This is a genomic window from Cryobacterium suzukii, from assembly GCF_004403185.1.
GTDB classification, from domain to species: domain Bacteria; phylum Actinomycetota; class Actinomycetes; order Actinomycetales; family Microbacteriaceae; genus Cryobacterium; species Cryobacterium suzukii.
In genome coordinates this window covers 285,774-343,444 of sequence record NZ_SOHJ01000002.1, presented here as the reverse complement: position 1 = coordinate 343,444, position 57,671 = coordinate 285,774, and the positions used below count along the sequence as shown (strand labels likewise).

Sequence of the window (57,671 nt, the reverse complement as noted above, 5' to 3'; positions counted from 1 at the left end):
ACGAGCCCAATGACAGCCATGGCGATCGTGAAGACGAAGTAGCGGGGGTGAATGTAGAGGCCAAGCTGGCCGCTCAGGGCCAGCCACAGCGTCGCGACGACCACCACGAGGCTGAGCAGCACGCCCTGCCACCGCTCAGCCCAATACCTTAGGGCCCCTGACAACTTTCCGTTAGGCAACATAGTTCACCAGTAATCCGAGGGCCGCACTCATCAGCCCCACCACGAGCGTGATCTGCACCAGGGTACGGCTCGTGAAGGTCGTGCGCATGAGAGCGAGCATTTTGACGTCGATCAGGGCCCCGAACACCAGGAAGGCCACGATTCCGCCGGGCAGAAAGGTACTGCCGAACGACAGCACGAAGAAGGCATCAACGTTGGAGCAGACCGCCACGATGAAGGCCAGGGCCATCATGGCGAGCACCGACCAGACCGGGTTACTGCCGAGGGCGAGCAGCACCGACCGCGGCACGAAGACCTGGGTGAGCGCGGCCACGGCGGAACCGATGAACAAGGCCGGCATGATGACCGAGGTTTCGCGAATGAAAATCTCGGTGGTCTGACTGAACCGGCTCTCGCGAGCGTGCGCATGATCGTGCCCGCTCGTGGAGCCGACGGCGCAGGCCGCCGCGAACCTGGTCGTCAGCAGGCTCTGCGGGTCGGGGTGCTTGCTGAACAGCCAGCCCACCACGTTGGCGATGAGGAATCCGCCGACCAACCGCGCCACCAGAATGTGGCCGTCCCAGCCGAAGGCCTGGTGCGTGGTGATTATGGTGATCGGATTCAAAATGGGAGCGGCGAGCAGAAAAGTGATCGATTCGGACACGGTGAACCCGCCCACCATGAATCCGCGCGCGAGCGGCACGTTACCGCACTCGCAGACCGGGAAGAACATGCCGAGCAGCGAAATCGACGCACGCCGCAGGATCGGGTTGCGCGGCAGGCGTCGGGCCAAAACGCCGTGTGGCAGCCAGACTTGCACGACCGCCGAGAGCAGAATACCCAGGAAAACGAAGGGTACCGACTCGATGATGACGCTGATCGCCAGCGTCAGGGTGTCTTGCACCCGGTCGGGCAGTTGAAAATCGCTCAGCTGATCGTTGACGAAGGCGGGCGACAGCGCCCGCACGACGAAAACGGCGAGCACCACCAACACCCCCACGGTGAGGCCAAAAGGCCATCGCCGCAGGGGAGGGAACTGCCCGCCCATTGCGTTACCGTCTGACTTCTATCGGGCGCCTACTCGCCGTGTGGCGGCCGGCTGGGTGTCGACGCGGAGGTCGCCGTACCCGTCGCGGTCAAAATAGTCTGCCCACCGGAACCTCCGGCGGTCGTGACGCGGCGGCTGCGGGCGCGTCCCTGGCCGGGAAGCTTCGGTTCCGGCAGCGAGTCCAGCACCGAGTCCAGCAGCTGGTCAGTGACCTGTTTGCTGGGGCGCCGCGCGGTGCGCGTCGACTTCTTCACCGGAATATCGAGGATATCGACGGACTCCGAGGTACCGGTCACGGGCGACTGCACGGCCGGCGCGCCAGCCGGCAGGGCACTGCGACCACCGCGGGTGCGAGGCGCTGCTGCTGTGGCGACGGTGTCGACGACCGGTTCGGTGACCGGCGTAGCGAATACCGCTGCCTCGGCCTGCTCCGTGTTGGCCTGTTCCGTGTTGGCCTGCTCCGTGCTGGCAAGCTCGGTGCTGGCCTGGCGGGCACGCGCTTGCTCCGACCGCGACTGCTGGCCGCGCCCGCCTTGACCGCGCGAGCGCGACTGACGGCCGCGTGAACGCTCGGGGTTCGCCGGTTCGACCGGCTCGGTGCTGCCCTGTTCGGTGCTGGCCTGTTCGGTGCTGGCCTGTTCGGTGGCCTGCGGGGTGCTGGTCGCCTCGGTGGCGACCGGCGCGACCGTCGCTGCGTCAGCATCCGCTGCCCGCGCATCCGGCGCCGGGATGATCGCGATGGAGCCGGTGCGGGTGATGGTACGAGCGGCGATCAGCGCGAGAGCCTGCTTGGCGTCCTCTGTGATGCCGTGGGTGCCCTGACCACTCTTCGGCGCGTCGAACCCGGTGCTGCTGTCGCGCTGGCCCGAGCTGTCGCGGCCGTTTCCGGAAGCGCTGTTTGCTCCACCATTGGCGCCGGTCGCATTGCTGCTGCCCTTGGCGCGTGGGCGGCGTTCCTGCGGCGGCTGTGCGGTCTGGCGGTGCTTGATGACGGGGTCGTGGTGCACGATGATGCCGCGGCCGGCGCAGGCCTCACAGTTTTCGCTGAACGATTCCAGCAGCCCGAGGCCGAGCTTCTTGCGGGTCATCTGTACGAGTCCGAGCGAGGTGACCTCGGCCACCTGGTGCTTGGTGCGGTCACGGCTGAGGCATTCGATCAGGCGACGCGACACGAGGTCGCGGTTGCTCTCGAGCACCATGTCGATGAAGTCGACGACGATGATGCCGCCGATGTCGCGCAGGCGCAGCTGGCGCACGATCTCTTCGGCCGCTTCCAGGTTGTTCTTGGTGACGGTCTCTTCGAGGTTTCCGCCGCTGCCGACGAACTTGCCGGTGTTGACGTCGACGACGGTCATGGCTTCGGTGCGGTCGATCACGAGGGATCCGCCGGACGGCAGCCAGACCTTGCGGTCGAGAGCCTTTTCGATCTGCTCCGAGATGCGGAACTCGTCGAAGGCATCGACTTCGCCCTCGTAGGTTTCCACGCGCTCAAGCAGGTCGGGAGCGACCTGGCTGAGGTAAGTCTCGATCGTGGAGCGCACGTCGGGGCCGGCCACGACCATGCGCTGGAAGTCCTCGTTGAAGACGTCCCGCACGATTTTGACCAGCAGGTCCGGCTCGCTGTGCAGTTCTGCGGGGGCTTGCGCGGACTCGACCTGCTCAGCGATGCTCGCCCACTGCTCACGAAGCCGGTTGACATCGACGGTGAGCTGCTCGTCGGTCGCGCCCTCGGCTGCGGTGCGCACGATAACGCCAACGTTGTCGGGAAGAACCTCTTTGAGGATCTTCTTCAGGCGAGCGCGTTCGGTGTCGGGAAGCTTGCGGCTGATGCCGTTCATCGAACCGTTGGGTACGTAGACCAGGTAGCGGCCGGGCAGGGAAACCTGACTGGTGAGGCGGGCGCCCTTGTGCCCGATCGGATCTTTCGTGACCTGCACGAGCACCTTGTCGCCCGGCTTGAGCGCGAGTTCGATGCGGCGGGCCTGATTGGAGCTGCCGGAGTTCTCGGCGGCGGCGTCCCAGTCAACTTCACCGGAGTAGAGCACGGCGTTGCGACCACGCCCGATGTCGACGAAGGCGGCTTCCATGCTCGGGAGCACGTTCTGCACTCGCCCGAGGTAGACGTTGCCGATGAGCGAGGCATCCTGATTCTTGGCGACGTAGTGCTCGACCAGCACGCCGTCTTCGAGCACACCGATCTGGATTTTATTGTGCTTGGCGCGCACGACCATGAGGCGGTCGACGGACTCACGGCGGGCGAGGAACTCTGCCTCCGTGATGACCGGGCGGCGGCGACCGGCGTCACGGCCGTCGCGGCGACGCTGCTTCTTTGCCTCGAGCCTTGTGGACCCCTTGATGCGCTGGGGTTCGGTGATGAGTTCGGGTTCGCGCGGGGCGCGCACCTTGACCACCGTGTTGGCGGGGTCGTCGGTGCCTGATCTACTCTCGTCACCGGTGCGACGGCGGGCTCGACGACGAACCGTCGTCGCCTCTTCTTCCTCGTCGTCATCCAGATCGCGCTCGTGTTGGTGCGACTCCTGCGGCGAGCGGATACCCGTGCGTGCCGTCATCGGCAGGATTTCCGGTGCCTGGAACAACAGAGACAACGACGGGCGTACGGGTGCCGCTGCCGGCGCAGCTGGCTCGTCGTTCGCGGGGTCGTTTCCGGGCGTGGCATCGGTCATCTGCTGCGCTCCAGTGACGTTGTTGTACTCCGCGATGGTTGTCTTGGCGGGTACAGGCTCAGCGGTCTCGCGCTCAGCGGCTATTGGTGTTGCCGGAGTTTCGATCGCCGGTTCTATCGACCGGGTGACCGGCGCCTTTCTGGTTGATTTGCGAGGGCCGAACAGGCTCTTGCGTTTCTTGTTTTCGTTGTCTTCCACCATCACTGGTGCGCTCCTTGACCGCTGTGGATGACCGCGCCACCCACCGGTTACTCTCTCGTGCGAAATTGTCACCTTCGTGACAATTCCGCGAACTTTTTACTGCGGCAACCGGCTTTGCCCCCTGTTGCTGTTCGGGGACTGTGCTCTGGCTGCAAATACTTCGGATCGTGGGATCCTAATTCTGGGCGACTACTGCCCAGGCAAGCTTTGTACTCATTAAGCGCTGTGGCGTCTGCTTGAGCGCGGCTCAACGACTACCAACGATTATCGCATGTAATCGAACAAACCCCCGCCGCACGCGTGGCATAATCGCAAGCGTGCCTCAGACAGAGCGTTTTCAGCGTCCAACCGGCCTGGCTATCTTCCTGATCATCGCCGGATTAATCGCATTCGCAGCGGCATTCGCCCTCACACTCGACAAGATTCACCTGCTGGAGGATCCGAACGCTCAACTGAGCTGCAGCTTCAGTGTTCTCATCGGATGCGCGACCAACCTCGCCTCGCCCCAGGGCGCAGTGCTCGGCTTTCCGAACCCGCTGATCGGGCTCGTCGCCTGGAGCGTAGTTATCACGATCGGCGTCGCCATTTTGGCCGGGGCCAAATTCGCCCGCTGGTTCTGGGTCGGCCTGAACGTCGGCATGCTCGCCGCAATTGTTTTCGTGATCTGGTTGATCGGCCAGAGTATTTTCGTGCTGGATGTGCTGTGCCCGTGGTGCATGGTGACCTGGGCGGTGACCATACCGGCCTTTTTAGCCGTGACACTGTACAACTTCACGGTGGGCAATCTGCCCGGTGGGGCATCCGTTCGCCGCGTGGCCGACGCCGCATATTCCTGGATATTCGTCATAACGATCGTCTGCTACATCGTTTTCTTTATCGTCGCGCAGGTCAACATGGACGTGTTGAGCCGGCTGTAACGCGCTATTGCAGACAGGAGCGGCCCGTCTCACTGGTGAGACGGGCCGCTCCTTCGCTTAGTGGATGCTGTGGTCAGTCGAACCAGAGCGCGAGCTCACGCGCGGCCGATTCGGGCGAGTCCGAGCCGTGCACCAGGTTCTGCTGAACTTTTGAGCCCCAGTCGCGGCCGAGGTCGCCGCGGATGGTACCGGGCGCGGCGGTCGTGGGGTCGGTCGTGCCAGCCAGGGCACGGAAGCCCTCGATGACGCGGTTGCCGGCGACGCGGAACGCGACGATGGGGCCGCTTTCCATGAATTCCACGAGGGGTTCATAGAATGGCTTGCCCGCGTGCTCGGCGTAGTGCGCGGCGAGCAGCGAGCGGTCGGGTTCGACCAGCTTCACGTCGACGAGGGAGTATCCCTTGGCCTCGATGCGGCGCAGGATTTCGCCGGTCAGATTGCGTGCGACGCCGTCGGGCTTGACCAAAACGAGGGTTTCTTCGATCGGGGTGTTCATTCAATCTCCTTGTGTTGATCTGGATGCGTGTGGTCTATTCGTGAGCCGGTGATCATGCAGTAGGTCCACATGGCGGCAAAGAGTGCGCCAACAAAAAACATGGCCGGGGTAACAAACCCGGTAGCGATGATGACGGCCTGCAGCAGCCAGCCGATCGGGTAGGACCAGCGAAAACGCAGTAGTGCGATCAGGGCGACCATGGCCAGGCACAGCAGCACACCGCCAATAATGACCGCCAGCGGTGAGACCGGACCCGGCTCGGTCGCCACCGACACCAGCCCAAGGGTCACCACCGCGCCGAGAAACACGACGATGGTTTCGAAGCCGAGCACGATGGTAGCGAGCGAGCGTTTCACTGAGCGCGGGCCCGACGACCGGCGAAACCGACCTGCACCAGAGTCAGCGTCTGCGCCGTCGGCGGCCACGGAGCTCATTTCTCCATCCATTCGCCGGCAGCGGCCAGGGTGATCGCTTCGCCGACGAGCACGATCGACCCGGTAACGAGCACGGCACGCTTGGGTGCCTCGGCTGCCCATTCCCGGGCGCTGTCGAGGGCGGAAGCCAGGTCGTCGAAGCGGAAAGTGGTCTGCTCGCTGGTCCACTCGGCGACATTGTCGGCGAGGTCGTCCATGCGCACGGCCCGCTCCGAGTGCGGCTCGGTCACGTAGAACCGATCGACCTGGGGCGCGAGCGCAGCGACGATACCCTGTGCATCCTTGTCGGCCAAAATACCAACGACCACGGCGATTTCATCGAAGTCGAAGTAGGCCTCCAGGGCGGCGGCAAGGGCCACGGCACCGTGTGGGTTGTGCGCGGCATCCACCAGCACGGTCGGCTCGATGCCGACGAGCTGCAAACGGCCGGGTGAGGTCGCGGTGCCGAGCCCCTCGGCGAGCAGGTCGCCGACCAGGGCCTGGCTGCCAGCACCGAGAAACGACTCGACAGCGGCAATGGCTACAGCCGCATTCTGGGCCTGATGGGTGCCGTAGAGCGGGAGGAACAGATCCTTGTAGGTGCCAGCGAGACCCCGCACCGAGATAACCTGCCCGCCGACGGCGACGGTGCTCGAGAGCAGTTCGAAGCCCTCGTTCTCGCGCGCCAGAGTCGATTCGCTGAGCTCGGCGGCACGGTCGAGTTCGGCCTGTACTTCAGGGGTCTGGGCGGCCGACACAACGGATGCCGCCGGCTTGATGATGCCACTCTTGGTGCGCGCGATCTCGGCGACGGTATTGCCGAGGCGCAGTGTGTGGTCGAGAGCGATCGGCGTGAACACCGCGACCTGCCCGTCGGCGACATTCGTGGAATCCCACTCGCCACCCATGCCCACCTCGACCACGGCCACGTCCACCGGGGCATCGGCAAAGCAGGCGAAGGCCAGCACCGTGAGCGCTTCGAAGAACGTCAACGGCACTTCGCCGGCGGCTTCGAGTTCTTTGTCGACGAGCTGCAGGTAGGGCTGGATATCAGCCCAGTTCGCGGCGAGGATCTGGTCGCTGATCGGTTCGCCATCGATGACGATGCGCTCGTTAAGTCGCACCAGGTGCGGGCTGGTCAGCAGACCGGTGCGTAACCCGTACGCGCGCACAATGCTCTCGACGATGCGGCTCGTGCTGGTCTTGCCGTTCGTGCCGGCCACGTGGATGATCGGGTACGACCCCTGCGGGTCGCCGAGAAAATCGAGGGCGCGCCGGGTCGGGGCGAGGCGCGGCTGCGGCTGTGCCTCCCCCACCCGCTGCAATAGTTCAGCGAAAACGGCATCGCCAGCTTCGCGAAAAGCATCGAGCGGAGCCGGCTGGTTCATCGGCTCCTCGTCGTCGCCGCGCCCGGTGATGTTCTTCCAGTCAGTGCTGTCGTCGGCGGGTGTGTCGTCGGCGGGGTTGTCGTTCTCAGACAAGGATGGCTCCGTTCACTCGTGCGACGGCCACAATGACGGCGCCCTGGTTGACATAGTGGTCTGCTTCAAACCGAACGTAGTGTTCGACGGGGGCGCCGACGCGAGCCTCGAGCCACTCCGACGGCAACTCCGCGGGAATTTTCCCGCTTGACGGACGATGAGTGGTGAAGCTCGTGGCGAGTGTCTCGGCCGCCACATCGACCCCGAGGGCGAGGTCGAAGGAGTCGGCATCCGTTTCGCTCTGAAACACCAGATCGAGGCGGATGCGGTCGCTCACCGAAAAGCCGGCCGACTTGCGGGTGTCCTGCACGGCACGGATAAGGTCGCGGGCGAATCCCTCGGCCTCAAGTTCGGGCGTGGTGTTCGTCGCGAGCAGCGCAAACCCGCCGCCGGGCAGCAGCGCCAGGGCCGCTCCGCCGTCAGCGTCGTCGTTGTTCGCCTCGAGGGTCAGCTCGAATTCGCTCGCTTCGAGAGCGATGCCGCCGGCCGTGACAACGCCGTCGGTCTCGCTCCAGTCGCCGGCACGAGCGGCCTTGATGACGTGCTGTACCTGCTTCCCGAGGCGGGGACCTGCGGCCCGGGCGTTGACGACGAGTTTGCTCGTGACACCGTAGGCAGCGGCGCTGTCATCTTCGAGCTCGATCAGGGTGACCGCCTTCACGTTGAGCTCGTCGCGGAGGATGCCGAGGAATGACGTGAGTGCTGCGGCGTTGCCGGTGACGACGGTGAGGTTGGTCAGCGGCAGGCGCACGCGCAGGCCGGCCTGTTTGCGAAGCGACAGCACGGTGGAACTGATCAGGCGAACCTGGTCCATCGCGGCGACGAGGTTCTCGTCGGCGGAGAACAGGGTGGCGTCTGGCCAGTCTTCGAGGTGCACACTGCGACCGCCGGTCAGGCCCTGCCAGATGCGCTCGGTGACGAGCGGCAGCAGCGGTGCGGTGACCCGGCAGACGGTTTCTAGAACGGTGTAGAGGGTGTCGAAAGCTTCGTGGGCCGTGGCGCCTTCGGCTGCTCCGCCCCAGAACCGGTCGCGTGAGCGGCGCACGTACCAGTTGGTGAGTACGTCGGCGAAGTCGCGCAGGCGCGCGGCGGCAACCGTGCTGTCGAGTGCTTCGAGATCGTTCGTTACTCCAACGATCAGGTCGCGGGTCTTCGCGAGCAGGTAGCGGTCCAGCACGTCGGTGGAATCGGTGCGCCAGGTGGCCTCGTAGCCGCTGGCACCGTCGGTTCCTGAGGCGTTGGCGTAGAGGGAGAAGAAATACCAGGTGCTCCACAGTGGCAGCATGACCTGGCGGGCGCCCTCGCGGATGCCTTCCTCTGTGACGACGAGATTTCCGCCGCGCAGCACCGGCGAGCTCATCAGGAACCAGCGCATGGCGTCGGCGCCGTCGCGGTCGAAGACCTCGTTGACGTCGGGGTAATTGCGCAGCGACTTGCTCATCTTCTGGCCGTCGTTGCCGAGCACGATGCCGTGGCTGACCACGTTCTTGAATGCCGGCCGGTCGAACAGGGCGGTGGAGAGCACGTGCAGCAGGTAGAACCAGCCGCGGGTCTGCCCGATGTACTCCACGATGAAGTCGGCCGGGTTGTGCGCTTCGAACCATTCCCGGTTCTCGAACGGATAGTGCACCTGGGCGAAGGGCATCGAGCCGGAGTCGAACCAGACGTCGAGCACGTCGGTGATGCGGCGCATCGTGGACTGGCCGGTGGGGTCGTCGGGGTTCGGCCGGGTGAGTTCGTCGATGTAAGGGCGATGCAGGTCGGTGGGGCGCACGCCGAAGTCGGCCTCGAGCTCGTCGAGCGAGCCGTAGACATCCGTTCGGGGGTAATCGGGGTTGTCACTCTTCCAGACCGGAATCGGCGACCCCCAGTACCTATTGCGGCTGATCGACCAGTCGCGGGCATTGCCGATCCACTTGCCGAACTGGCCGTCTTTGACATTTTCGGGAACCCAGTTCACCTCCTGGTTGAGTTCGACCATGCGCGGGCGAAAGTCGGTGACGCGCACGAACCAGCTCGACACAGCCTTATAGATGAGTGGATTGCGGCAACGCCAGCAGTGCGGGTAGGAGTGCTCGTAGCTGGCCTGGCGCAGCAGCCGGCCGTTGGCCTTGAGCAGCGCGGTGAGTGGCTTGTTGGCGTCGCTCCAGAGCTGACCGGCCACTTCGGGAATGTCACTGAGAAACTTTCCGCCGTCGTCGAGCGAGAGGATGACGGGGATTCCTGCGGCCTCACCGATCTTCTGGTCCTCCTCGCCGTAGGCGGGCGCCTGATGCACGATGCCGGTACCGTCGCTCGTGGTGACGTAGTCTGCGACGAGGATGCGCCACGCGTTCTGGGTGCCCCAAACGGCTTCATCGGCGTAGTAATCGAATAGGCGGTCGTAGCTGACGCCCTCGAGGTCGCGTCCCAGCACGGTGCGCGATACGGCAGCGGATGCCTCCGCGGCGTTCTCATAGCCGAGGTCTTTCGCGTAGTTGCCGACCAGGTCGATCGCGATGAGGTATTCGGCGCCGAGCACCTCAGCTGACGCTACTGCTCCCTCGCGCAGCACCTCGGCGTCTGGCGTGCCGTTCGGGCCGGCCGGCACCACGGCGTAGACAATTTCGGGGCCAACGGCGAGCGCGAAGTTCGTCGGCAGGGTCCACGGCGTGGTGGTCCAGGCCAGGGCGCGTACGGCAGTGAGGCCGAGTGCTTCGGCCTTGGCGCCGATCAGCGGAAAGGTGACCGTGACGGTCTGGTCCTGGCGCATCTTGTAGACGTCGTCGTCCATACGCAGTTCGTGGTTGGAAAGGGGGGTCTGGTCGCGCCAGCAGTACGGCAGCACACGATAGCCCTCGTAGGCGAGGCCCTTGGTGTGCAGCTGCTTGAAGGCCCAGATCACCGACTCCATGAAGGTGATGTCGAGGGTCTTGTAGTCGTTGTCGAAGTCGACCCAGCGGGCCTGGCGGGTAACGTACTCTTCCCAGTCCTTGGTGTATTCGAGCACCGACTCCCGGGCGACCGCGTTGAACGCGGCGAGGCCCATCTCTTCGATCTGGCTTTTGTCGGTGATGCCGAGCTTGCGTTCGGCTTCGAGCTCGGCCGGCAGGCCGTGGGTGTCCCAGCCGAAGCGGCGGTGCACCTGCTTGCCGCGCATGGTCTGAAACCGCGGGAACAGGTCTTTGGCGTACCCGGTGAGCAGGTGGCCGTAGTGCGGCAGGCCGTTGGCGAAGGGCGGGCCGTCGTAGAAGGTCCATTCCTCGGCGCCGTCACGCTGGTCGATCGACGCCTGGAAGGTGTCGTCGTTCTTCCAGAATTCGAGCACCTCGTTTTCGAGTGCGGGAAAGTTCGGGGAGGGAACGATGTTCGCGCCGGGCGTGGGCTCGCCGTTCAGGGGGTTGCTGCCACTGGCGGCGTTGCGGTTCTTGGGGTACAAATTACTTCTCCTACCGGGACGGGTCACTGGGGCCCTGCTCCACGAGGACGAACGATTCTGTAGAAATCGCCGCGGTACCACCTCGCTTGCCGCCCGCAACTGCCGGGCGACCGCTTGTTCACAGGCTGTGACGGGCCCGACTCGTTCGGTTCTACTGAGATGTTCTCCCGAGGGTGAGCGTCTGTTCTTCCGAAGACTTCCCGGTGATGGCCGGGTCACTGTCATTCGCGTTCGATTCTACCGGAACCCACGCGGCGTTAGTGTTAAAGGCCGGTTCATTCGCACGAGGGGCCGGTTCAACGTGCTATCAACTCGGCAGCGGATGCCGGGGAAAGAGTTTGTGAATGCCTGCTCGGCCCGCCCCCCACAGCCCCACCCCCACCGACTCTCCGGCGCGAACCGTTCCACGGCGCACCACTCGTGCACTCGGTTCGCTCGCCGGCCTGATCACCCTCGGGCTGCTCGTCGCCGGCTGTACCTCGGCCGGCTCGAACGAAGAGGTCGGTGAACCGAAAAGTGGCGGCACGCTCACCTATGCCTCGGGCGACGCCGAACCGAGCTGCCTCGACCCGCACGTCGGCGGAAACTTTCCGCAGGCGCTAGTCAGCGCCCAATACCTTGAGTCGCTCGTCTCCCGCGACGACACTGGCCAGATCATCCCCTGGCTGGCCGAGTCCTGGGTGCCGAGCGCCGACGGTCTGACCTGGGATTTCACCCTGCGCGACGACGTGACCTTCACCGACGGCACGGTTTTCGACGCGAGCGCGGTGCAGGCCAACATCGCTCACGTACAAGATCCGACGACACTGTCATCGACCGGATATCTCGCCCTGGGAAAGGTGACGGGCACCGAGGTGGTCTCCCCCACCGTCGTGCGCTTCACCCTCAGCGAACCCGACAGTGCCCTGCTGGAATCGCTGTCCCAGCCGTGGCTCGCCATCGAATCGCCCACGGCGCTCGAACGCAGCCAGGACGAGAACTGTGCTGCCCCGGTCGGCACGGGCCCGTTCATCGTGGAGAGCTGGGTGAAGCAGAACGCGGTCACCCTCGTCCGCAACGATGACTACGTTTCCCCGCCAGCGGATGCCGGCCATTCCGGCCCCGCCTACCTCGACACGGTCATCTGGCGGTTCATTCCCGATTCGGCCTCGCGGTACGCTGCCTTGCAGTCCGGCGAGGTCGACGTGATCGACAACGCCCAGCCCGACACGATCGTGCAGGCCGAGCAGAGCGATTCCATCGAGCATCTCGATTCTCCGCGGCCCGGCTCGTCCAACCGCATCGAACTGAACTCGGGTCAGGCTCCCTTCAACGATGTGCGCGTTCGGGAGGCGTTCATCCGCTCGGCGAACGTCGACGATGCCGTGTCGAGCCTGTTCCAGGGCACGGCACCCCGCTCGTATTCGGCGCTGTCGAGCGTTGAGCCCACCGCCGTCTCGAACGCCGCCCTGTTCGCCTATGACCCGGCCGCGGCCGGCACCCTCCTCGATGCAGCCGGCTGGGACGAAATGGATGCCGACGGTTACCGCGTCAAAGACGGCGTTCGCCTGACGGTGGAGTTTCCGGTGAGCACGAACCAGTCCATTCCGGCCGAGCAGAGCGTGTTCGAGCAGATTCAAGCCACGGCGAAAGCCACCGGTTTCGAGGTAAAACTCAGCCCGATGGATCTCTCCAGCTGGTACGCCGCCCTCGGCAGCAACGACTACGACGCAGTCAGCGCGCCGTACACCAAGGTCGGTCCCGACGTGCTGCGCATTCTGTACCACTCCGACAGCATCGTGCCGGCTCCGAGCGGCTACTTCGCCAATCTCGCCCAGGTCAACGACCCGGCGATCGATGAGCTGCTGACGACTGCTGCGAGCACAGCGGATGCCGCAGAGCGCGCGTCCTTCTATTCCGACGCCCAGGACCGCATTCTGGAGGGTTTCTACATTTTGCCGCTCTATGACCAGCAGAACCACTTTCTGCTGCGCAGCGGCGTGATTGGCCTGCGTACCCTGCCGACCGTGGCTGTGCCCACGCTGTACGACGCGTGGCTGAACCGGTAGCGCCGGCCCGCGTGCTTCCCCGACTCGCAGCCCGACTGGCCGGCGCGGTCTTCGTGCTGTGGATGGTGGCCACCATTACGTTCTTTGCGGTGCGCCTCATTCCGGGTGACCCTGCCCAGGCCGTTCTGGGGGGCCCGGGATCGCAAGCCTCGCCGGAGGCCCTCGCTGCGGTGAGCGCCGAGTACGGCTTCGACCAACCGGTGATCGTGCAGTATTTCGCCCAGTTGGGCCGGCTCGCAACCGGCGACCTCGGTCGGTCGTATGCGCTCAACATGGACGTCGGACCGCTCGTTCTCAGCCAGCTCGGCGGCACTCTACTGCTGGCCGTTCTCGCCCTCACCCTCGCCTGGCTGCTCGCACTCGCCCTCGCGACCTGGTCAACCCGCGGTGGCAAAGTCGCCGCCCGGGTAGGGTCGAGCCTCGAAATCGTCGCGGCCGCGCTGCCACATTTCTGGCTCGCGACCTCGTTGATCGTCGTGTTCAGCATCGGGCTCGGCGTGCTGCCACCAATCAGCACCGGGGACGTCGCCGGGCTCGTGTTGCCGGTTCTCACCCTGGCCGTTCCGCTGGCCGGATTTCTTGGGCAGATCATGCGCGAATCGCTACTGGTCGCGCTGGAGAGCCCATTCGTGCTCTCGGCTCGCGCCCGCGGTGAGAGCGAGCGTGGTGTGCGCTGGGTGCACGCACTGCGCCACGCCTCGCTGCCAGCGATCAGTCTCTCCGGATGGGCGTTCGGTTCCCTGATCAGCGGCGCGGTCGTCGTCGAGACCATTTTCGCGCGCCCCGGCCTCGGCCGCACCCTGCTCAATGCCGTGACCCTTCGGGACGTTCCGGTGGTGATCGGCGTGGTCATGATCGTCGCGGTCGCCTATATTCTGATGACGCTGCTCACGGATGCCGCCAGCCGCTTGGTTGATCCGCGATTGCGACTCTCGTGAGCGACCTCGAAGTGCAGGCGGAACTCGCCGCCCGCAGCCGCAAGTCCGGCCAGTCCGGGCGGCGGCGGCTCGGCGTGGCCGAGACAGCGGCCGGAGTGCTCGCCCTGCTGTTGCTGGTATCAGCGGTGATGCCACAGGTGTTGGCACCGGGCGACCCCCTCGCGATCGACCCGCTCTCGGCGTTTCAGCCGCCGAACTTCGCGCACGGATTCGGCACCGACGAATCCGGCCGCGACATCTACACCAGAGTGGTGCACGGCACCCAGTATTCACTCGTCATCGGGGCTGCCGCTACCGCGATCGGACTGGGGCTCGGCATCGTGCTTGGCACCCTGGCGGGCATGCTCGGCCGTGTCGTCGACTTCACCGTCAATCGGCTTCTTGAGGTGCTTCTTGCTTTCCCGGGGTTGCTTCTGGCACTTCTGTTCATTGTGATCTTCGGCCCCGGTGTCGTCACCGCTACGATCGCCGTTGGACTGTCGACCGCGCCCGGCTATGCGCGCATCATTAGGGCCCAGCTGATTACCGTGCGATCCCAAGCGTTCGTCGAGGCGGCGACCGTGCTCGGCCGCACACGGTGGCAGATTCTGCTGCGCCACATTCTGCCAAACACCCTCGCCCCCCTGTTCGTTCTTGCAACCCTCGGTATCGGACAAGCCATTGTCTGGGCGGCAACCCTGAGCTACCTCGGGCTCGGTGCCGAACCCCCGACCGCGGAGTGGGGCGCCATGCTCTCGGCCGGGCGCACCTACATCACCTCGGCCTGGTGGATGAGCTTCTTTCCCGGCCTGTCCATCGTGCTGACCGCCGTGACCGCCACGGTGCTCGGCCGCAGCATCGACCGGCGAATGAGGCACGTATGAATGGGCCAGTCCTCCTCAGTGACAGTGCCGCCGCGTTGACCGTGCGCAATCTGCGGGTTGGCTTCGGCTCGGCCGAGCCGGTCGTTCGCGGTGTGTCGTTCGCCGTCGCCCCGGGTGAGTGCCTCGCCATCGTCGGCGAATCCGGCTCGGGCAAGAGCGTGACCGCCCGCAGCCTGCTCGGTCTGGCCGGTACGAATTCCAAGGTTACCGCCGACCGGCTCGAACTCGGCGGGCAGAGCGTTTTGGGACTGACCGATCGGGCGTGGCGGGCCCGACGAGGCAAGGACGTCGGCCTGGTGTTGCAGGATGCCCTGGTTTCGCTCGATCCGCTGAGGCCGATCGGACGAGAGATCGCCGATTCGCTGCGGCTTCACACCACTCTCGGCGCTGCCGGCCGGGCACGGCGGGTGCTCGAGCTGCTCGACGCAGTCGGACTGCCGGAACCCGAATCGCAGGTGCGCAAGCTCTCAGGGCAGCTCTCCGGCGGCGAACGTCAACGCGCGCTGATTGCCGCGGCGATTGCGCTGAACCCGCCACTGCTGATCGCCGACGAACCAACCACGGCGCTCGACGTTACCGTGCAGGCGCAGATTCTGGCACTGCTTGAACAGATCACCGGTGCCGGCACCGCCGTGCTTCTCATCAGCCATGACCTGGCCGTGGTGAGTCGCGTCGCGCACCGGGTGGCCGTCATGTACGAGGGACAACTTGTGGAAACCGGCCGTACAACGGAGGTTCTCGGCTCGCCCCAGCAGGAACAGACCCGGCGAATGGTTGCCGCGATACCGGGAGACAAACCACGCGGCACCCGACTGAGCCCGTCCGGCAAGCCCGACACACCGAGCACACTGAGCACCTCGAGCGTTCAGAGCACCTCGAGCGTTCAGAGCACTGTCGTGCTCGAAGCCGTCGGCCTGTCGAAGAGTTTTCGACGCCCCGATGGCACCCGGCAGCTCGCTGTCGACGGCGTCTCGTTCGCGCTGCACCGCGGCAGCACCCTCGGCATCGTCGGCGAGTCCGGCTCGGGCAAAACCACGACCGCGCGTCTTCTGCTCGCGTTGCTGGCGCCAGAACACGGCGAGGTTCGGATGTTCGGCGAGCCGTGGAGCGCGGCCAGCGAGAAGACTCGGCGCGCGCTGCGGGCATCCGTTGGCGCGATCTATCAGGATGCCCTCGGCTCGTTCGATCCGCGCTGGAGCGTCGCCGAGATCCTCACCGACGCCCTGAACCTGAGGCACGAACGCGGTACACCGCCCACGGCGAAGCTACTCACCAGTCTGCTCGACGAGGTCGGCCTCACGCCCACCGTTCTGCCCCGACGCCCGCTCGAACTCTCCGGCGGGCAACGACAGCGGGTAGGAATCGCCCGGGCACTGGCCGGCCGACCCGAGATTCTCATCTGTGATGAACCCGTCTCCTCACTCGACGTAACCGTTCAGGCCCAGGTGCTCGATCTGCTGGACGACGTGCAGCGAGAGCGCGGGCTCAGCCTCATTTTCATCTCGCACGATCTCGGTGTCGTGCAGCACGTCAGCGATCAGATCGCGGTCATGCGTGACGGGCGCATCGTGGAAATCGGCCCAGCGGAGCGCGTCTTTGCCGCGCCACAGCATCCATACTCTGCGCAGTTACTCGCCGCAGTGCCCCATTCGCGCTGGAGGGAAAAGCCCCCGTTCGGGGAAAAAGAGCCGATCGGGTAGATTGGATGCGAACACTAGGGCACCTCACCATCGACACGGTGCCGAATACACCGAACCGGAGAGTTATGACCCACGCCGACCGCGTCCCCGAAAAGCCTGCGCTCGAAGGGCTCGAAGCCAAGTGGGAATCCCGCTGGGAAACCGACGGCACCTACCGCTTTGCACGTGAGAGCGCCACCCGCGAGACGATCTACTCGATCGACACTCCCCCGCCGACCGCGTCGGGCTCGCTGCACATCGGCCACGTTTTCTCGTACACCCACACCGATGTCGTCGCCCGTTTTCAGCGGATGCGCGGCAAGAACGTGTTTTACCCAATGGGCTGGGACGACAACGGTCTGCCCACTGAACGTCGAGTGCAGAACTATTACGGCGTGCGCTGCGACCCCTCGCTGGGCTACACCGAGAACTTTGTTCCACCGTTCGAAGGTGGAGACGGCAAGAGCTCAAAAGCTGCCGACCAGCTTCCGATCAGCCGCCGCAACTTCATCGAACTCTGCGAAACCCTCACCAAAGAAGATGAGAAGCAGTTCGAAGCCCTGTGGCGCACCCTCGGCCTGAGTGTCGACTGGACCCAGACCTATCGCACCATCGGCCAGGAGGCACTGTTCACCTCGCAGCTCGCCTTTCTCGGCAACATCGAACGCGGCGAGGCGTACCAGGCCATGGCGCCGACCCTCTGGGACGTCACTTTTCGCACCGCTGTGGCCCAGGCCGAACTCGAAGACAAGGACATGCCCGCCGCGTACCACCGGGTGTCCTTTCACCAGAACGCCGGCAGCACGATCGAGATCGAGACGACCCGGCCCGAACTTCTCCCGGCCTGCGTTGCCCTCGTCGCGCATCCCGATGACGAACGTTACAAGCACCTATTCGGCACCACGGTCACCACCCCTGTTTTCGGTGTGGAGGTTCCCGTGCTCGCGCACCACCTCGCCCAGAAGGACAAGGGTTCAGGAATCGCCATGATCTGTACCTTCGGCGATCTGACCGACGTGGTCTGGTGGCGCGAACTCGACCTGCCCAACCGCGCCATCATGGGTTTCGATGGTCGCATCATCGCCGAAGCACCGGAGGCGATCACCTCCCTCGTCGGCCGCGACGCGTATGCGCAGCTCGCCGGCAAGACCGTGTTCGGCGCGAAGGCCGCCGTGGTTGAGCTTTTGAAAGCCAGCGGCGACCTCATCGGTGACCCGAAGCCGATCGTGCACGCCGTCAAGTTCTTCGAAAAGGGCGACAAGCCACTCGAAATCGTCTCCACTCGCCAGTGGTACATCCGCAACGGCGCCCGCGACGAAAAGCTGCGCGCGCGACTGCTCGAGCACGGTACCGAGCTGGCCTGGCACCCTGAATTCATGAAGGTGCGCTACGAGAATTGGGTGAATGGACTCACCGGCGACTGGCTGATCTCCCGCCAGCGTTTCTTCGGCGTGCCCCTGCCAGTCTGGTACCCGCTCGACACCGACGCCAACCCTGTGTTCGACCAGCCCATTGTCGCCACCCGCGACCTGCTGCCGGTTGACCCGTCCTCGGATCCCGCGCCCGGCTATACCGAGAGCCAGCGTGGCGAGGCCGGCGGATTTGTCGGCGAAGTCGACGTCATGGACACCTGGGCCACCTCCTCGCTGACTCCGCAACTTGCCGGTGGCTGGGAGCGAGACCCGGAACTGTTCCAGCTGGTCTTCCCCTATTCACTGCGCCCGCAGGGCCAGGACATCATTCGCACCTGGTTGTTCTCCACGGTGCTGCGCGCCGAGCAGCAACACGGTGTGGCACCGTGGCAGCATGCCGCGCTCAGCGGATTCATCGTCGACCCCGACCGCAAGAAGATGTCGAAGTCGAAGGGCAACGTGGTCACCCCGGCCGATATGCTCGAAAAGCATGGATCCGACGCGGTTCGCTACTGGGCGGCATCCTCGCGCCTGGGCACCGACGCGGCCTTCGACCCCCAGAACCCGACGCAGATCAAGATCGGCCGTCGCCTCGCCATCAAGATTCTCAACGCGAGCAAGTTCGTCTCCATGTCGCAGGGCAGCAGTACGGCCCCGATCACCGAACCAGTCGACCAGAGCATGCTCGCCGGGCTCACCGCGGTCGTCGCCCAGGCCACGACCGCGTTCGAAAACTACGACCACGCACGCGCGCTGGAGACCACGGAGAGCTTCTTCTGGACCTTCTGCGACGACTACCTCGAGCTGGTGAAAGAGCGCGCGTACGGCGAGCCCGGACCAGGCCAGGCTTCCGCCGTAGCTGCGCTGCGCACCGCACTGGCCACCCTGCTGCGGCTGTTCGCGCCGTTCGTTCCGTTCGCGACCGAAGAAGCCTGGTCCTGGTCGAACGACGGCTCGGTGCACACCGCACCGTGGCCGGTCGCGGCCGACCTGCTCGGCAGCGACGAGGTCGCCACCGGCAACATCGCCCTGCTCGATCTGGCCAGCCGCGCTTTGACTGGCATCCGTCGTGCCAAAACGGATGCGAAAGCGTCGCAAAAGTCCGAGGTGGATTCCGCAACAATATGCGGTGCACCCGCCGAAATTGCCCTGCTGACCCTGGCCGCCGCTGATCTTAAGGCGGTCGGTCGCATTCACAATCTGAACTTTGTCGATGGCAGCGAACTCGCTGTGACCGACATCGTGTTCGCCACCGTGTTGGAAAGTTAGGAGACCAGATGTCTGTGACCGTGCGCCCACTGGGCGATAAGGACTTTTTCGCCTGGCTGGGCCTCTTCGAGGGCTACAGCGCGTTCTACGAGAGCGAACTGACCGATGAGAAAGCCCTGCAGGTGTGGAGCTGGATTATCGACACGAACAACGCCCTCTCCGGTGCCGTGGCGGTCAACGACAATGGTGACTTTGTCGGTTTGGCACACTACCGCAGTGTTCCGCGCACCCTCAGCGGCGACCTGGCTCTGTTCCTGGACGACCTTTATGTGGCTGAGGACGCGCGCGGTGAGGGCGTCGGAACCCTATTGATGGAATTCACGAAAGACTATGCCCGGGCGCACCAGCTGGCCCAGATTCAGCTTCTGACCGCCGCCGACAACGCAACCGCGCAGGTGCTCTACGACCAGCTCGGAACGCGTACCGACTGGGTCACCTACGAGATCGACGTCTAGATTATGCAGTTAGGCACCCGATGGACCCTCGGCGGCACCCTGCCGACGGGGCTGCCGCACGTTGTTGAAATCGCCGTGCGAGCGGTTGAAGAAGACCTCACGGAGCTGGCCGTCGACACCAGTACCTGGCGCTGGACCCTGACCTGGCTGGAATCGAAACCGGTGATCGAGCTCGATGATGGCACCATCATTCGGTTCAATCCGGTCGACGACAGCGCCACCATCACGCAGCCATCGACCAACGTCGATGACGATGACGAGGAATGGATTTAGGGCTCACGTGTAGCTGCGCGATGATACGTTGACCGTCCGCAGGTTCGCCCGCTCAATCATGCTGCGCAACATCGGCGCCTTCGCGGCCGGCGAAGTGGCGCTCTGGGCGCTTGATCGGGCCGTGCGAATTCTCGCCACGCACGTCCGGGTCAGCCACTTGGCTAGTGTGGACGCATGGCTTCCACCGCGAACAACCCCTTTTTCACCCGCAGCACGCTTCCCTACCAGCTGCCGCCCTTCGCTTCCATTACCGACGAACACTATCGGCCGGCTTTTCTGCAGGGCATGACCGAGCAGCTCGCCGAAGTCAGCGCCATCACCGGCAGAGCGGATGCCCCCACTTTCGACAATACGCTGGTCGCCCTCGAGCGCAGCGGCCAGACGCTCGCCCGGGTCTCCGAGGTCTTCTTCAACAGGAGTTCGTCCGACTCCAGCGATTTCACCAACGACCTCGAAGAAGAACTCGCGCCGCTGCTGGCCGCTCACGCCGACGCGATCCGGCTCGATCCCGACCTCTACGCGCGCCTCGCCGCCGTGCACGAGCAGCGTGCCAGCCTCGGACTCGATGCCGAGTCGCTCTACCTCATCGACCGCTATTTCACCGAGTTCACGCTGGCCGGGGCCGGCCTGAGTGACGACGACAAGCAGGCCCTGCGTGATTTCAACTCACGGCTGTCGACGCTCACCACCCGCTTCGAAAAGAACCTGCTGGCCGACACCAACGAACTCGCCCTCATCATTGACGACGTGGCCGAGCTCGACGGGCTCACGGAGGGTGAGATCTCGGCGGCCGCCGAGGCCGCCCGGGAACGCCAGCTCGACGGCAAGTACCTGATCAGCCTCGTACTCCCCACCTCGCACCCCTATCTCGCGAGCCTCACCGACCGGGGGGTGCGCGAACGGTTGCTCGCGGCGAGCCGAGCCCGCGGCATCCGCTCGGATGCGGCGGGAGCGGCCAACGACAACCGGCCGCTCGTGATTGAGATCACCCACCTGCGCGCCCAACGTGCCCGCCTGCTCGGGTTTGACAGCCATGCCGCCTATGTGACCGCCGACGAAACCGCCAAGACCCCCGGTGCAGTCTGGGATTTGCTCGGGCGTCTCGCGCCTGCCGCTGCTCGCAATGCCCGCGTGGAACAGGCCGATCTGCAGGCCGTGGTCGACGCCGAGGGCAGTGGTTTCGAGCTGGCTGCCTGGGACTGGGCGTTCTACACCGAGAAAGTGCGGCGCGCCAAGTACGACGTCGACACCGCGGCCATGCGCCCATACTTCGAGCTCGAAAGCGTACTGACCAACGGGGTCTTCTACGCTGCCCACCAGCTCTACGGGCTGACCTTCACGGCGAGGCCCGACCTGGTCGGCTGGCACCCCGAATCGCGTGTCTTCGAGGTCACGACTGAAGACGGCGCTGCACTCGGTCTATACATCGGCGACTTCTATACCCGCGATTCCAAGCGCGGCGGCGCGTGGATGAACGCCCTGGTCTCGCAGTCAGCGCTGCTCGGCACCGATACGACCGTGGTCTGCAATAACCTCAACGTGTCGAAGCCTGCTGCCGGCCAGCCGACTCTGCTCACGTACGACCAGGTCACCACTCTGTTCCACGAATTCGGTCATGCCCTGCACGGGCTCCTGGCCCGCGCTACCTATCCCAAGTTCTCCGGCACCAATGTCTATCGGGACTTCGTGGAATTTCCCAGCCAGGTCAACGAGATGTGGATGCTCTGGCCGGAAGTTCTCGCCAACTACGCCCGCCATTACCAGACCGGTGAGGCGATGCCGCAGCAGCTGGTGGACCGCATCCAGGCATCATCGGCTTTCAACGAGGGCTTCCTGACTAGCGAGTACCTCGCCGCAGCACTCCTCGACCAGGCCTGGCACCGCATTGACGCCGAAACGACCGTCACCGACGTTGCCCGTTTCGAAGCGGATGCCCTCGCCTCCGTTGGACTCGACAATCCGGCTGTTCCCACCCGCTACGCGAGCACCTACTTCGCCCACACGTTTTCGGGAGGGTACGACGCCGGGTACTACTCCTACATCTGGAGCGAGGTGCTCGACGCCGATACCGTCGAATGGTTTAGGGAGCATGGCGGCCTGACCCGCGCCAACGGCGATCGTTTTCGTGATCGCCTACTCGGAGTCGGCGGCACCAAGGATCCACTCGAGGCCTACCGGTCCTGGCGAGGCCGCGACGCCGACCTGCAGCCGCTGCTCGATCGACGCGGCCTCAACTAGGGCGCGCACCTTCCGCGCAGCGCCACCAACTCTGCTCGACTCGTCCGCCGACCCTCAACACGCCACGATTGCGGAGGATGGGGGTCAACGTTCGGTCACCCCCCGTGTTGGGGATGCACAACGCGTTCGCGGGTTATAGGGTCCTTGCCTATGGACATCACGAGAGATACCTTTCCGGGCACGAGTCGGCGGCGGCTTCTCTGGGTCACCGCCATCGGTTTTACAGTCATGCTCGTGGTCGGATTCGTCGCGCACTACCTCCGCGCGAACCTCGAGCGCACGACCCCGGGCTGGGACGTGCTCAGCGCGCTGGCGAGCCTGATCTATGCTGATGGTGAAGCGAACCTGTGGGCGTGGGCGTCCGGGCTGCTCTTGGCCGCCATTGGGCTCTCCCTGGCCGCTGTCGGGTTCGCTGTTCGCAATGAGAGTGCAAGTGGTGTGCCCTATTTTCTACTCGCTGCCGTGGCCGTCGCGCTCTCGGCCGACGAGATCGCCCAGCTTCATGAAAAGCTCGCGCGCTTCGATCTCGGTGGCCGTTTCACATTCGCGTGGCTCACCGTCGGTGTGCCGTTGGCCGTTATTGTCGGCCTGATCGTTCTCTGGATCGCCAAGAGAATCAATCGACAGCTCCGGCGCCGTCTCGTCGTCGCTGGCATCATTTTCTTGCTCGGTGCTGTCGGTTTCGAGGCCATCGGCGGCATCGTGGTCGGCGGACAAGCCAACGATCTCGCACGAGCCAGCTTGCCCTACCACGTCATGGTCGCTTTCGAAGAGGGACTCGAGGTGACGGGCGCTTTCCTCGCGCTGGCCGCCGCGTTGTCAGCGTTGAGCATTGAACGCACGGCGGACGGAATCTTGATTCGCACTCGATTTGCCCGGACCGGAGACAAGGCTACTAAGCGTGCGCTCGCCTCTCCGTGAGCGCTGAACCGCCGCGGTCCACATCCCCTTAGGCCGACTTCACCTGCCGGGTCTTGTGCAGCACCATCTCAGCGGGCGCGTTGTTCAGTACCGTGTCGCGAGTGATAATAACGCGTTCCACGTCGGTGCTCGAGGGCACCTCGAACATGACCGGGCCGAGTACCTCTTCGAGAATGGCTCGCAGGCCCCTGGCCCCAGTCTTGCGAAGTACCGCGAGGTCGGCGATGGCTTCGAGTGCCGGCTGCTCGAACTCGAGCTCTACGCCGTCGAGCTCGAACATGCGCTGGTACTGCCGCACGAGCGCATTCTTGGGCACGGTCAGAATCTGCATGAGTGCCACCTGATCGAGCTGCGTGACCGTCGTGACAACGGGAAGGCGACCGATGAACTCGGGAATCAGCCCGAACTTGTGCAGGTCTTCGGGCAGAACCTCACTAAACAGGTTGATGTCGTCGCCCTTGATGTGTAGGGGCGCCCCGAAACCGATGCCCTTCTTGCCGGCGCGGGACGAGATGATGTCCTCGAGCCCGGCGAAAGCGCCGGCCACGATGAACAGCACGTTTGTCGTATCGATCTGAATGAATTCCTGGTGCGGATGCTTACGCCCACCCTGCGGAGGAACGGACGCGATCGTGCCCTCGAGAATCTTCAACAGCGCCTGCTGCACGCCTTCACCCGAAACATCGCGGGTGATCGACGGGTTTTCAGCCTTGCGGGCGATCTTGTCGATCTCGTCGATGTAGATAATGCCGGTCTCGGCGCGTTTGACGTCGTAGTCAGCAGCCTGGATGAGCTTCAGCAGAATGTTTTCGACGTCTTCGCCAACGTAACCGGCCTCGGTCAGGGCCGTCGCATCCGCTACGGCAAAGGGAACGTTGAGGCGCTTGGCGAGGGTCTGGGCGAGATAGGTCTTGCCGCACCCGGTCGGGCCGATGAGCAGAATGTTGGACTTGGCGATCTCGACGTCGTCGTGGATAGCCTCGGCAGCGGTGAGCGTGGCACGTGACCGCACACGCTTGTAGTGATTGTAGACGGCAACGGCGAGAGCACGCTTAGCGGGTTCCTGGCCAATGACGTATTCCTCGAGGAAGCCGAAGATTTCTTTGGGCTTGGGGAGGTCGAACTCACCGGCCGTGGCTTCAGAGCCGGCCTCAGCCAGTCGCTCCTCAATGATCTCGTTGCACAGCTCGACGCATTCGTCGCAGATGTACACCCCGGGGCCAGCGATGAGCTGTTGTACCTGCTTCTGGCTCTTTCCGCAGAAGGAACACTTGAGCAGGTCGGCACTTTCACCGATTCGGGCCATGTCAGCCTCCTCCATTGGTCTCGCTGCAATTGAGCCTAGCCTGTGCGTACGACACTTGCGTGCAGCGCGCCACAAACCGAAACGGCGCGGCGCCCGAAGGCGACGCGCCGTACCGGTGTTTAGGGCTCAGACTACTTAACCAGCATCGGAAGGTTCTTGCGGCTGGTCAGAACCTGGTCGATGAGGCCGTATTCGAGGGCCTCGGCCGCGCTCATGATCTTGTCGCGGTCGATGTCCTTGTTGACCTGCTCAACGCTCCGGTTGGAGTGGTGCGCGAGGGTCTCTTCGAGCCAGACCCGCATGCGCAGAATCTCAGCCGCCTGAATCTCGATGTCCGAGGCCTGGCCACCGCCCTGGCCGCCAACCGAGGGCTGGTGAATGAGGATGCGCGCGTTCGGCAGGGCGAGACGTTTGCCCGCGGTGCCGCCGGCCAGCAGCACGGCAGCGGCGGATGCCGCCTGACCGAGGCAGACCGTCATCACGTGCGGACGAATGTACTGCATGGTGTCGTAAATCGCCGTCATGGCGGTGAACGATCCACCGGGCGAGTTGATGTACATGGTGATGTCGCGGTCCGGGTCCTGGCTCTCCAGCACAAGGAGCTGGGCCATCACGTCATCGGCCGAGGCGTCGTCAACCTGCACACCGAGAAAGATGATGCGGTCTTCGAACAACTTGGCGTACGGGTCCTGGCGCTTGTATCCGTAGGCGGTGCGCTCTTCAAAGGTGGGGAGGATGTAGCGCGATTCGGGCGCGCTCTTGGTCGAGCCGCCCATCGAGCTGTAGGCCGTTCCACCGAATGTGGGGATAGTCATGATTTCTTCCTGTTCAGTTTCGGCGGACTACTTGTTGGCGTCGGCGTCGGGATCGGTGCCGCCGCCGCCGATGACATCCGAAGCGGATGCGCGGAGGTGGTCGACGAAACCGTACTCGAGGGCTTCCTGGGCGCTGAACCAGTTGTCGCGGTCACCGTCAGCGTTGATCTGTTCGGGGGTCTTGCCGGTCTGCGCGGCTGTGATCTCCGACAGGCGCTGCTTCATATCGAGGATGAGGCGCGCCTGAGTCTGGATGTCGGCCGCCGTGCCACCAAATCCGCCCGACGGCTGGTGCAGAAGCACGCGAGCGTTCGGGGTTATGTACCGCTTGCCCTTGGTACCGGAGGTGAGCAGGAACTGGCCCATCGAGGCCGCCATTCCGATGCCGACCGTAACGATGTCGTTGGGTACGAACTGCATCGTGTCGTAGATCGCCATTCCGGCGGTGATCGAACCACCGGGAGAGTTGATGTACAAGTAGATGTCGCGCTTTGAGTCCTCGGCTGCCAGCAGCAGGATCTTGGCGCAGATCTCATTGGCGTTTTCATCACGGACCTCTGAGCCGAGCCAGATAATGCGGTCCTTCAGCAGTCGGTCAAATACACCGTTAGTGGGTGTCGGGTCGGCCATGTCGTGCTCCGTTTCAGTTGTCGCTTCTCAATGAATCTATCGGAGCGCGAGCGTCAAAATGGCTCTGTTCGCCCTCGGCAGATTACCGACTGTCGCGCAAGCGCCCTGCAGCATGCAAAAGGCCGGCTGGAAAAATCCAGCCGGCCGATCACTCACACAGGTACTACTTCTTGGCAGCAGCCTTCTTCTTCTTGGGCTTGTCTTCGACCTCAGCGTCAGTGTCGGCGGCTGGAGATGCCTCGACGGCGCTGTCCGCAGCATCCGCTTCAACAACGGTGTCGTCGTCGACCGGGCCGGTGAACTCGCTCAGGTCAACCGGCTTGCCGTTGGAGTCAACGACCTCAGCCTTGCCCAGGGCAATAGCGAGGGCCTTGTTGCGGGCAACCTCGGCGACCATCGACGGAATCTGACCGTTGGTGTTGAGCGTCTGCACGAACTCGCTCGGGTCCATGCCGTACTGGCTGGCACCCTGGATGAGATACTGGGTGAGCTCGTCCTGGCTGACCTTGACCTGCTCAGCTTCGGCGATCGTGTCGAGCAGGATCTGCTGACGGAACGTCTTCTCGCTGGCTTCGGTGACCTCGGCGCGGTGGGTGTCATCTTCGAGGCGGCTTTCGCCCTCGAGGTGACGGTTCACCTCGTCGAGAATGATTGCGGCGGGGATCGGAACCTCGACCGAGCCGAGGAGCGTCTCGATGAGACGCTCTCGAGCCTGGCTGCCCTGGCCAAAGGCCTTGGACTTCTCAACCTGAACCTTGAGGCTCTCGGTGAGCTCAACGATCGTGTCGAACTCGCTCGAGATCTGAGCAAAGTCGTCATCGGCGGCGGGAAGTTCGCGTTCCTTCACGGCGATCACGGTGATGGTGATCTCGGCAGTCTCACCCTCGTGGTCCCCGCCCATGAGGTCGGAGTTGAAAGTGGTGGTCTCGCCGGCGCTGAGCGAGTCGAGCGCTTCGTCGATACCGTCGATGAGGTCGCCGGAGCCGACCTCGTACGAGATGCCGCTGGCGGTGTCGACCTCTTCGCCGTCGATTGCGGCATTCAGGTCGATCTGAGCGAAGTCACCGGTCTTGGCGGGACGATCGACGGTGATGAGCGTACCGAAACGGCTACGCAGCTTGTCGAGTTCTTCGGCAACTTCTTCGTCGGACACCTCGACGGCATCGACGGTGAGCTTGAGGCCGTCGTAGCTGGGCAGGTCGATCTCGGGGCGCACGTCAACCTCGATGGCGAGGAGCAGGTCACCGGAGAAGTCGGTGTTGCTGGGCCATTCGACGATGTCGGCCTCTGGACGACCAAGCGGCCGCAGCTTGTTCTCTTCGACGGCCGCACGGTAGAACCCGTCGAGGCCTTCGTTGACGGCGTGTTCCAGAACGGCGGCCTTGCCGACGCGCTGGTCGATGATGGCCGGCGGGATCTTTCCCTTACGAAAACCGGGGATGTTGATGTCCTCGGCGATGTGGCCGTAGGCGTGGGTGATGGCTGGCTTCAGCTCGTCGGGGCTCACCGTGATGGTGAGCTTGGCGCGCGTGGGGCTCAGTTTTTCGACCGTGGACTTCACTCGAGACTCTCCTGTGTATTGAAACGGTGTGCTGCGGATAATGTCGGGGCGACAGGAATTGAACCTGCGACTTCTCGCCCCCAAAACGAGCGCTCTACCAAGCTGAGCTACGCCCCGGATCTACTTCGACCCATCGGTACTGCTTTGTTGGGGAATCAATCTGTTGGCGCGGCGTTAGCTCACGACAGGCGGATTGACCTCGACCAGTCTAATGCACGCCTTTCGAGCGGATGCGCCCGCACTGGCAAACGACCCCCGGTTTCCTGTACTACGATATTCGAGTGCCCAGTTGCCTGGGCCTGGGGTCGTAGCTCAATGGTAGAGCCTGAGTTTTCCAAACTTATGACGCGGGTTCGATTCCCGTCGACCCCTCCACAGGGGGAATTACGAAAGCCGCCAGCTCTAAGCTGGCGGCTTTCTCTCGTTAAACGGATGCCATCAGCTAGTCACCGTGGGCGGTCGGTGGTGTACCGGCCTGTTCGCCGGGCTTCACAACAACGAATTGGCCCATCATTCCGGCGTCCTCGTGGGCAAGCATGTGGCAGTGGAACATATACGGAAAGTCCGGATCGGTATATTGGGCGAACTGCATGATGAGCTCGTAGCGCACGCCAGGCTCGAGGTAGATCGTGTCTTTCCAGCCGGAGAGTTCGGCTGGCGGCGATTTCGTCCCCACCCGCAGAATCTGAAACTGCACGGCGTGCACGTGAAAGTTGTGTGGCAACGGCATGGCATTATCGACGGTCCACACCTCGGTTGCGCCGGCCTCGACGGTCTCGTCGATGCGCGTCATGTCCATTAGCCGGTTGTTGATCGTGTAGCCGTTGAGGGTGAACGAGCGATCGACGGAGGCATCCGCTTTCTGGAGTGGCTCGATGTTCGCCAAAGTCGTCGATACTGCGCCGATGCTGGCGAGAGTGTCGGCCGCGCGCAACTCCATCACGTCGAGCGTGTCGTCGCCGGCGTTGCGGGTCGCGGCTCCGGCCGAGGTACCGAGGTTCGGTGGGGTGGACTGCAGTTTCACTGTCTCGCCCGGGGTCATCTGCACGAGTATTTCGGCCCGTTCCCCCGGTGACAACCGGATGCCCGTCATCGACGCCGCCTCTTTGAGCAGGCCCCCGTCGGTTCCGATCAGGTCAAAGGACCGCCCGTCGCTGATCCCGAAGTCGTAGATGCGCGCTGTCGACCCGTTGACCAGGCGCAGGCGCACCACCTCGGTCGTCACGTCGAGGTACGGCGCGAGCGTGCCGTTGATCAAGAGCCGATCGCCGATCGGACCGATATAACCGCGCACGTCGCTGATGAATTGGCCCTTCGCGTCGAAGCGGCGGTCCTGCACCACGACGGGAATGTCATCGACCCCGTAGCTGCGGGGCAGGTCGAGCGCTGCCTCCTCGTCGTCCTTTATCAGGAACAGGCCGGCCAGGCCCATTTCCACTTGGTGCTCGGTTGTGCCGTGTGGATGCGGGTGGTACCAGAGGGTAGCGGCGGGCTGGTCGATCGTGAAGTTCGGGCTCCACTTCGCGCCCGGCTGGACCATCTGGTGCGGGCCGCCGTCCATTTTCGCGGGCAGGCTCATGCCGTGCCAGTGCACGCTCGTTGCTTCCTGGAGGTTATTGGCGACGTTGATGCGCACGTTTTCGCCGCGCTCGGCGACGAGGGTGGGGCCGAGGTAGCTGCCGTTGTAGCCCCAGGTATCCGTGGTGAAGCCCGGCACGAATTCGCTCGTTCCCCGCTGGGCGGCGAGGTCGAAGACTCGCTCACCCGCGGCATTCACGGTCGATTCTGCCAGCGGCGGGATCGCGAGTGGATTTACGAAGTCGATGGTCCCGACCGTGTCAATAACGCCGGCGCCGGTGTCGCTCGAGCAGGCGGTCAGTCCGACGGTGAGGACGACCGCCCCGACGACGGCACCGCTGACGATGGTTGCAACACGACGGCGCGGCCGGGCAAATCGACGGTGGATCATGAACCTATTTTCGCAGCTTGCCCGACACTCCAACGCCACGCGCACTCTCCGCACAGCGCTGTGCAGCGGGGACGGTCACGCCTGACACCGTGGGCACCAATACAGTTTCCGGGCTGCCATTTCTTCGAGCACGATGTGCGTACCGCAGACTCGGCAGGGCAGGCCTTCGCGTTTGTAGACCCAGTGGCGATCGACCCGATTCCTCATGGCGAGCCGGTATTGGTCACCCTCGAGCTTGTCCATGGTCATCATCTGGCCGGTCGCGACACCTATGTGCAAGAGGTGCGCCCAGTCTTGCCACAGTGCGCGCGCAGTTTCGTCACTGAGCAATTTGCCGGGGGTGTGCGGATTGAGACCGGCACGAAAGAGCATCTCGGCACGATAGACGTTGCCGATGCCACTGACCACGCTCTGGTCCATCAGTAGCCGGCCGATCGGCGTGGGTTTTTTGCGCACGACGGTGACGAAGCGGTTCTCGGCCTCGGGGGTGTTGTCTAGTTCCGGGTCGGGCCCGAGCTTGGCGATCACGGCGTCGACCTGAGCCGGGTCGAGCACCTCACACGCGGTCGGTCCGCGCAGGTCGGCGCAGACCGTGTCGCTGAGCAGCCGTACCCGTACCTGGCCGACCGGCTCCGGCGGAAAGGTGTCGGCGAGGTCGATCTCTTTTTCCTGTTCGGACATGCGCACCCGGGTGCGGCGCGGGGCTCCGATGCTGAAGATCGAGTTTTCCCCCGCCGCATCATAGGTGGGCAGCTCGGTACCGTGCTGATTGGTCTGGCCCATCCGCCCGTTGGCCGAGGCCATCGTGGCATCCATCTGAATTTCACCGCTGAAATCCCAGGCGCCATACATTCCCAAGTGGATGCGCAGCCACAATCCGTGATCAAACTCCAGAAACATCTGCTTGCCCACGGCGCGAGCATCCGTCACCGTATGTCCGCTGAGCTGGGTGGCGCCGGCCACGAACCGGCCCTGCGGCGAGCTGACCGTGACGCGGTGGCCGATGAAATTGCGCTGAAACTGTCGGGTGATGCGGTGAACGGAGTGACCCTCTGGCACCTCAGTTCACCGGCCGTCGACGTCTTTTCCGGCGATGGTTCCGGTTCGCTCATATTCGCCGAGCTGACGGATGCGCCGCGCGTGCCGTTCCTCGTCGCTGAACGGCTCGGCAACAAAGGCATCGATGAAACTCGTGGCCTCCGCGATCGTGTGCTCTCTGGCCCCGATCGAAATGACATTCGCGTCGTTGTGTTCACGGGCGAGCCGGGCCGTGCTGAGGTTCCACACGAGGGCTGCCCTGGCTCCGGAAACCTTGTTGGCGGCCATCTGTTCGCCGTTGCCCGAGCCGCCGAACACGACGCCGAGCGCTTCGATGCCGGACTCGCGGTCGTCGACGGTTGCCTGCGCGGCGTTGATGCAGAACGCCGGATAGTCGTCGAGGGCGTCATAGGTCTGGGGGCCGTGGTCGATGACCTCGTGACCGGCCGCACGCAGGTGCGTGATCAGGTGGTGGCTGAGGTCGAGACCGGCATGGTCCGTGGCGATGTGGATGCGCATGTGAGCAGTCTATTTAGTGCTGACCGCTTGAGTGAAAATTGGTTCGCGGGTACGGCTGCGCTTGAGCTCGAAGAACCCGTCGTAACTCGCGAGCGCCACGACGCCGTCCCACAGGGTCAGGGCCGCGTCGCCCAGGGGTGCCGGGGAAATGACCGGGCCGAAGAACGCCACACCGTTGACCGCAATCACCGGGGTTCCGACGTCTTGACCGACCCGATTGATGCCGTCGAAGTGGCTTGCGCGCATTTGGACGTCGTACTCGTCGCTATCGGCGAAGGCCGCGAAGCTCGCGGGCAGGCCCACCTCGGCGAGCGCTGCCGGAATGACCTCGTCGGGATTGGTGTTGCCGCCCGGGTGAATCTGTGTTCCGAGCGCGTCGTACAGCGCTTTGACCGTTGGCTGGCCGTGCAGTTCGGCCGCGGCAGCCACGAGCCGGGTGTACTTGAGCGCCCGCGGAAAGAACGCCGCGTAATCCTCGCTCACGTCCTGGTCTTCGTTGAGTACGGCGAGGCTCATCACGTGCCAGGTCACGTCAAGATTGCGCAGGCGAGCGACCTCGTCCACCCAGCGCGAAGTCATCCAGGCCCAGGGGCACGAGGGGTCAAACCAGAAATCTACGGAATCAGTCATAGCCCCAGCCTAGGCAGAACTCACTGAGTCCTCCCCGAAACCGAGGCCTGCCATTAGGGCGATGCCCCCCATTAAGGGGTATTCTTGGTGGATTGAAAAAACTGCAGCACGCAGTACAGCCTTGACTTCGCAGCACAATATCTCCACGGGAGAAATTTATATGCCCACTGACCGAAGTACATCCAACCCGAATTTCGACGCCACAACCGCCTCGGCCAGAAAGGCAAGGCCCACGAAAACCTTGCGCCGCCGACGCATCGCCGTGTCCGACGTGAATGTCGTCGACAAGCCCATCATGAAGCGTGCCCTCGGCGGCACCATCGTGGGAAACACCATGGAGTGGTATGACGTCGGTATCTTCGGTTACCTCATCACCACGATGGGTCCGGTCTTTTTGCCGGAGGCGGACGCATCCGTTCAAACCCTGTTTCTGCTCGGAACCTTCGCCGCTACCTTTTTCGCCCGCCCACTCGGCGGCGTGTTCTTCGGCTGGCTTGGTGACCGCATCGGCCGGCAGAAGGTGCTCGCCACCACGCTGATTCTGATGGCCGCGTCAACCTTTGCCGTTGGGCTGCTGCCCGGGTACGCCCAAATCGGTGTTTGGGCCGCGGTGCTGCTCGTCTTCGTGAAGCTCGTACAGGGCTTCTCGACCGGTGGCGAGTATGCCGGTGCCACAACCTTTGTCAGCGAGCACGCCCCTGATAAGCAGCGCGGTTACTTCGCGAGCTTCCTCGACATGGGCAGCTACCTCGGCTTCGCCATCGGTGCTTCGCTCGTCTCTGTGCTGCAGCTCACGCTCGGCCAGGACGTCATGGAGGACTGGGGCTGGCGTGTTCCGTTCCTCATTGCCGGGCCGCTCGGCGTGATCGCCATCTACTTCCGCATGAAGATCGACGAGTCACCGGCCTTCCAGGCCACCCTCGATGCGCAGGAAGCCGCCCAGAAGAACCCCGTCGGAGCAACCGCAGCGACGCCCAAGGGCCCGATCGCCATTTTCAAGACCTACTGGCGCAACATCATCATCGCGATGATCCTCGTCGCCGCAGCAAATACCGTCGGTTACGCGCTCACGTCCTATATGCCTACTTATCTCACGGAGAACAAGGGTTACGACGAGCTGCACGGTACGGCGCTGACCATTCCGATTCTCGTGGTCATGGCCCTGTGCATTCCGCTGGCCGGCCGTCTGTCCGACAAGGTCGGTCGACGCCCAGTGCTGTGGACCGGCGCGATCAGTACCGTGGTGCTGGCCTACCCGGCATTCCTACTCATCGGCGTGGGTGCGATCTGGTCGACGCTGCTCGGGCTGGCTCTCATCGCCTTCCCGGTCACGTTCTACGTATCAACCATCGCCTCGGCGCTGCCGGCGTTGTTCCCGACGGCGAGCCGCTACGGCGCCATGGGCATCTCATACAACTTCGCAGTTGCGATCTTCGGAGGTACCACGCCGTTCATCATCGCCGCGCTTATCGTGAGCACCGGCAACGACCTGATGCCAGCGTTCTACCTGATGGGCACCTCGTTCATCGGTGCGATCGCGATCTACTTTCTCAAGGAGTCGGCGAACCGTCCGCTACCCGGCTCGATGCCGAGCGTCAACTCTGCCGAAGAAGCGCACGGCCTGGTCAAAACGCAGGACGACAACCCGCTGCTCGATACCGACGAGATGCCGTTCGACCACACCTATGAGCCGCCGACCAACGCCATCCCGACTCAGGAACCGGCCAAACTCTAGTTGAAACGGATGCTCACAGTTGGCCCGCGTAGAATTCGCGGATGACCACCGCGCCCCCCACCACCGCGCCCACCAGCGCTGAGCTCGGTGCCGCCGAATCCACCGCGCCGTCGACCGAGTTCGCCGGAATCGACCCGCACGATCTCGAAGTGACCCTGCGCGTGCTCGCCTCCCTGGCCGACATCGACGCGGAAAGCGCCGACTTCGTCACCGTGCGCCAGGCCACCGCCAAGATGTTCAAATCGGTCAAAATGTCGCGACGCCTGGAGAAGCGCGCGGTCATCGCCGACGCCGATCGCAGCGTCATCGCGGCGACCGCCACGGGCGCGCCCACCCGCATTGACGACGAGACCCGCGGCGCCCAGCTCTCGCTCGGCACCAGCGCGGCGAGCGCCGGTGAGCTCCTCGTTCCGCGCGCCTGCTATATCTGCAAGCAGAAGTACACCGTGGTCGATGCGTTCTACCACCAGCTCTGCCCGAGCTGCGCACTGTCGAGCCACGCCAAACGTGACGCCCGTACCGACCTCACCGGCAAGCGCGCACTGCTCACCGGCGGCCGCGCCAAGATCGGCATGTACATCGCGCTGCGTCTGCTGCGCGATGGTGCCCACACCACCGTCACGACCCGGTTTCCGCGCGATGCCGTTCGCCGCTTCGCCGCGATGGACGACTCGAAGGACTGGCTGCACCGACTGCGCATCGTCGGTATCGATTTGCGTGACCCGGCCCAGGTAATCGCGCTCGCCGATTCGGTTGCCGCCCAGGGCCCGCTCGACATTCTCATCAATAACGCCGCGCAGACCGTGCGGCGCTCACGCGGCTCGTACTCCCCCCTGGTCGAGGCCGAAGATTCCCCGCTGCCCGATGGCCCGTTGCCCGAGATCGTGTCGTTCGGACACACCAACGATGCGCATCCGCTCGCCCTTGCCGCGTCGGTCTCCGGGCATCCGCTGCTCGCGGCCGCATCCGGTGCCGGGGCCCTCACAGCGGACGACCTCACCCGACTGGCTCTTGCCGCCGGTTCTTCGTCACTGGAGCGTCTCGCCGCCGGCACCGCCATTGACGCCGGCGGGCTTGTTCCCGACCTGCACGACGTGAACAGTTGGACGGCCAACGTCGAAGACGTCGATCCGCTCGAGATGCTCGAAGTGCAACTGTGCAATACGACCGCACCATTTTTGCTGGTGAGTCGTCTGCGGGCCTCGCTCACGGCATCCGCCGCCCGGCGTACCTACATCGTGAATGTGTCGGCAATGGAGGGGGTGTTTGGTCGGGGGTATAAAGGACCTGGCCACCCGCACACCAACATGGCCAAGGCTGCCCTGAACATGCTCACCCGCACGAGCGCGAAGGAGATGCTGGAAGATGGCATTCTCATGACCAGCGTCGACACCGGCTGGATCACCGACGAACGTCCACACCCGACTAAGGTACGCCTGGCCGAGGAAGGCTTTCACGCTCCGCTCGACCTCGTCGACGGCGCCGCCCGGGTCTACGACCCGATCGTGCGCGGCGAGGATGGCGAAGACCTCTACGGGGTCTTTCTTAAGGACTACCAGCCCGCTGCCTGGTAGCCGCCGGGCTGGCCGACCGAGGCGTCAGTCGAGATCGAACGCGGTTTGAATTGCGGCGCTGAGCTGCGCCTCCTGGGTCGGCAGCAGGAAGCCGATTTGGCGGCCGAGGCTGGCGACCGGAATGGTCACAACGTTGTCGCAGCTCACGACGCAGTCCTGGTCGAGGCCGTTCGCCTGGCCGACCGCGACCTCGGTAGACAGACCCCGCACCGTACTGGTGATCGGTGCGACCGTGACCCGCGTGAGGTGCGGTCGCACGAGTTCGCGGGTGAGAACGAGAACGGGCCGGGCCTTGTCGAGGTGCGCTATGTGAATTGCCCGCATCGTCAGGCGAGGTCAGACGGAATACTCGCGCCAAAACTGGCGAGTTCGTCCAGATCGTCGGCTTGCCTGAAACGGTCGGTCAAAATTCGCACGTCACGCAGGGCGATTTCGCGTCGCCGTTCTCGTTCGAGGGCTCGAGTGATCAGGGAAGCACGGCTGCTTTCCCGCCCTTCACCCACCGCCTGATCGAGGTATTCCACTATCTCGTCGGGCAGACGCACCGCTATTTGTCGGCTCATATCGCGAGCATACCACTATGGGATTTATATTGGTGTGTACGTTGGGATATGACCTATTATCGAGGAAAACACAGGTCACGGGCTAAAAATCAGCCCTGTTAGGCTGACCTGATGCTGCGCCGCACCCTGATCCTGCCAACCGTTTTTCTTGCCCTCGTCGCCCTCAGCGGATGCGCGGCCGAACCGGTGCCGGAACCGGCGGCCACTTCAACGCCTAGGCCAACCGCAGCGCCCGCCGCAGCCACCAGCCCGCTCAGCTGTGACGATATCGCGGCTCCGGGCGACATTGCCAAGATCTTTGGGGATCCCTCCGGCACCATACCGACCCCGGTTGCCGCGACGCAGCCATCGACATTCCTGGTCGAGTACGCCGTCCCAGCCCTCGGCGGGCTGTCCTGCTCCTGGCGAGTCGGCACTGCGGCGGGCAACCCGATGGATCACCAAGCCGACTCCGACTGGGCTTACCTGAGCGTCAAGGTACTGCCCGGTGCGGCCGAGTCCTGGGCGCCAAACGATACCGGCAACGGTCCGACCGACCCGCTCACTAGCATCGGCGGCATCGAAGCGGCCACCGGATGCGGCGACCCCGGGTGTTTCATCTCGGCTCCGGTCGGGGACGCCTGGGTCGAAATCACGATGAGCACCAACTCATTCGGTACCCGCGATGTGCGCTTTGACCGCATGACGAGCGACGCGATCGTAGCGCAGATGCAGCCGCTCGCGGCATCCGTTTATTCCACTCTGACGGATGCCGAACCCAGCCAGTTAGCCTGGCCGGCGGTCGCCCTGACCCCGCGTGAACCGGCCTGCAGCGGCGCGCTCAAGCCGCAGGGCATCGCCATGGCCCTCGGCGTCGATGCGCTCGAGTACGAAATCTTCGACTCGTCAAACATGAATCCGGTCTACTTCGACGGCTTCGTGTCGCAGGCCGCCGGGTTGTTTCGGTGCGACGTGCGCGCCGACGGCGTTTTGGGCACCTCGATCCACGTCGGCTATGGTCTTGCCGGGATCGTCGACACGATGATCACGGAGCCGGACAGTCAGGCCGCATTGCCGCCGATCGTGCTCGAGGGGGCCGTCGAAGGTGAGCACGCCGTCCAGGTCTGCGCAGACCCCTCCGGTTACTGCACAGTGATTTTTTCGCTCGGCGAGTCGGCCTACTCGGTCGAATCGGTCTCCCAAGCGGTTGCCGTGGCCGAAGCGATCATCGCCCAGGCCCGCTAGGTTCGAAACGGCTGCCACAAGTCAGGAGCACAAGATGACCGAGGATACTTTCGACCGAGACGTCGTGCGCTCGTTCAAGAAGTTCATGGAACGCGTCGTGGCGACAGCGGATGCCCAGAACCCGTCGGGCCTGTCGCCGCTCGGCGACGTGATCACCGAGTTTCTCGGCGCGAACGCGTCGACGTTGCCGGTCGTGTCCGAAACGCTCGCCGATCATCGCCTCGTCGACGCGGACATCGCTCTGACCACGTTGGCCGGCTCCGATCCGGCCGCGCTTCTTGGCGTCTCCGGCGGGCAACAGCGCTTTCATTCGAGCCTGTCCGAGCTCGTGGCCAGCCCGTTTCAGGGCTTCGGCCCCGGCCCGGTGGACTACTCGGCCCGGGCGACCGGACCAATGTCGACCCGTCAGGTCGTCTCCTTCGGCGTGCGGCTCATCCGCTTCGACGACCAGCCGATCGCGGTGCTGCAACGCGCCGCCAACCCGCAATACGGGCGCAACACGGCCGAACTCGAAATCATGGCCGAGTCACCGCACACGGTCACCGCCTTTCTCGAGCACCTGCGCACACTCATGATCGAGCACAGCGTGTTGCGCGGCCAGGTGCTCTCGTTCGTGCACACCGAATACGGAGCCGGGGCCGGAATCACCTTTCTGGAACGCCCCGTCGTACCGACAGCCGCTATCGTGTTGCCAGAGGGCATCCTCGGCACCATCACCGACCACGTCATCGGAATCGGTGAGCAACGCCAGGTTCTGCTGGCCGCCGGACAACATTTGAAGCGCGGTGTGCTGCTCTACGGTCCTCCCGGAACCGGCAAAACCCTCACCGTGCGTCACCTGCTCAGCGAGACCCCGGGCATCACCGCGGTGCTGCTCACCGGATCCAGCATCGTGCACATTGCTGCCGCCGCCGAGATCGCTCGTACCTTTGCGCCGTCGATTGTCGTGCTGGAAGACATCGACCTGGTCGCAATGCAACGTAACGCGACTCCGCAGCCGCTGTTGTTCGAGGTGCTCGACGCCCTCGACGGGCTCGATGGCGACGCCGATGTGGCGTTCGTCATGACCACCAATCGGGTCGAGGTTCTCGAGCGGGCCCTCGCCGAACGGCCGGGCCGGGTCGATCTCGCCGTCGAAGTGCCGTTGCCCGAGCTGGCCGAACGAGAGCGGCTGTTCCGGCGCTACGCGGGAGCGCTGCCGTTCAGCCCGGCCGCCCTCGATGCGGCAGCCGGCCGGGCGGAGGGCGTGACGGGCTCCTTCGCGAAGGAGCTCATTCGCCGGGCCGTGCTCCGCGCTGCCCTCCGCGCCGACACCGTCGACGACAACGACCTGCAGGTCGCCCTCGACGATCTGTTGTCTACGGGCGAATCCCTCACCCGACGGCTCCTCGGCACCAGCAGTAGCGAAAACCCGCGCTGGCAGCCCGAAGAGGAACTCAGCGCCGGGCCGAGCGGTGGCAGCTACGCTCCAATGCACGGTTCGGCGATGACAAGGCAATTTGGCTCCTTCGGGCGGGCGACCGGTAGCGCGGCGCCATCGTCAGCGGAGCCGTCGGCCGTGCCACCCGCCGACGTTCCGGGTGACGAACACCAATAACCGGCGCCTATCCGTTTAGGCCATCGCCGTAACGGGCAACTCCCCTAACGCGCAACCGCAGCACCCGATCGCTGACGGATCGCTTGATTGCTTTGTAGCAAGGCAATGCCGCTAATCTGATTGCGGTAGAGGAACTCCTGCCCGCCAATTGCATTAGCGGGAACTGTGTGTAGTCCGAACCACGTATCAGGGGGCAATTCAATGGCAAACTTCGGCACCGCTACAACACGCGCAAACACCCCGCCCTCGCGCCTCAAGCTCATCGCCATCCTCGCTGCCGGCGCGCTCGTGATCGGCGGTGGCATCACGGCTACGGCCATTGGCGTGACCAGCTACAAGGCTGAGACCACGAGTCTCTGCACTGCTGCGGTTACGGCCGGCACCCGCGCTGCCACCAGTATGAAGACTGCTCTCGCAGCCTCTGACGCGGCGGTGCTCGCTGTCGCCGTGCTCGAGCTGCCGGTTGTCGCTGAGGGTGTCGCGCCCGCAATCAGCACCGACTACGCAGCGCGCGTCGCTGTAGAAGCAGTGCCTGCGGTCGACGAGGTGCTCGCAATAGAAGCTACTGCAGCCAGCGAAGGCGTTGAAGCGGTTGACGCTGTAGCCGGTATCACCGCCGTCGAGGCTTTCCCTGCACGTGCCAGCGGCACTGAACTCATCAGCGACGTCAGCGCTGCCAGTACTGGACTCGCAAACATCACGATTGCTGCTGTGCCTCCCTGCGCAACGCGCGACCAGGTCGCAAGCATCACGGCTACGAACAGCACAGCGGCAACTGCTACTACTGCGCTTACCGCGAGCGTCGCTGTACTGACGAGTGACTTTGCTGTCTTCCAGACCGAAGAAGCCGCGCGTATCGCAGCTGAGATTGAGGCTGCACGTGTCGCGGCCGAGGCAGAAGCTGCACGTGTTGCTGCTGCAGCTGCACAAGAGGCTGCACGGGTCGCTGCCAACCAAGCCACTGCGAAGAAGTCTGCGAGCTCTGGTTCGTCCGGTGGTGGAAGCACTTCTGGCGGTTCTGGCAGTAAAAATGGCGACTGCTGTGCCGGTGCCTTTGGTCCAGACAAATCAGACGGAACCGGTTGTCGAATTGACAACGGCGTAGGTGGTTTCTACAGCTGCTAGATCTCAGTGAGTCGTGCCTCATGCATCCGTCACACACGTTCCCGCAAGACTTCGTCGCAATGTCTGGCACCACTATGCGCTTCCGTTTGGTTACCGACATAGTTCTCCGCTTCTTGGAGCAGTTGCAACTGTCGGTACCGCCGGATTCTGAGCCGCTTCTGCCGCTAGCGGCTCGTCGGTCCGACTCATCCGAGCCAATGCAACGCGCGGCCGTGCGGCTGGGTCAGGGCGATTGGCTCGCCGTCCAGGGCCAAAATGAATGCGGATGACAGTGCCGGCGCCTCCGCAAGCCGCTCGAGCACCCCGGGCACCACACTCTGTCCCTCGTTCGACAGCCAGCGCACCGGCAACCGGGTCATCTGCGCGGCAAACCGGTTGCGATCTGGCTCATTCAGGTAGGCGAGTACCGCGGTGTGGAACACGACAACGGTTGCCTCGGCCGGAGCCCGGGCAATGAGCGCTTCGATTTGGTCGTTGAGGTCGCCGGTCACGATCTGGACCGGCTCTTGTCGGGCCACGGCAACCGCGGCGCGCAGCCGGGATCGACGGTCGTCGTGCTCCGGCCAAATCAGCGCCTCAAGCCAGGCCAGATCAGCGTCGCTGTGCACGTCGAGGGGATGAAGATCGATTCCGGCCCGCCAGACAATCTTGGGCATCCGCTCGGGCAGCGGCACCGGGCCGGTGACGGCGCAGTCTAAAACCACCGGGCTCGGACCGTCTGTCGGGTGCAGCATCCGCTCGTCGCCATCAGCTAGCCGATACCGGTAGCTGTACCGATCGGGGTGCAGGCAGAGACCGGCGGATGCCCCCACTTCGATGATCGCGAGCGGTCCGGCGAGCGCCGCCAGCGCCGGCAACAGTACGGCGCAGCGGCCGGGCTCATTGGTCTGGGTGGCGTGGGTCAGGCAGGTGGCGGCCACATCGGACCAGTGCTCGCGCAGCCAGGCCGCGAACTGCGGGTACTCCCCCACCACTGCCCCGTGCAACCGAGCCGCGCTGAACACCAGGTTCGGTTGGCGCTTGACCGCGGGCAGCTGGTCGATCAAGGCCATGGTGGCGGGATCGGCCGCGACCCCAGCGGCCCACCGTTCGTAACAGACGCTCATTCCGCGGGCTTCGACCTTGGCGAAGGCCCGGTAGCGTTCGGCGGTCGCGACGCTCGGGTCCGTGCTTGCTCTCATGCCCACATCGTAATCATGGTTAGGCTTGCGGGGTGCGATGGCGCCCGACTACCGAGGCTTCACCGTTCTAAATGGAATCCGTCGCGAATCAAATCGTGAATTAAATTGGAGAACTAAGTTGCCCGGAGAAAATCTCACCCGCATTGAAGCGACCGAGCGCGCCGCGCTCGTCACGGTAGCGAGCTACAACGTTGTGCTCGACCTCACCACCGGCCCCACCACGTTCGGCAGCACCACCACGGTGCGCTTTGCCGCCACCCCCGGCGCCTCGACCTTCATCGACGCCATCACATCACAGGTGCATTCTGTGACCCTCAACGGCGCCGCGCTCGACCCCGCCGTCGTGAGTGACGGCATCCGCATTCAGCTTGACGGTCTGCAGGCCGAGAACGAGCTCGTCGTCGACGCCGACGCGCTCTATACCAACACCGGTGAGGGTCTGCACCGCTTCGTCGACCCCGTCGACAACGAGGTCTACCTCTACAGTCAGTTCGAGGTCCCCGACTCCCGCCGCGTGTTCGCGGTGTTCGAGCAGCCCAACCTGAAGGCGAAATTCTCCTTCACCGTCACCGCACCGAGCGAGTGGCAGGTCGTCTCCAACTCCACCACGCCCGAACCGACCGATGCCGGCAACGGCGCCAGCACGTGGGCGTTTGCGCCCACCCACACCATCTCGAGCTACATCACCGCGCTCATCGCCGGCCCGTACGCCGTCGTGCGCAGCGAACTCACGTCGAGCGATGGGCGTATCATCCCGCTCGGCGTGTTCAGCCGCAAGAGCCTCAGCGAGTACCTCGACGCCGACTACATCCTCGAGAAGACCCGCCAGGGCTTCGCTTACTACGAGGAGAAGTTTGGCTACGCCTACCCCTTCGACAAGTACGACCAGCTGTTCGTGCCGGAGTTCAACGCGGGCGCCATGGAGAACGCCGGCGCGGTCACCTTCACCGAGACATACATTTTTCGCTCCAAGGTGACCGATGCCGTCAAGGAACGCCGCGTCGTGACAATTTTGCATGAACTCGCCCACATGTGGTTCGGCGACCTGGTCACCATGACCTGGTGGAACGACCTCTGGCTCAACGAGAGTTTCGCCGAGTGGGCGTCGACCATTGCCACCGCCGAAGCCACCGAGTGGCACGAAGCCTGGACCACCTTTGCCGTGATGGAGAAGAGCTGGGCCTACAAGCAAGATCAGCTGCCGTCGACCCATCCGGTCGTCGCCACCATCCGCGACCTCGACGACGTGCTCGTCAACTTCGACGGCATCACCTATGCCAAGGGCGGCTCCGTGCTCAAGCAGCTCGCCGCCTGGGTGGGTATTGAGGCGTTCTTCACCGGCGTCGGCTCCTACTTTCAGAAGCACGAGTGGGGCAACACCGAGCTTTCCGACCTGCTCGTTGAACTCGAGGCGGCGAGCGGCCGTGATCTCAGCGGCTGGGCGAAGCTGTGGCTCGAAACCGCCGGCGTCAACACCCTGCGCCCCGAAATCACCGTCGACGCAGCGGGCGTCATCACCAGCTTCGCGGTGCTGCAGAGCGCCGCAGCCGATTACCCCACCATTCGCCCGCACCGCCTCGCGATCGGGTTCTATACCTTCAGCGACGACCACAAGCTCGTGCGCACGCACCGGGTCGAGCTTGATGTCGACGGTCCACGAACGGATGTCCCCGCCCTCGTCGGCCGCGAGCGCGCCGACCTGATCCTGCTCAACGACGACGACCTCAGCTACGCCAAGGTTCGCCTCGACCCGGCCTCGCAGGCGGTGGCACTGGAACATCTCTCCGTCATCGAGAGCCCGCTCGCCCGCGCCCTGGTCTGGGGTTCGGTCTGGGACGCCACCCGCGACGCCGAAACCACGGCGCGCGACTTCGTGCGACTGGTGCTGAACAACGTGGCCACCGAAACCGAGTCGACGACGCTGCGCACGGTGCTCGGCCAGGTCCTGCTCACGGCGAACTACTACGTGGCCCAGCCGCACCGCGCCGCCGTCACCACCGAGGTCGCCGACGCACTGTGGACCCTCGCACAGGGAGCAGCGGTCGGCAGCGACGCGCAGTTCCAGTTCGTGAAGTTCTTCGCCGCTGTTGCGGCCACCCCCGCCCAGCTCGAGAACGTGGCCGCTCTTCGTTCGGGCGACACCGTGCTGGATGGTCTCACCGTCGACACCGACCTGGCCTGGGAGCTGCTCACCGCCCTCGTAGCCGGGGGCCGCGCAGACGCCACCGAGATCGACGCGGCGCTCGCGCGCGACAACACGGCCACCGGCGCCCAGTCGGCGGCTTTGGCCCGGGCCGCACTCCCCACGGCCGAGGGCAAGCTCGCTGCTTGGTCGTCGCTCATCGACGTCGACACGGCAGCGACGACCATCGTGCGCACAACCGCCGCCGGATTCCTGCGAGTGAACGACGAGGCGCTCCTCGAACCGTTCGTCGCGACCTACTTCAATATGCTGCAGTCGGTGTGGGAGTCGCGCAGCTTCTCGATCGGCGAGAAGCTCGTCATCGGCCTCTACCCGGCGCCGCTGAACAACCAGGCCCTCGCCGACGCGACGCAGGCTTGGCTCGACGCGAACCCGGAGCCGGCCGCGCTGCGCCGCCTCGTGGTCGAGAACCTGGCCGGGGTCGAGCGGTCGCTCAAGGTACAGGCGCGCGACGCCGAGTAGTTAGAAGGCAGAACGACCACGAACCCCGCGCCCGGCCACAGGCTGGTCGCGGGGTTTCCGTTTGCCCTGAGGTTCACAGCAAACTCCACGATTACCGAGAGGATGCCGCTGCCTGCGGTGCAGAGACCGGTCTGCTGCGGCTGCGTGTCGCTGGCGCCGATACCGTGACCGGGCTCACTTCCGGGGTTCCACAGACGGCCCATCGGTAGACTGGCTTGGATATGAACTGGGATACATTCTGGGCCAACCTCGGCACCTCCATCGCCAAAATTGAGTGGACCGTCTACGTAGAAAAGATCATCGCCGTCGCGATGATCATCGTCATCGCTTTCGCCCTACGCTGGGTTCTGCAATTCGTCATTCGGCGCGTGGTGCAGCAGATCGTCTCCGGCGTCAAGAAGAATCAGAAGGTCGATGACACGCAGGCGCTGAATGTGTCGCCGATGGCTGCGGTGCGGGTCGTTCAGCGCTCGCGCACACTCGGTGCGGTGCTGGCGAACATCGTGAACGTGTTCATCCTGATCACCGCACTGCTGCTCATCGTCACGACCCTGAACAAGGACATTCTCGGCTCCTTTGCGCTTCTGACCGCCGCGCTCGGTGCCGGCCTCGGTTTCGGTGCGCAGAACATCGTCAAGGACATTCTCAACGGACTGTTCATGGTCGTGGAAGACCAGATCGGCGTTGGCGACATCGTCGACGTGGGATTCGCATCCGGTGTCGTGGAGACCGTCGGAATTCGCATCACGCAGGTGCGCGATATCGACGGCACGCTCTGGTTCGTGCGCAACGGCGAGATTCTGCGGGTCGGCAACATGTCGCAGGGCTGGGCGCGCGTCATCATCGACCTCGCCATTCCATACAGTTCCGACGTTGAGGCCGTGCAAGACGAGCTGCTGCGCGTCGCCACTGCCCTTGCGTCGAGTCGCAAGTGGCGTGCGTTCATCCTCGAAAAGCCCGAGATTTGGGGCCTCGAGTCGATCAGCGCCGAAGCCCTCGTGACCCGGCTTGTGGTCAAGACCCGGGTTTCGGCCAAGTGGGACTTTGCCCGTGACCTGCGCCTGCACATGAAGAAGGCCCTCGACGGCATGGGCGTGCCGCTCACGCCGCTCAACAGCGTGGTCATGACCACCGGCGATGGCACCCTTGAGGGATCGACCAGTGGACCGGCCGAGGGCGCCCTCGACGCCGCCGAAGAGGCCGCTGCGGCCGTGCCCGATGTCGTCGACGGCGTGCGTACCGGCCCGGTTGCGGTGCGAAAGCCCCGCGGGCCGCGCAAGGCCAAGAGCGTCCCTGCCCCCTTGCACACGCCCGACCCCGAAACTCGCGGCGACGGCATTGACTGACAATGAAATAACCCAACAGAAGAAAGCCGCACCACGTGACCACTGAACGACACCCCACCGATCAGCCTGCAGCACTCGCCGACGTGTACCTGCGCGAGGGTGAGAACGGTCCCGCCGCAGGGCCCACATTCTTCGACGAGGTCGGCGGTACCCCGTTCTTCGAAAAGCTCGTGCACGACTTCTACGTCGGGGTGGCCACCGACCCGGTGCTGAAGCCGATGTATCCCGAAGAAGATCTCGGTCCGGCCGAACATCGTCTGGTCATGTTCCTCGAGCAGTTCTGGGGCGGTCCAGGTACCTACAGCGAGCAGCGCGGCCACCCGCGTCTGCGTCAGAGGCACATTCCCTTCAAGGTCAATCCGGATGCCCGCGACCGCTGGCTGGGCCACATGAAAGTCGCCGTGGACGCAGCCAATCTGCCGCCGCTGCAGCGGGGAATCCTCTGGGACTATATGGAACGCGCCGCCTTCGCGATGGTGAACAGCTTCGAGGAGTAGCTCGCTGATCTGGCGCGGCTGACTGCGTGACCTGACCCCGACCCTAGAACGGTTGGGGGCTGGGGTCGTCGTCGTTGTTGCAGGCGGATGTCCACGGGTCGCTCACGGGTGGGACGAGCGGGGTCGGTGCTGGCGGTGGAGGCTGTGCTGTTTGTTGTAGGTGGGGGCTGATGCGGGTGGCGGGGTCGGTGGCGTAGTGTTTGCCGGCGGGGCTGATCCAGTTGAGGGTGCCGTCGGGATCGGCGGTAACGTTCCAGTCGCTGTAGTGTTTCAGGTTGTGGTTCGCGGGGCAGAGAAAGTGCAGGTTGGTCGCGGCGGTGGGCCCGCCGAATTGTTTGTCGCGGGTATGGTCGAGGTCGGAATGTCGGGCTGCGCGGTTGCAGCCGGGGAACCGGCAGGTCCCATCACGGAGTTGCAGATATTTCTTCAGCGCCGCTGGCACCCGGAACGGGGTGGCGCTGACGTCGAGGACGATGCCGGTGTGGGGGTGGGTGAGGATGCGCAGGAAACTGGTCGCGGTGCCGGCCAGCCGGCGGGCGGTCTCCGGGTCGATCGGCCCGTATCCTTCCAGCTCGCCGGGTTCATCGCTTTTTCCCATCAGGGTCAGCACCGGCACGGTGACGTTCACAGTGGCGCTGACTCCGGCGCCGAGGCCGGTGCTGGTGACGCCGCTGGCGAGGAGGTCGATGGCGACATCCGCTCGCAACTGACTGAGAGTGCGGGGTTCATCGGTGCCCTGCAAGCTCAGGGCGGTCTCGGTGACGCGGTTATAGACGCCCAACAGGTCGTCCGACGCGGCGCGCAGCCAGAGTGTGGCCATGCCGTCCTGGTCGGGGAAGAACATCACCCTGCGGTCAGCGAGGCACTTGGTGCGGCGGACGGTGATGCTGTCGGGGTGGAATCGTTCACGCAGTTTGCGGGCCTTGCCGTCGAACTGCGCCGCGGTGAGCTTGCGAGCGTGCGGCAGCAGCACCGCCTCCAGCTCCGCACGGGCAGGCCGGGGCACGGAGTTGAGCTGGTCAAGCACCCGCCGGACATGCCGCAAGGAAATGGCCCCGGAGCGGAGCGCATCGAGGGTGCGCGGGCGAGACTCGACGAGCACGCGGCTCTCGAGGAGGAGGCCCGAAGCTGACCCGGCGGGAATGCGCAGCGCACACCCGATTTCGGCGATCAGCCCCTGCTGGGCGGCGAAGGTGGCGTCCCAGTCGTGCTCGTGTTGCGGCCCGGCCTGCGGCCGGCCGGTCTCGGCCGTATTGGTGGTGTAATCCCACGCCTCAGTGAGAACCTCCGCCTTACTCGCCTGTGCCCAGGCAATAATCTTCTCGAGGTAGATCACCCGGTCAACGAACTGCGCCTGCCGACGCTGGAACGGACTCAGGTCAGCGGCAGTCGGATCGGAAAGAGTCGAGTTGGAGGCAGTCGGGTTGGAGGCAGTCGGGTCAGCAGCAGGGTCGGACGGGGCTCCGTCACCTGGGTCTGAGTCGAGCTCGCGCGCAATGTTTTCGGCGGCGATGTACTCGGTATAGAGGAATTCCTCGCGGAGGTCCTCCTCGAACAGACACTCCGGCGGGACCGCAGCGAACACGTCGGTCAGGTCGAGGCCGGCCGGGATGGCCGGACCGTCAGCGAACATCTTCAAAGTGGCGGTATTGGCGTCGGCCCTTTCTTCAGCCTCCCAGACCGACCGGCACTCCTCACGCCACGCGAGGTCTTCATCGGAGAACGGCCAGTCCGCGTACTCCCCGTCAGGCAGACCCGCCAAGAAACGGTCAATCACGCCCTGCTGTTGGGGGGTGTCGCCGCTCTGGCTCATGAATCCATTGTACCAAAACCATAGGTTAGAGTCGAGGGATTCTCAGATACATTTAGATTTCTGTGCGAAGTTGTGTTCGTAGAGGAGGACGATTCAGAGACCGACTCCGCAGGCGACTGGTATTACGAGCACCTCGGCTACGAGGACGCCAACGTGCAGGTGTGCTCCAAATGGCTCATCCAGCCAGCGTCATAGGAAAACGCCGGAACCTGCTGTTTCTGTCGCCTCGTATGCTTGACTCGTGGGGAACACTCGAGGACGCGCGGTAATAGGAGGGGCAGCAGGATTTATTGGACGGCGACTCGTTCGCGAGCTGCGCGACCAGGGTTATGACGTTGTCTGCATCGGACGGAACGGGCCAGACGCCCGGTGGGACGATGCATCCGCTGTACAGGCATTGATTGACGGTTCCAAGCTCGTCGTAAACCTGGCGGGAAAGAGCGTCAACTGCCGGTACACCGACCGGAACCGTGACGAAATCTTGCGCTCACGTGTCGACACCACCAGAGCGCTTCGTCAGGCCATCGCCAGGAGCGCGAATCCCCCGCCGGCGTGGCTCAACGCCAGCACCGCGACCATTTATCGCTATTCCCTCGACCGGCCGATGACCGAAACCAACGGCGACGTCGGCACGGGGTTCTCGGCTGACATCGCTCAGGCATGGGAAGCCGAATTCTTTGCCGGCGACCTGGCAGCCACTCGCCGGGTTGCGCTGCGGATGGCAATCGTGCTGGGTGACGGACCAGCAACGGCCGCCCTCGTTCGGCTGGCCCGCTTTGGGCTCGGCGGTCCTCAATTCGATGGCCGGTGGTTTCCACATCGGCGGTATCGCGGAATTGGTACAAAACCGACCAGTGCCGGGACTCGAACCCACCACTCGCACGGACGCCAGAAATTCAGCTGGATTCACATCGACGATGTTGTCAACGCCGTGACATTCATTGTCGAGAACGACGCACTGGACGGGCCGGTCAACCTGGCAGCACCGCAGATCAGTGACAACCGCACGCTCATGTCGACGTTACGACGACGCGTTGGGGCCGCCGTGGGGCTGCCAGCATTCAGGTGGATGCTGGAACCAGCTATGTGGGCGCTGCGCACCGAACCAGAACTGGTGTTGAAAAGCCGCTGGGTGACACCGGAACGCCTGCTGCAGGCGGGATTCACCTTCAGGTGGCCCGATCTCGGCCCGGCAATCAGTGATGTTGTGAAGCGATAACGTCAGCGCGCCCGAGCGACTCGACGGCCTCGCAGGGGCTGGCCGTTGGATCGGCGCGGTGCACGCTCGTGGCGAGCGCGCCGAGCAGGCCAGCCAGCCGGTGGGCGTCATCGGCGTGCATCCCAGAGAGGATGCTGGCTTCCACGGCAGCAACGCGCCTCTCGTACCGGGCGAGAACGCTCAAACCCTCCGTCGTGGCCCGAATCTTTCTGGCCCGACGATCGGTGGGGTCGGGAATGCGTTCCACCAACTTGGCGTCCACCATGCCATCGAGGAGATAGGTGAGAACGGTGCGGTCGATGGCCAGATGCGCGCCGATGGCCTGCTGGGACGGCAGGTCACGGTGAATGACGGTGGACAGCACCTGGTAGCAGCGCACTCCCCCGGGCAGCCCGTCGACGGCGGTCTCCAACTGACGCTGGTAACCGCGCAGAACCATCGCGAGGTTCCATCCCAGGTCTCCGGGCGCCGCGGAAGGCAGGCTCGATTCGGTAGTCATACAGGCAATCTTATCTCAAACCATGCGGTTGCATAGATATTCTTTGAGACATATGATCTGTAGAGCATCATATTTCGACGGGAGCAGCGCATGAGCAGTAACGACGAGACCACCATCGGCATTCTGGGCGCCGGGCGGGTTGGAACAGCCCTGGCACGCCAGGCCCTGAAAGCCGGATACCAGGTGCGCATCGCAACCACGCAGCCCGCAGCGGACAACGCTCTGCTGGTGGACATTGTGACCCCCGGGGCGCTGGCCGTGGAATCAAGCCAGGCCGCGGCATCCGATCTGGTCGTGCTCGCGATTCCCCTGCACAAGTACCGCACGTTGAACCCGGACAGCCTCGCTGGCCGAATCGTCATAGACGCCATGAACTATTGGGCGCCGGTCGACGGGGTATTCGATGACTTCGAGAGCGATGCGCGCACCACGAGCGAGGTTGTTGAAGGGTTTCTGCAGCACGCTCGCGTCGTGAAGTCGCTTAATCACATTGGCTATCACGAGCTCGAGGAAGACGACAGGCCCGCCGGCGATGAGACGCGGCGAGCGCTCGCGCTCGCCGGCGACGACGACGAGGCGAAGGCACTCGTCGCAAGCTTCATCGACCGGCTCGGCTATGACGCCGTCGACGCCGGACCGCTCGCAGCTGGCCGGTCGTTCCAGCCGGCCACCGAGATCTTCACGGGCAGCCACACGGCGAACCAGCTTGTCGCCCTCATTCAGAAGGCCCGTCCGCTCGCGGTCGCTGCCTAAACCCTCACTCACGCAAATGGAGAACATCATGGAAATCGGCGCCTACAGCTTCGGCGACACCCAGCGGGGCCCCGACGGTAGCTCGCGCTCGACCGCCGAGGCGATCAAGAACCTGTTCGATGCCATCGTGCTCGCCGACCGAGTGGGTCTCGACTATTTCGGCGTGGGTGAACACCACACCGCGTCGATGCCGGCGTCGTCGCCCGGCGCCCTGATCGCCGCTGCCGCCGCGGCGACGACGCAGATCAAACTCGGCAGCGCGGCCAGCATCATTGGAACGGATGACCCGGTGCGGGTGTTCCAGCAGTTCGCCACCGCCGACGCGATCTCCGGCGGCGGTCGTATCGAGATCACAGCCGGTCGCGGCTCGTCGGTTGAGACGTTTCCGCTGTTCGGGTTTGATCTGAACGACTACGACGAGCTGTACGCGCAGAAGCTCGACCTGTTGCTGACGCTCAATAACAGCCGGGCCGAAAACGTGACCTGGTCTGGCACCGTGCGGCCGCCAATCCCGAACCTTGCGGTGGTGCCGCGGCCCGTCAACGGTTCGCTTCCCATCTGGATCGCCACCGGCGGCAGTGCGCCGTCGTCGGCCCGCGCCGGACGGCTGGGCCTCCCCATCTCCTACGGCATCATCGGCGGCCAGCCGCACCGGTTCGCTCCGCTGGCCAACCTGTACCGGCAGTCAGCCCAGCAGGCCGGCCACACCGGCAACAACATCAAGGTCTCGGTCGCGACCTTTGGCCTGGTGGCGCCCACCAAGCAGGAAGCGATCGACCGGCTCTACCCCGGGTGGGTCAACCTCAACCTCGAGATGGGCAAGCTGCGCGGCTGGCCAGCCCCGCAGCGTCGCGATTTTCTGGCCCAGGTCGACGCTCCGAACGCGTACTACGTCGGCGACCCGGACGACGTCGCCGAGCGCATTGTCGACCTACACCGGCACCTCGGTCACATGCGGCACTTTCTGCAGGGCGACCACGGCGGGCTCCCCCAGGAACACCTGCTCGAGTCCGTCACGTTGCTCGCCACCGAGGTCAAGCCTCGTGTTGCGCGCCTGCTCGCCGCCAAATAAGCGCGCTACAGCCGCCCAGGGGGGGAATGCTCGCCGCCATGGCCGTGCCAGCCTCTAATTCACCCGGCCTGAAGGCTGCGTGGCAGTCCTTCGACCGGAGCTGGTCCCTGGCCAACTATGCGCGTGCGGTCGTGTCCGTCGCTGCCGTGATCGCTCTGTTCTTTTCGCTCACCTGACGGGCTAGTTCATGTAGGCCGAGACCGACGAGGCATCCGCTATGGCACGATAGCGTGGAGTTAGGTGAGGCGGTTTTGTTCACCTCGACAGTTTCTGGGGGCTCGTATCCGTAAAACACTCGCTGTGATCACTCTGATCGTTTTGGCCGGGGCTTTGTCGGCCTGCACGGCCACACCGCCGGCCACTCCCCCGACCGGCAACCCGGTCCCGTCCGAAACTGCGGCGGCTACAGAACCCGACCGCATTCTCATCGGAGCCGAGACGACCGACGTCGTGGATGAGAACGGAAACGTACTACTCTCGCTCCGTTATTCCGAGAACGGCGACGAAGCCGTCGCTGCCGCCGTCAATATTCTCGGAGAGGCACTGACCACGCATCATCAGGACGGCTCGAGTCACTATCCCGATATGGATGGGACCTCCTGGGGCGGGTTCGACATCGTGGTGAACCGGTACTCGAGCGAGGCAATGCCCACCGGGGAAGCAAGCCGATATAAGCCCGCATTCAGCGTTTGGGCGACGGCGGCCAGCACAGATGGTGGTCTCGCCATCGCCTCGGTCGACGGCACAATCGTCGGAGATGCCTTTGACTCTGTCGCGAGCGGCCAGGATGCGAACCGCGTGCACATCGATGATGCCTTCGGTGTGCGCTCGGTGGCACTCGACCTCCCAACGTCCTTTCCGGGCATCATCGCCGACGCCGGGATGGAATTGCCCTACGGCGTCATTGCCCAATCCGATCAGGGGTCAAGCGATATCACCCGGATTGTCGCGCCGATTTTTCTCTTCTCGCTCACCTAGGCCGCCCATCGTCGTGAGGATCACCAGTTGCTGCGTGGCCCTGGTCATCGCTACGTAACGGTCGACCGCTCCCTCGCTGCCGGCGCCGATGATGCAAACGGTGCCGTCGGCGTGCGGTAGTTGATGCTGAGGGTCGCCAGCGTGACGGTAGATGGCACCGTCTATTCTGGCCTGCATGACTCGCTATGTGATCGACGCGCCGACCCTGCTGCACATCGTGGCCACCGGCATGCGGGTCGAGGCAAGCCATCAGATTGTCGCGCCGGGCGTCATCCGCTCACAGGCGCTGGCCCTGCTGTTTGCGGCCGTGCGCAGACGGGATCTCAGCGAGGAGCAGGCCCTCGAGCAGCACGAGCGCCTCACCAAACTCAAGATGCGGTTGCTCGGTGACCGGGTTTCGCGCCGCACCGCGTGGCGGATCGCCCGCGACCATGGGTGGGAGACAATCTATGAAGCGGAGTACATTGCGGTCGCCGCGCTTCAGGCCGACGCCCTGGTCACCGTCGACCCGGCGCTCGCGGCGAAGGCAGAAGGCCTCGTACCGCTCGCCAGTCTCAACGCGCTGATTGACCCCTGAGTCCACGGAAAACGAGTGCCCGTCCGGCCTCGCAGTTGGGTTTTCGCCTGGATCACGACGTGGAACCGGGCACTGGCATGCGGGTCGTGCAACTGACACCGCCGGGATCGGCCTGCTCGATCGCCATCGGTGTGGGATTCAGCGACCCGCAGGCGGCACCGGTGCAGAATCTGCGTCTCGTGGTCGACGATGTCGAAGCGACCCGCGAGGCTCTCCTCGAAAACGGGGTTGCGGTGTCAGACGTCAGCGACATGGGTGGCGGCGTTCGGTACGCCTTCTTCAGCGACCCCGACGGAAACTCCTGGGCGCTGCAGCAAATCTCGCGCTAGGGAGTAGCACCGTCCACCCGTGTCGCAAGATCTCCCACTAGGTGAGCGTGCGCTGCAGACGCTCCTCGAATTGCGCCGGGCGGGTGAAGAGCCAGCTGCCGACCGCGATGATCACGGGTAGCCCAAGAACGAGCAGCGCAACCTGGGGCCACGGCGGTGCGAAGGGCAGCAGGCCGACCAGCCCGAGCATGGTGGGGCCCAGCAGGCCGAGGATTCCGCCCAGCACCGCGCCCGTGCCGGTCAGCAGCACGGCCTGCCAGAAGGCCACGTTGCGGCGCAGCCCCGGATGCGCGCCGACCGCGCTCAGCGTCACGTCGTCGCGGCGTCCATCAGCCCGGGCGAGCCCCAACGCAACCGCGGCCGCGCCGAAGGCGACGAGTGCTGCCACCGCGACCAGGGCCCAGCCGGAAGTTTCAGTCGTGCTGCCCGGTCCTGCCTCGTAGCGGGCCACGAGGTCTGTGCCGCCCGTGAGAGAGCGGAGGGATCCCCACAGCTGGTCGTAGTCTGCGTCATCTAAAGGTGCAGCCAAGGAGGCGAGCACTCGAAAGGCGACTGGCTCCAGGCCGTGCGCTGTGGCGGTCGATTCCAGCATGAAGACACCGAAATGAATCGGATGCGCCGGCTGCTGCACCACAGCATCGATCGTCGTGGTCGACAGCGGCGCCACCTCCAGGTTTGCGTCGATAGAAGTGGATGCCGACATCCATTCGATCTGGATGGTCCCGTCATCCTGCACATATTGGGGGTAAAGGGAGACCGCTCCCCCAGCTCGCAGCGCACGCTGGGCGTCTTCGGAGACTTCCTCGTCGAGAATCAGTGCGAGGTCGTCGACTGTGCCTGTCCAGATCTGGGGTGCAGATCCGTTCGAGAACAACCAGAACGGCGCGTCACAGGCACCGGCCGGGTTCGAACCGCTCACGACTTCGCACCGAACCTCTGGGCGCAATGCGACCAGAGGCTTGGGCGAGCTGTCCGTAGCTTCGGGTGACGCCGGCTGCACGCCGGACAGGACGCTGACTTTCTCCGCGTCGAACTGCTCACGGAGCATCGTCGACACTTCGGGTGCAATCGGATACATGACCTGAGTACTCTCGGCCGTCCAGCCGTTCAGGTCCACCATGATCTGGCCCTCGGCGTTCCACCGTTCGTAGGATGCCCGGCTGGCTTGGTCGGATCCGCCGAAGAACGCCAGCAGCATTGTGCCGACAAACACCGTCGTCGTGATCGCCGCGAGCACGGGAAGCGAGCGGGACCGGTTGCGCACGACATCGCGAGCGGCCAGCCGCGCGCCCGTGCCGAGCCGGGTAACGAGGGCAGCGAGAGCAGAAAGGATGACCGGTGCAACGAGCAGAGCCCCGACCTGCGCCAGAACCGGTCCGGCGAGCACGAGCATGATGGACAGTTGGTAGAGCGAGCTGTTATTGATGACGCCGGGCGCGGAGAAGCTCGCGGTCCCCGCAAGCGCCCCGCCCGCCGTCATGGCGACCCCGGCCACGATGATCGAGATTCCGATCCAGCGGCGGCCGGTGTGACGCACAGCCTGGGGCCGCCGTGCACCGCGCAGGGCGGCCAGCACGTCCAGGCGGGACGCCGTCCATGCCGGGAGGAGGGCGGCGATCCAGCCGATGAGCATGGCGAACAGGGCGATCCCAATGAGAATGGGTATGGACAGGTGGTAGCCCCAGTACTGCACGGCGCTGCCGTCACCGGTGATCGCCATGAACAGCGAGCCAGCGAGGACACCGATCGCGACACCGGCAATGCCGCCGGCGAATCCCAGCACCAGACCGCTCGCGGTCACGATCTGGAACAGGGTGCGCCGGTGCCCGCCGACGCTCGCGACGGTCGCCAGTGTGCGTTGCTGCTGCCTCGCGCCGACGGTGAACGCTGCGCCGGCTAGTAGGGCGACCTCCAGAACGGCGAAGGCAACGCCCGCTGCCGTCAGCGTCACGACCGTCGTCGCCACGCCCTGCAATTCAGCGGATGCCTGCAGCTGGTAGCTGCCAGCTGGTGGCGGATACAGCAGCACCGACTTCGAAAGAACGACGGCCCCCGACTCGTTCAGCTGCTGCACGGCCGGCCAGTCCAGGGCGTGGTCGAACAGGTAGAAATCGTCCTGACCGACGCTGGCCTGGCTGTCGCCGGTGAACGCACCGAGGCGGCCGAACACGGCGATCTTGGAGTCGGGATATTCCGCGGCATCCAGCACACCGACCACGGTGACCGAACGCTCAGGGTCGAGCAGAGTTGCCCCGTCGCCGAGCCCCACGCCCAGCCGGTCAAGTGCGGCGGCGGTGACCAGGATTTCATCGTTGGTCTCGGGAGCGCGCCCATCTACCAGGGCGTATTTAGGCTCGAACTCGGCGTTCCAGGTCTCGCCCTCGATCGCGGGCATCCCGGCGATCCCGGTGGCCGTTTCAATGGTCACGTCCGTCGAACGCAGGGCGATGAGAGTCGAATCCGCTGGAACGAGGGTGGCCGGATCGACCAGCTGGGCATCCGCTTGCGTGTTGACGGGAACGCCAGCGGAATCCATTTCGACCTGATGCCACTCGGGCTGAGCGGGGCTCTGAATCATCGACGGATCGGGGCTGCTGATCATGTTGATGCGGGCGTCGGCCTGGCCCAGTTCGACGGCGATCGTCTCGTCGACGGTGGGCACCATGCTCAGCCCGACCAGGGCAACGCCACTGAGCCCGGCCACCGGGATGGCGACCATGGCGATGATGAGGGCGCTGCGTCCCTTGGCGGCCCAGGCGTCGCGCCGGGCAAACCTCAGGGCGGCACGGAACGGGGCAATGCGGCTACGACGACGGCTTCGACCGGTCATCACCGACCAGCTCCGAGGAGTTCTTCTGGCGATCCGGTCGACGATTGACCGACGATGCGACCGTCTTCGAGATACACGATGCGATCAGCCCAGGCGGCGTGCCGGGCATCGTGGGTGACCATAATCGCGCCGGCACCGGCGTCGACACGGTGCCGCAGCATCCGCAGCACGACTTCGCCGGTATGGCTGTCCAGAGCGCCGGTGGGTTCATCGGCGAGGATCAGCTTGCGGGTGCCCACAATGGCGCGGGCGATCGCGACGCGTTGCTGCTGGCCTCCGGAGAGGTCGTCGGGGTAGTTGCCTGCCCGGTCCACTAGGTCGACCGACGCAAGGGCGTCGAGGCCGGCGCGTCGCGAGTCGCGGCTGCGCCAACTATCCAATTCCAGGGGCAGCGTGACGTTTTCGAGGGCGGTCAGTGCGGGAATCAAATTGAAATCCTGGAACACGAAGCCGAGGGTGCGGCGGCGAAGAACCGCGAGCTGTTTGGCAGTCATCGAACTGATCCATTGGCCATCGATGACGACCTCACCCGAGGTCGGCGTGGTCAGGCCGCCCGCAATGGTGAGCAAGGTCGACTTGCCTGAGCCCGATGCGCCCATCACCGCGACCATCTCGCCCGCCATGATCGTCAAATCGATTCCGACCAGGGCAGTACGGGCAGTTTCGCCGTGTCCGTACTGACGCGAGACACCGTCGAGGCGCAGCAACTCGGTGCTCATCGAAGAACCCTTCCATCAGTCGCAGCTTGGGCAGTCGTGGGCGTGTCGGTTCGCGCTGGTCGACCGCGTCGGCGCGGCTCGGCCAGCGGTTCGCTCGCGGCCAATCCCCGGTCTTTCGCCCGAGCCAGGCGAGAGCTGGAATGATCCAGCCAGCGAATTTCGGCCTCAGCTTGAAAGATCAACGAGTCGATCACGAGCAGCCAGGCGAGCTCATCGGTGGACTCGGGGTCATCCCCGCTGTTCTTCGCCCGGGTGAGCTGCTGCAGCGTCGTCATCGTCGACATCCGCTGCACCCGCACGATTTCAGCAATATCAACACCGGGCAGCGTCACGGCGACAGCCAGCTTGATGGCCAGTTCGTCCCGCGTCGTCTCCGGGCGTTGCACCGGGGAACGCAACCATCTGGTCACCTCGTCGTGACCCGCAGTGGTGATCGAGTAGAACACGTGGCCGTCGGTGTCGGTGTCCCCCTTCACGATCAAACCGTCGCGTTCCAACCGATCCAGCGTGTTGTAGATCTGACCGACGTTGATTGGCCAGGTCGAGCCGGTGCGTCGCTCGAACTCGGCGCGCAGCCGATACCCGTAACTGGACCCCTGATCGAGAATGGCAAGAATGCTCTGACGTACCGACACGACGACTCCCCAACGATTTCACTGCACAATACTTACATGCCGAGTATATACACACTCGACATGCATAGTGGACCTATCTCAAGAGCAGTGCTAACCGACGCAACGGATGCAGGCAGGCCGGGTGTCCTTTTACGTCCGGCGCGAGCATCCGCTGCATTGAAAGATCCCGCTGACAATCGGCCATAATCAAACACATGGGGACTACATCAGGAACTACGAGGGGAACCGCGTCACAGCGGGCGACCAGATCGGGCTGGCCGGGGCGAGAGCGGTTCTGGCCGACAGGTTTCGCAACGAAACGACCAGGCGGGCGTGTGGTAGCGACCCTGGCGGCCGTGTTCTTGCTCGCGGTGACGGCCTGTGCGCAGGCCCCGCGTGGACAGGTTGATCCCACCCCAGATTCACCGCTCCCGGCCAGCCCTCCTGGCGGCGCGGAATCTGCCGCGATTGGACTAGTCAACATCTGGCGCGTCTCGGGCGCAGCAGACGAGAAACCCGATACCTGGTTGCGGTTGGAGGCGCCGGCGTTCCAACTCTGGCGAGACTGCGGAATGATCGACGGTTCGTGGCGGGCAACCGAAAGCCTTTTTCTTGCTTCGACGTACGGCGCCAGCGGTGAGTGCGTTACGGGAGCGACCCTGCCGCGAGTGGCGTGGCTCGAATCTGTCACGGGGTATCGGGCCGCCGGTGCGAGCTGGGAACTCACCGATGCGAACGGCGCGGTGGTCGCCACCCTCACCATCGACGGCAATCCCGACGCGATCCCGACTGCAGCCGAGTTCTACACCCAACCGCCCGTCATCACCGCGGCGATGCGCGAGACGTTGCGACAACCAGCCTCTCTGCCGCCAGAATTCACCCCGGCATCCTCCGACGACTTGGTCGGACGTTGGGTCCCGGTTTCTCCCAGCGGCACATCCGATTCGCACGTATTTTTCGCAGCGGACGGAACGTGGACTGGGTCCGACGGCTGCAATGGCGGCCAGGGCCGTTGGGCCGCCGACGGGCACGGAGCTCTCCTGTCCACGGCCGGCGCCTCGACCTTGATAGCGTGTGAAGGGGCCGCGGTGCCGTATTGGGTGGCGCAGGCCAGATTGACCAGCGTCGATGATGGAGTGCTACGGCTACTGGATGCGGCCGGGGCAGAGCTGGGGCAACTCAAGCGCGACTAACCCTCCCGCACGGTTCGATCACGATTGGAAGAAACCGCGAACGGGCGTCTATCGACTAGTGCGAGGCTCAATTTCGAGTTAAGACTGCACTGACCGATCACCAACGCCGCCGTCCTCACTCGCCATCTGCCGTGCGATTTCATTCAGCAGGAGGCCTTCTTCCTCGCGAGTGAGACCTGACCGGC

The 57,671-nt window shown here is 64.5% G+C and carries 50 protein-coding genes and 2 tRNA genes (2 of these 52 cut by a window edge); 27 read left to right on the top strand and 25 right to left on the bottom strand.

The genetic code is table 11. The features are described 5' to 3' along the window. The 3 genes in view from E3T39_RS02320 to E3T39_RS02310 are tightly spaced (at most 49 nt apart) and all read right to left on the bottom strand, a layout consistent with a single transcriptional unit that may run on beyond the window. On the bottom strand, positions 1-122 hold the start of the coding sequence (locus tag E3T39_RS02320) for a TIGR03943 family putative permease subunit (RefSeq protein WP_241979461.1). The gene continues 592 nt to the left of window position 1, outside the view; 122 of the gene's 714 nt are visible here — the first part of the coding sequence; it begins with the start codon at positions 120-122; the stop codon falls past the left edge of the window. A gap of 49 nt (positions 123-171) precedes the next feature. Continuing rightward, positions 172-1,209: a permease gene (locus E3T39_RS02315; RefSeq protein ID WP_134513126.1), complete on the bottom strand. Its 1,038-nt coding sequence runs from the start codon at positions 1,207-1,209 to the stop codon at positions 172-174. Positions 1,210-1,238: 29 nt separating this feature from the next. Next, complete coding sequence (locus E3T39_RS02310) at positions 1,239-4,091, bottom strand: Rne/Rng family ribonuclease (protein WP_478213411.1); 2,853 nt, start codon at positions 4,089-4,091, stop codon at positions 1,239-1,241. A gap of 320 nt (positions 4,092-4,411) precedes the next feature. Between E3T39_RS02310 and E3T39_RS02305 the strand changes: the two genes are divergently transcribed. Continuing rightward, complete coding sequence (locus E3T39_RS02305) at positions 4,412-5,011, top strand: vitamin K epoxide reductase family protein (protein WP_166784013.1); 600 nt, start codon at positions 4,412-4,414, stop codon at positions 5,009-5,011. A gap of 73 nt (positions 5,012-5,084) precedes the next feature. Here E3T39_RS02305 and ndk read toward each other — a convergent pair whose 3' ends face one another. The 4 genes from ndk to ileS all read right to left on the bottom strand — a co-directional run bounded on the left by ndk (position 5,085) and on the right by ileS (position 10,777). Further along, positions 5,085-5,507 carry a nucleoside-diphosphate kinase gene (ndk, locus tag E3T39_RS02300; protein WP_092450801.1) on the bottom strand — a complete coding sequence of 141 codons (423 nt, stop codon included), beginning with the start codon at positions 5,505-5,507 and terminating at the stop codon, positions 5,085-5,087. Further along, positions 5,504-5,941 (bottom strand): DUF4233 domain-containing protein, encoded by a 438-nt coding sequence (locus tag E3T39_RS02295; protein ID WP_241979460.1) that lies wholly within the window; start codon positions 5,939-5,941, stop codon positions 5,504-5,506. Before E3T39_RS02295 ends, ndk begins: the two co-directional genes overlap by 4 nt. Continuing rightward, the gene (locus E3T39_RS02290) at positions 5,938-7,308 is read right to left on the bottom strand and encodes a bifunctional folylpolyglutamate synthase/dihydrofolate synthase (protein WP_134513284.1); all 1,371 of its coding nucleotides are present in this window, start codon (positions 7,306-7,308) and stop codon (positions 5,938-5,940) included. The genes E3T39_RS02295 and E3T39_RS02290 overlap by 4 nt, the downstream gene beginning before the upstream one ends. Before the next feature lie 85 nt (positions 7,309-7,393). Continuing rightward, positions 7,394-10,777, bottom strand: a complete 3,384-nt coding sequence (ileS, locus tag E3T39_RS02285; RefSeq protein ID WP_241979482.1) for an isoleucine--tRNA ligase — start codon at positions 10,775-10,777, stop codon at positions 7,394-7,396. A 386-nt stretch (positions 10,778-11,163) separates the two neighbouring features. Here ileS and E3T39_RS02280 point away from each other — a divergent pair, with 386 nt between their 5' ends. The 9 genes from E3T39_RS02280 (at position 11,164) to E3T39_RS02240 (ending at position 22,915) form a co-directional block, all read left to right on the top strand. Beyond that, the gene (locus E3T39_RS02280; RefSeq protein WP_134513123.1) at positions 11,164-12,867 is read left to right on the top strand and encodes an ABC transporter substrate-binding protein; all 1,704 of its coding nucleotides are present in this window, start codon (positions 11,164-11,166) and stop codon (positions 12,865-12,867) included. Further along, positions 12,852-13,805, top strand: coding sequence for an ABC transporter permease (locus E3T39_RS02275; RefSeq protein ID WP_255455905.1), 954 nt, complete (start codon positions 12,852-12,854; stop codon positions 13,803-13,805). Before E3T39_RS02280 ends, E3T39_RS02275 begins: the two co-directional genes overlap by 16 nt. Further along, positions 13,802-14,668, top strand: a complete 867-nt coding sequence (locus E3T39_RS02270; RefSeq protein ID WP_420898128.1) for an ABC transporter permease — start codon at positions 13,802-13,804, stop codon at positions 14,666-14,668. Before E3T39_RS02275 ends, E3T39_RS02270 begins: the two co-directional genes overlap by 4 nt. Continuing rightward, a complete protein-coding gene (locus E3T39_RS02265; protein ID WP_134513122.1) occupies positions 14,665-16,368 on the top strand; it encodes a dipeptide ABC transporter ATP-binding protein in 1,704 nt (567 codons plus the stop codon). Before E3T39_RS02270 ends, E3T39_RS02265 begins: the two co-directional genes overlap by 4 nt. 65 nt (positions 16,369-16,433) lie before the next feature. Beyond that, the gene (gene valS / locus E3T39_RS02260; RefSeq protein WP_134513121.1) at positions 16,434-19,028 is read left to right on the top strand and encodes a valine--tRNA ligase; all 2,595 of its coding nucleotides are present in this window, start codon (positions 16,434-16,436) and stop codon (positions 19,026-19,028) included. 8 nt (positions 19,029-19,036) lie between these two features. Next, positions 19,037-19,483 (top strand): GNAT family N-acetyltransferase, encoded by a 447-nt coding sequence (locus E3T39_RS02255; protein ID WP_134513120.1) that lies wholly within the window; start codon positions 19,037-19,039, stop codon positions 19,481-19,483. A gap of 3 nt (positions 19,484-19,486) precedes the next feature. Beyond that, entirely contained in the window at positions 19,487-19,756 is a 270-nt protein-coding gene (locus tag E3T39_RS02250) for a hypothetical protein (protein WP_134513119.1), read from the top strand. A gap of 174 nt (positions 19,757-19,930) precedes the next feature. Then, a complete protein-coding gene (locus E3T39_RS02245) occupies positions 19,931-21,994 on the top strand; it encodes a M3 family metallopeptidase (protein WP_134513118.1) in 2,064 nt (687 codons plus the stop codon). Positions 21,995-22,144: 150 nt separating this feature from the next. After that, positions 22,145-22,915, top strand: a complete 771-nt coding sequence (locus E3T39_RS02240) for a hypothetical protein (protein ID WP_134513117.1) — start codon at positions 22,145-22,147, stop codon at positions 22,913-22,915. A 28-nt stretch (positions 22,916-22,943) separates the two neighbouring features. Here the strand turns inward: E3T39_RS02240 and clpX are convergent, their stop codons facing one another. The 5 genes from clpX to E3T39_RS02215 all read right to left on the bottom strand — a co-directional run bounded on the left by clpX (position 22,944) and on the right by E3T39_RS02215 (position 27,344). Beyond that, complete coding sequence (clpX, locus tag E3T39_RS02235; RefSeq protein WP_092450827.1) at positions 22,944-24,221, bottom strand: ATP-dependent Clp protease ATP-binding subunit ClpX; 1,278 nt, start codon at positions 24,219-24,221, stop codon at positions 22,944-22,946. Positions 24,222-24,352: 131 nt separating this feature from the next. Next, a complete protein-coding gene (locus E3T39_RS02230) occupies positions 24,353-25,036 on the bottom strand; it encodes an ATP-dependent Clp protease proteolytic subunit (protein ID WP_134513116.1) in 684 nt (227 codons plus the stop codon). A gap of 27 nt (positions 25,037-25,063) precedes the next feature. Continuing rightward, positions 25,064-25,666: an ATP-dependent Clp protease proteolytic subunit gene (locus tag E3T39_RS02225; RefSeq protein ID WP_134513115.1), complete on the bottom strand. Its 603-nt coding sequence runs from the start codon at positions 25,664-25,666 to the stop codon at positions 25,064-25,066. Between the two features lie 163 nt (positions 25,667-25,829). Beyond that, positions 25,830-27,227: a trigger factor gene (tig, locus tag E3T39_RS02220; RefSeq protein WP_166784012.1), complete on the bottom strand. Its 1,398-nt coding sequence runs from the start codon at positions 27,225-27,227 to the stop codon at positions 25,830-25,832. 43 nt (positions 27,228-27,270) lie between these two features. Next, a tRNA-Pro gene (locus tag E3T39_RS02215) sits at positions 27,271-27,344 on the bottom strand. Positions 27,345-27,528: 184 nt separating this feature from the next. On the opposite strand from E3T39_RS02215, the gene E3T39_RS02210 reads away from it, so the two are divergent. Then, positions 27,529-27,602, top strand: a tRNA-Gly gene (locus E3T39_RS02210). Positions 27,603-27,669: 67 nt separating this feature from the next. Here the strand turns inward: E3T39_RS02210 and E3T39_RS02205 are convergent. From E3T39_RS02205 to E3T39_RS02190, 4 genes are all read right to left on the bottom strand, one after another. Continuing rightward, positions 27,670-29,196: a multicopper oxidase family protein gene (locus E3T39_RS02205; protein WP_134513114.1), complete on the bottom strand. Its 1,527-nt coding sequence runs from the start codon at positions 29,194-29,196 to the stop codon at positions 27,670-27,672. A gap of 75 nt (positions 29,197-29,271) precedes the next feature. After that, the gene (locus tag E3T39_RS02200; RefSeq protein ID WP_134513113.1) at positions 29,272-30,255 is read right to left on the bottom strand and encodes an Fpg/Nei family DNA glycosylase; all 984 of its coding nucleotides are present in this window, start codon (positions 30,253-30,255) and stop codon (positions 29,272-29,274) included. 6 nt (positions 30,256-30,261) lie between these two features. After that, positions 30,262-30,753, bottom strand: a complete 492-nt coding sequence (locus tag E3T39_RS02195) for a ribose-5-phosphate isomerase (RefSeq protein WP_134513112.1) — start codon at positions 30,751-30,753, stop codon at positions 30,262-30,264. Between the two features lie 9 nt (positions 30,754-30,762). After that, entirely contained in the window at positions 30,763-31,383 is a 621-nt protein-coding gene (locus E3T39_RS02190) for a mycothiol-dependent nitroreductase Rv2466c family protein (RefSeq protein ID WP_134513111.1), read from the bottom strand. A 160-nt stretch (positions 31,384-31,543) separates the two neighbouring features. Between E3T39_RS02190 and E3T39_RS02185 the strand changes: the two genes are divergently transcribed. Further along, positions 31,544-33,118, top strand: coding sequence for an MFS transporter (locus E3T39_RS02185; RefSeq protein ID WP_134513110.1), 1,575 nt, complete (start codon positions 31,544-31,546; stop codon positions 33,116-33,118). Positions 33,119-33,159: 41 nt separating this feature from the next. After that, on the top strand, positions 33,160-34,692 hold the full coding sequence (locus tag E3T39_RS02180) for an SDR family oxidoreductase (protein WP_134513109.1): 1,533 nt from the start codon (positions 33,160-33,162) through the stop codon (positions 34,690-34,692). 24 nt (positions 34,693-34,716) lie between these two features. Here E3T39_RS02180 and E3T39_RS02175 read toward each other — a convergent pair whose 3' ends face one another. Together E3T39_RS02175 and E3T39_RS02170 are read right to left on the bottom strand one after the other, a co-directional pair. After that, positions 34,717-35,016: a type II toxin-antitoxin system PemK/MazF family toxin gene (locus E3T39_RS02175; protein WP_134513108.1), complete on the bottom strand. Its 300-nt coding sequence runs from the start codon at positions 35,014-35,016 to the stop codon at positions 34,717-34,719. Positions 35,017-35,018: 2 nt separating this feature from the next. Continuing rightward, positions 35,019-35,255: a YlcI/YnfO family protein gene (locus E3T39_RS02170; protein ID WP_134513107.1), complete on the bottom strand. Its 237-nt coding sequence runs from the start codon at positions 35,253-35,255 to the stop codon at positions 35,019-35,021. A gap of 111 nt (positions 35,256-35,366) precedes the next feature. Between E3T39_RS02170 and E3T39_RS02165 the strand changes: the two genes are divergently transcribed. The 3 genes from E3T39_RS02165 to E3T39_RS16255 all read left to right on the top strand — a co-directional run bounded on the left by E3T39_RS02165 (position 35,367) and on the right by E3T39_RS16255 (position 39,201). Next, positions 35,367-36,479: a hypothetical protein gene (locus E3T39_RS02165; protein ID WP_134513106.1), complete on the top strand. Its 1,113-nt coding sequence runs from the start codon at positions 35,367-35,369 to the stop codon at positions 36,477-36,479. 34 nt (positions 36,480-36,513) lie between these two features. Beyond that, positions 36,514-38,076 (top strand): AAA family ATPase, encoded by a 1,563-nt coding sequence (locus E3T39_RS02160; RefSeq protein ID WP_134513105.1) that lies wholly within the window; start codon positions 36,514-36,516, stop codon positions 38,074-38,076. Positions 38,077-38,277: 201 nt separating this feature from the next. Then, the gene (locus E3T39_RS16255; RefSeq protein WP_194085989.1) at positions 38,278-39,201 is read left to right on the top strand and encodes a hypothetical protein; all 924 of its coding nucleotides are present in this window, start codon (positions 38,278-38,280) and stop codon (positions 39,199-39,201) included. 185 nt (positions 39,202-39,386) lie between these two features. On the opposite strand, the gene E3T39_RS02150 is transcribed toward E3T39_RS16255, so the two are convergent. Continuing rightward, positions 39,387-40,382 carry a DUF2332 domain-containing protein gene (locus E3T39_RS02150; RefSeq protein ID WP_134513104.1) on the bottom strand — a complete coding sequence of 332 codons (996 nt, stop codon included), beginning with the start codon at positions 40,380-40,382 and terminating at the stop codon, positions 39,387-39,389. A gap of 118 nt (positions 40,383-40,500) precedes the next feature. Here E3T39_RS02150 and pepN point away from each other — a divergent pair, with 118 nt between their 5' ends. From pepN to E3T39_RS02135, 3 genes are all read left to right on the top strand, one after another. Continuing rightward, positions 40,501-43,047 (top strand): aminopeptidase N, encoded by a 2,547-nt coding sequence (gene pepN, locus E3T39_RS02145; RefSeq protein ID WP_134513103.1) that lies wholly within the window; start codon positions 40,501-40,503, stop codon positions 43,045-43,047. Positions 43,048-43,268: 221 nt separating this feature from the next. Then, positions 43,269-44,393, top strand: a complete 1,125-nt coding sequence (locus E3T39_RS02140) for a mechanosensitive ion channel family protein (RefSeq protein ID WP_174845079.1) — start codon at positions 43,269-43,271, stop codon at positions 44,391-44,393. 89 nt (positions 44,394-44,482) lie between these two features. Further along, positions 44,483-44,890 (top strand): globin, encoded by a 408-nt coding sequence (locus tag E3T39_RS02135; RefSeq protein ID WP_134513279.1) that lies wholly within the window; start codon positions 44,483-44,485, stop codon positions 44,888-44,890. 43 nt (positions 44,891-44,933) lie between these two features. Here the strand turns inward: E3T39_RS02135 and E3T39_RS02130 are convergent, their stop codons facing one another. After that, a complete protein-coding gene (locus E3T39_RS02130) occupies positions 44,934-46,703 on the bottom strand; it encodes an HNH endonuclease signature motif containing protein (protein ID WP_134513102.1) in 1,770 nt (589 codons plus the stop codon). 241 nt (positions 46,704-46,944) lie between these two features. Here E3T39_RS02130 and E3T39_RS02125 point away from each other — a divergent pair, with 241 nt between their 5' ends. Beyond that, complete coding sequence (locus E3T39_RS02125) at positions 46,945-47,922, top strand: epimerase (protein WP_134513101.1); 978 nt, start codon at positions 46,945-46,947, stop codon at positions 47,920-47,922. Here E3T39_RS02125 and E3T39_RS02120 read toward each other — a convergent pair. Further along, positions 47,900-48,421 (bottom strand): MarR family winged helix-turn-helix transcriptional regulator, encoded by a 522-nt coding sequence (locus tag E3T39_RS02120; RefSeq protein ID WP_134513100.1) that lies wholly within the window; start codon positions 48,419-48,421, stop codon positions 47,900-47,902. The two genes, E3T39_RS02125 and E3T39_RS02120, sit on opposite strands and share 23 nt — an antisense overlap. A gap of 90 nt (positions 48,422-48,511) precedes the next feature. Between E3T39_RS02120 and E3T39_RS02115 the strand changes: the two genes are divergently transcribed. The 6 genes from E3T39_RS02115 (at position 48,512) to E3T39_RS02095 (ending at position 52,130) form a co-directional block, all read left to right on the top strand. Further along, positions 48,512-49,174 (top strand): NADPH-dependent F420 reductase, encoded by a 663-nt coding sequence (locus tag E3T39_RS02115; protein ID WP_134513099.1) that lies wholly within the window; start codon positions 48,512-48,514, stop codon positions 49,172-49,174. Between the two features lie 28 nt (positions 49,175-49,202). Further along, the gene (locus tag E3T39_RS02110; protein WP_134513098.1) at positions 49,203-50,246 is read left to right on the top strand and encodes an LLM class flavin-dependent oxidoreductase; all 1,044 of its coding nucleotides are present in this window, start codon (positions 49,203-49,205) and stop codon (positions 50,244-50,246) included. 26 nt (positions 50,247-50,272) lie between these two features. Then, positions 50,273-50,422, top strand: a complete 150-nt coding sequence (locus E3T39_RS16065; RefSeq protein ID WP_166784011.1) for a hypothetical protein — start codon at positions 50,273-50,275, stop codon at positions 50,420-50,422. Positions 50,423-50,546: 124 nt separating this feature from the next. Further along, entirely contained in the window at positions 50,547-51,224 is a 678-nt protein-coding gene (locus tag E3T39_RS02105; protein WP_134513097.1) for a hypothetical protein, read from the top strand. 175 nt (positions 51,225-51,399) lie between these two features. Next, positions 51,400-51,801 carry a type II toxin-antitoxin system VapC family toxin gene (locus E3T39_RS02100; RefSeq protein ID WP_134513096.1) on the top strand — a complete coding sequence of 134 codons (402 nt, stop codon included), beginning with the start codon at positions 51,400-51,402 and terminating at the stop codon, positions 51,799-51,801. A 35-nt stretch (positions 51,802-51,836) separates the two neighbouring features. Next, a complete protein-coding gene (locus E3T39_RS02095) occupies positions 51,837-52,130 on the top strand; it encodes a VOC family protein (RefSeq protein WP_255455904.1) in 294 nt (97 codons plus the stop codon). A 37-nt stretch (positions 52,131-52,167) separates the two neighbouring features. Here the strand turns inward: E3T39_RS02095 and E3T39_RS02090 are convergent, their stop codons facing one another. From E3T39_RS02090 to E3T39_RS02080, 3 genes are read right to left on the bottom strand one after another with little or no spacing between them, the layout of a single operon-like run. Then, positions 52,168-54,960, bottom strand: a complete 2,793-nt coding sequence (locus E3T39_RS02090) for an ABC transporter permease (RefSeq protein WP_134513095.1) — start codon at positions 54,958-54,960, stop codon at positions 52,168-52,170. Continuing rightward, positions 54,960-55,679 (bottom strand): ABC transporter ATP-binding protein, encoded by a 720-nt coding sequence (locus E3T39_RS02085; RefSeq protein WP_134513094.1) that lies wholly within the window; start codon positions 55,677-55,679, stop codon positions 54,960-54,962. The genes E3T39_RS02090 and E3T39_RS02085 overlap by 1 nt, the downstream gene beginning before the upstream one ends. Continuing rightward, complete coding sequence (locus tag E3T39_RS02080) at positions 55,676-56,314, bottom strand: PadR family transcriptional regulator (RefSeq protein WP_134513093.1); 639 nt, start codon at positions 56,312-56,314, stop codon at positions 55,676-55,678. Before E3T39_RS02080 ends, E3T39_RS02085 begins: the two co-directional genes overlap by 4 nt. Before the next feature lie 314 nt (positions 56,315-56,628). Between E3T39_RS02080 and E3T39_RS02075 the strand changes: the two genes are divergently transcribed. Next, positions 56,629-57,486: an META domain-containing protein gene (locus E3T39_RS02075; RefSeq protein WP_166784010.1), complete on the top strand. Its 858-nt coding sequence runs from the start codon at positions 56,629-56,631 to the stop codon at positions 57,484-57,486. Between the two features lie 78 nt (positions 57,487-57,564). Here E3T39_RS02075 and E3T39_RS02070 read toward each other — a convergent pair whose 3' ends face one another. Then, positions 57,565-57,671, bottom strand: partial view of an NAD-dependent epimerase/dehydratase family protein gene (locus E3T39_RS02070; protein WP_134513091.1) — the 3' portion only. Its footprint extends 916 nt past the window's final position; 107 of the gene's 1,023 nt are visible here — the last part of the coding sequence; its start codon lies beyond the right edge, outside the window — the gene reads right to left on this strand; it ends in the stop codon at positions 57,565-57,567.

Bases quoted from the DNA above. Each gene is read 5' to 3' on its own strand.
- E3T39_RS02315 (WP_134513126.1), bottom strand. From the start codon at position 1,209: ATGGGCGGGCAGTTCCCTCCCCTGCGGCGATGGCCTTTTGGCCTCACC.
- ndk (WP_092450801.1), bottom strand. From the start codon at position 5,507: ATGAACACCCCGATCGAAGAAACCCTCGTTTTGGTCAAGCCCGACGGC.
- E3T39_RS02295 (WP_241979460.1), bottom strand. From the start codon at position 5,941: ATGAGCTCCGTGGCCGCCGACGGCGCAGACGCTGACTCTGGTGCAGGT.
- E3T39_RS02290 (WP_134513284.1), bottom strand. From the start codon at position 7,308: ATGAACCAGCCGGCTCCGCTCGATGCTTTTCGCGAAGCTGGCGATGCC.
- E3T39_RS02280 (WP_134513123.1), top strand. From the start codon at position 11,164: ATGCCTGCTCGGCCCGCCCCCCACAGCCCCACCCCCACCGACTCTCCG.
- E3T39_RS02265 (WP_134513122.1), top strand. From the start codon at position 14,665: ATGAATGGGCCAGTCCTCCTCAGTGACAGTGCCGCCGCGTTGACCGTG.
- valS (WP_134513121.1), top strand. From the start codon at position 16,434: ATGACCCACGCCGACCGCGTCCCCGAAAAGCCTGCGCTCGAAGGGCTC.
- E3T39_RS02255 (WP_134513120.1), top strand. From the start codon at position 19,037: ATGTCTGTGACCGTGCGCCCACTGGGCGATAAGGACTTTTTCGCCTGG.
- E3T39_RS02250 (WP_134513119.1), top strand. From the start codon at position 19,487: ATGCAGTTAGGCACCCGATGGACCCTCGGCGGCACCCTGCCGACGGGG.
- E3T39_RS02245 (WP_134513118.1), top strand. From the start codon at position 19,931: ATGGCTTCCACCGCGAACAACCCCTTTTTCACCCGCAGCACGCTTCCC.
- E3T39_RS02240 (WP_134513117.1), top strand. From the start codon at position 22,145: ATGGACATCACGAGAGATACCTTTCCGGGCACGAGTCGGCGGCGGCTT.
- clpX (WP_092450827.1), bottom strand. From the start codon at position 24,221: ATGGCCCGAATCGGTGAAAGTGCCGACCTGCTCAAGTGTTCCTTCTGC.
- E3T39_RS02230 (WP_134513116.1), bottom strand. From the start codon at position 25,036: ATGACTATCCCCACATTCGGTGGAACGGCCTACAGCTCGATGGGCGGC.
- E3T39_RS02225 (WP_134513115.1), bottom strand. From the start codon at position 25,666: ATGGCCGACCCGACACCCACTAACGGTGTATTTGACCGACTGCTGAAG.
- E3T39_RS02205 (WP_134513114.1), bottom strand. From the start codon at position 29,196: ATGATCCACCGTCGATTTGCCCGGCCGCGCCGTCGTGTTGCAACCATC.
- E3T39_RS02195 (WP_134513112.1), bottom strand. From the start codon at position 30,753: ATGCGCATCCACATCGCCACGGACCATGCCGGTCTCGACCTCAGCCAC.
- E3T39_RS02190 (WP_134513111.1), bottom strand. From the start codon at position 31,383: ATGACTGATTCCGTAGATTTCTGGTTTGACCCCTCGTGCCCCTGGGCC.
- E3T39_RS02185 (WP_134513110.1), top strand. From the start codon at position 31,544: ATGCCCACTGACCGAAGTACATCCAACCCGAATTTCGACGCCACAACC.
- E3T39_RS02180 (WP_134513109.1), top strand. From the start codon at position 33,160: ATGACCACCGCGCCCCCCACCACCGCGCCCACCAGCGCTGAGCTCGGT.
- E3T39_RS02175 (WP_134513108.1), bottom strand. From the start codon at position 35,016: ATGCGGGCAATTCACATAGCGCACCTCGACAAGGCCCGGCCCGTTCTC.
- E3T39_RS02170 (WP_134513107.1), bottom strand. From the start codon at position 35,255: ATGAGCCGACAAATAGCGGTGCGTCTGCCCGACGAGATAGTGGAATAC.
- E3T39_RS02165 (WP_134513106.1), top strand. From the start codon at position 35,367: ATGCTGCGCCGCACCCTGATCCTGCCAACCGTTTTTCTTGCCCTCGTC.
- E3T39_RS02160 (WP_134513105.1), top strand. From the start codon at position 36,514: ATGACCGAGGATACTTTCGACCGAGACGTCGTGCGCTCGTTCAAGAAG.
- E3T39_RS16255 (WP_194085989.1), top strand. From the start codon at position 38,278: ATGGCAAACTTCGGCACCGCTACAACACGCGCAAACACCCCGCCCTCG.
- E3T39_RS02150 (WP_134513104.1), bottom strand. From the start codon at position 40,382: ATGAGAGCAAGCACGGACCCGAGCGTCGCGACCGCCGAACGCTACCGG.
- E3T39_RS02140 (WP_174845079.1), top strand. From the start codon at position 43,269: ATGAACTGGGATACATTCTGGGCCAACCTCGGCACCTCCATCGCCAAA.
- E3T39_RS02130 (WP_134513102.1), bottom strand. From the start codon at position 46,703: ATGAGCCAGAGCGGCGACACCCCCCAACAGCAGGGCGTGATTGACCGT.
- E3T39_RS02120 (WP_134513100.1), bottom strand. From the start codon at position 48,421: ATGACTACCGAATCGAGCCTGCCTTCCGCGGCGCCCGGAGACCTGGGA.
- E3T39_RS02115 (WP_134513099.1), top strand. From the start codon at position 48,512: ATGAGCAGTAACGACGAGACCACCATCGGCATTCTGGGCGCCGGGCGG.
- E3T39_RS02110 (WP_134513098.1), top strand. From the start codon at position 49,203: ATGGAAATCGGCGCCTACAGCTTCGGCGACACCCAGCGGGGCCCCGAC.
- E3T39_RS16065 (WP_166784011.1), top strand. From the start codon at position 50,273: ATGCTCGCCGCCATGGCCGTGCCAGCCTCTAATTCACCCGGCCTGAAG.
- E3T39_RS02100 (WP_134513096.1), top strand. From the start codon at position 51,400: ATGACTCGCTATGTGATCGACGCGCCGACCCTGCTGCACATCGTGGCC.
- E3T39_RS02090 (WP_134513095.1), bottom strand. From the start codon at position 54,960: ATGACCGGTCGAAGCCGTCGTCGTAGCCGCATTGCCCCGTTCCGTGCC.
- E3T39_RS02085 (WP_134513094.1), bottom strand. From the start codon at position 55,679: ATGAGCACCGAGTTGCTGCGCCTCGACGGTGTCTCGCGTCAGTACGGA.